Source organism: Pseudomonas fluorescens (genome assembly GCF_041354075.1).
Classification (GTDB): Bacteria; Pseudomonadota; Gammaproteobacteria; order Pseudomonadales; family Pseudomonadaceae; genus Aquipseudomonas; species Aquipseudomonas fluorescens_CE.
Window position 1 is genome coordinate 1 of sequence record NZ_JARZGC010000012.1, and the last position, 57,671, is coordinate 57,671.

Annotated in this window: 39 protein-coding genes and 1 pseudogene (1 of these 40 running past the window's edge); 32 read left to right on the top strand and 8 right to left on the bottom strand. The window is 61.7% G+C overall.

Going from position 1 to position 57,671, the window contains the following annotated elements; all coding sequences use genetic code 11:
* Positions 1-179 precede the first annotated feature (179 nt).
* The 6 genes from recC (at position 180) to QIW53_RS16735 (ending at position 11,887) form a co-directional block, all read left to right on the top strand.
* Positions 180-3,632 carry an exodeoxyribonuclease V subunit gamma gene (gene recC / locus QIW53_RS16710; RefSeq protein WP_371050696.1) on the top strand — a complete coding sequence of 1,151 codons (3,453 nt, stop codon included), beginning with the start codon at positions 180-182 and terminating at the stop codon, positions 3,630-3,632.
* Positions 3,629-7,321 carry an exodeoxyribonuclease V subunit beta gene (gene recB, locus QIW53_RS16715; protein WP_371050697.1) on the top strand — a complete coding sequence of 1,231 codons (3,693 nt, stop codon included), beginning with the start codon at positions 3,629-3,631 and terminating at the stop codon, positions 7,319-7,321. Before recC ends, recB begins: the two co-directional genes overlap by 4 nt.
* Complete coding sequence (recD, locus tag QIW53_RS16720; protein ID WP_371050698.1) at positions 7,318-9,426, top strand: exodeoxyribonuclease V subunit alpha; 2,109 nt, start codon at positions 7,318-7,320, stop codon at positions 9,424-9,426. The genes recB and recD overlap by 4 nt, the downstream gene beginning before the upstream one ends.
* A gap of 120 nt (positions 9,427-9,546) precedes the next feature.
* The gene (locus QIW53_RS16725; RefSeq protein WP_192309393.1) at positions 9,547-10,122 is read left to right on the top strand and encodes a YfiR family protein; all 576 of its coding nucleotides are present in this window, start codon (positions 9,547-9,549) and stop codon (positions 10,120-10,122) included.
* Complete coding sequence (locus tag QIW53_RS16730; RefSeq protein WP_192309395.1) at positions 10,119-11,387, top strand: diguanylate cyclase domain-containing protein; 1,269 nt, start codon at positions 10,119-10,121, stop codon at positions 11,385-11,387. Before QIW53_RS16725 ends, QIW53_RS16730 begins: the two co-directional genes overlap by 4 nt.
* The gene (locus QIW53_RS16735) at positions 11,387-11,887 is read left to right on the top strand and encodes an OmpA family protein (protein WP_371050699.1); all 501 of its coding nucleotides are present in this window, start codon (positions 11,387-11,389) and stop codon (positions 11,885-11,887) included. Before QIW53_RS16730 ends, QIW53_RS16735 begins: the two co-directional genes overlap by 1 nt.
* Here the strand turns inward: QIW53_RS16735 and QIW53_RS16740 are convergent.
* Positions 11,884-12,831 carry a LysR family transcriptional regulator gene (locus QIW53_RS16740; RefSeq protein ID WP_371050700.1) on the bottom strand — a complete coding sequence of 316 codons (948 nt, stop codon included), beginning with the start codon at positions 12,829-12,831 and terminating at the stop codon, positions 11,884-11,886. The genes QIW53_RS16735 and QIW53_RS16740 overlap by 4 nt on opposite strands.
* Positions 12,832-12,979: 148 nt before the next feature.
* On the opposite strand from QIW53_RS16740, the gene QIW53_RS16745 reads away from it, so the two are divergent.
* Together QIW53_RS16745 and mmsB are read left to right on the top strand one after the other, a co-directional pair.
* Complete coding sequence (locus tag QIW53_RS16745; protein ID WP_371050701.1) at positions 12,980-14,506, top strand: CoA-acylating methylmalonate-semialdehyde dehydrogenase; 1,527 nt, start codon at positions 12,980-12,982, stop codon at positions 14,504-14,506.
* 10 nt (positions 14,507-14,516) lie between these two features.
* Positions 14,517-15,404, top strand: coding sequence for a 3-hydroxyisobutyrate dehydrogenase (gene mmsB / locus QIW53_RS16750; protein WP_371050702.1), 888 nt, complete (start codon positions 14,517-14,519; stop codon positions 15,402-15,404).
* Between the two features lie 153 nt (positions 15,405-15,557).
* Here the strand turns inward: mmsB and QIW53_RS16755 are convergent, their stop codons facing one another.
* From QIW53_RS16755 to QIW53_RS16765, 3 genes are all read right to left on the bottom strand, one after another.
* Positions 15,558-15,908: a cupin domain-containing protein gene (locus tag QIW53_RS16755; RefSeq protein WP_077048014.1), complete on the bottom strand. Its 351-nt coding sequence runs from the start codon at positions 15,906-15,908 to the stop codon at positions 15,558-15,560.
* A gap of 169 nt (positions 15,909-16,077) precedes the next feature.
* Entirely contained in the window at positions 16,078-17,481 is a 1,404-nt protein-coding gene (locus QIW53_RS16760; RefSeq protein WP_371050703.1) for an amino acid permease, read from the bottom strand.
* A gap of 49 nt (positions 17,482-17,530) precedes the next feature.
* Positions 17,531-18,445, bottom strand: coding sequence for a LysR family transcriptional regulator (locus tag QIW53_RS16765; protein WP_371050704.1), 915 nt, complete (start codon positions 18,443-18,445; stop codon positions 17,531-17,533).
* Between the two features lie 216 nt (positions 18,446-18,661).
* Between QIW53_RS16765 and QIW53_RS16770 the strand changes: the two genes are divergently transcribed.
* Positions 18,662-19,426 (top strand): sulfite exporter TauE/SafE family protein, encoded by a 765-nt coding sequence (locus QIW53_RS16770; protein ID WP_371050705.1) that lies wholly within the window; start codon positions 18,662-18,664, stop codon positions 19,424-19,426.
* Here QIW53_RS16770 and QIW53_RS16775 read toward each other — a convergent pair.
* Positions 19,416-19,730 (bottom strand): putative quinol monooxygenase, encoded by a 315-nt coding sequence (locus QIW53_RS16775; protein WP_371050706.1) that lies wholly within the window; start codon positions 19,728-19,730, stop codon positions 19,416-19,418. The two genes, QIW53_RS16770 and QIW53_RS16775, sit on opposite strands and share 11 nt — an antisense overlap.
* 162 nt (positions 19,731-19,892) lie before the next feature.
* On the opposite strand from QIW53_RS16775, the gene QIW53_RS16780 reads away from it, so the two are divergent.
* The 8 genes from QIW53_RS16780 to QIW53_RS16815 all read left to right on the top strand — a co-directional run bounded on the left by QIW53_RS16780 (position 19,893) and on the right by QIW53_RS16815 (position 28,608).
* Positions 19,893-20,483, top strand: a complete 591-nt coding sequence (locus tag QIW53_RS16780; RefSeq protein WP_371050708.1) for an NAD(P)H-dependent oxidoreductase — start codon at positions 19,893-19,895, stop codon at positions 20,481-20,483.
* A 57-nt stretch (positions 20,484-20,540) separates the two neighbouring features.
* Positions 20,541-21,452, top strand: a complete 912-nt coding sequence (locus QIW53_RS16785; protein WP_371050709.1) for a LysR family transcriptional regulator — start codon at positions 20,541-20,543, stop codon at positions 21,450-21,452.
* A gap of 103 nt (positions 21,453-21,555) precedes the next feature.
* Positions 21,556-22,449 carry an NAD-dependent epimerase/dehydratase family protein gene (locus QIW53_RS16790; RefSeq protein ID WP_371050710.1) on the top strand — a complete coding sequence of 298 codons (894 nt, stop codon included), beginning with the start codon at positions 21,556-21,558 and terminating at the stop codon, positions 22,447-22,449.
* Between the two features lie 238 nt (positions 22,450-22,687).
* Positions 22,688-24,133 carry a SulP family inorganic anion transporter gene (locus QIW53_RS16795; protein WP_371050711.1) on the top strand — a complete coding sequence of 482 codons (1,446 nt, stop codon included), beginning with the start codon at positions 22,688-22,690 and terminating at the stop codon, positions 24,131-24,133.
* Between the two features lie 302 nt (positions 24,134-24,435).
* Entirely contained in the window at positions 24,436-25,785 is a 1,350-nt protein-coding gene (locus QIW53_RS16800) for a GntT/GntP/DsdX family permease (RefSeq protein WP_371050712.1), read from the top strand.
* A gap of 15 nt (positions 25,786-25,800) precedes the next feature.
* On the top strand, positions 25,801-26,661 hold the full coding sequence (locus QIW53_RS16805) for a MurR/RpiR family transcriptional regulator (RefSeq protein WP_371050714.1): 861 nt from the start codon (positions 25,801-25,803) through the stop codon (positions 26,659-26,661).
* A 1-nt stretch (position 26,662) separates the two neighbouring features.
* A complete protein-coding gene (locus QIW53_RS16810) occupies positions 26,663-28,120 on the top strand; it encodes a D-aminoacylase (protein WP_371050716.1) in 1,458 nt (485 codons plus the stop codon).
* 119 nt (positions 28,121-28,239) lie between these two features.
* Positions 28,240-28,608, top strand: a complete 369-nt coding sequence (locus tag QIW53_RS16815; protein ID WP_371050717.1) for a glyoxalase superfamily protein — start codon at positions 28,240-28,242, stop codon at positions 28,606-28,608.
* A 116-nt stretch (positions 28,609-28,724) separates the two neighbouring features.
* Here the strand turns inward: QIW53_RS16815 and QIW53_RS16820 are convergent, their stop codons facing one another.
* Both QIW53_RS16820 and QIW53_RS16825 read right to left on the bottom strand, forming a co-directional pair.
* Entirely contained in the window at positions 28,725-29,588 is an 864-nt protein-coding gene (locus QIW53_RS16820) for a methyl-accepting chemotaxis protein (RefSeq protein ID WP_371050813.1), read from the bottom strand.
* Positions 29,583-30,644 (bottom strand): annotated as a pseudogene (locus QIW53_RS16825) (methyl-accepting chemotaxis protein); the annotation flags it as partial. The gene QIW53_RS16820 and the pseudogene QIW53_RS16825, both read right to left, overlap by 6 nt.
* 750 nt (positions 30,645-31,394) lie before the next feature.
* Between QIW53_RS16825 and QIW53_RS16830 the strand changes: the two are divergent.
* The 11 genes from QIW53_RS16830 (at position 31,395) to QIW53_RS16880 (ending at position 49,061) form a co-directional block, all read left to right on the top strand.
* Positions 31,395-32,327 (top strand): NAD-dependent epimerase/dehydratase family protein, encoded by a 933-nt coding sequence (locus QIW53_RS16830; protein ID WP_371050718.1) that lies wholly within the window; start codon positions 31,395-31,397, stop codon positions 32,325-32,327.
* A gap of 62 nt (positions 32,328-32,389) precedes the next feature.
* Entirely contained in the window at positions 32,390-35,203 is a 2,814-nt protein-coding gene (locus QIW53_RS16835) for a bifunctional glycoside hydrolase 114/ polysaccharide deacetylase family protein (protein ID WP_371050719.1), read from the top strand.
* Positions 35,181-38,837 (top strand): tetratricopeptide repeat protein, encoded by a 3,657-nt coding sequence (locus tag QIW53_RS16840; RefSeq protein WP_371050721.1) that lies wholly within the window; start codon positions 35,181-35,183, stop codon positions 38,835-38,837. The genes QIW53_RS16835 and QIW53_RS16840 overlap by 23 nt, the downstream gene beginning before the upstream one ends.
* Before the next feature lie 26 nt (positions 38,838-38,863).
* Positions 38,864-39,382 (top strand): penicillin-binding protein activator LpoB, encoded by a 519-nt coding sequence (locus tag QIW53_RS16845; protein WP_371050722.1) that lies wholly within the window; start codon positions 38,864-38,866, stop codon positions 39,380-39,382.
* Between the two features lie 5 nt (positions 39,383-39,387).
* Positions 39,388-40,755 (top strand): PelD GGDEF domain-containing protein, encoded by a 1,368-nt coding sequence (locus tag QIW53_RS16850; protein WP_371050724.1) that lies wholly within the window; start codon positions 39,388-39,390, stop codon positions 40,753-40,755.
* The gene (locus QIW53_RS16855; RefSeq protein WP_371050725.1) at positions 40,733-41,722 is read left to right on the top strand and encodes a HEAT repeat domain-containing protein; all 990 of its coding nucleotides are present in this window, start codon (positions 40,733-40,735) and stop codon (positions 41,720-41,722) included. Before QIW53_RS16850 ends, QIW53_RS16855 begins: the two co-directional genes overlap by 23 nt.
* Entirely contained in the window at positions 41,719-43,233 is a 1,515-nt protein-coding gene (pelF, locus tag QIW53_RS16860) for a GT4 family glycosyltransferase PelF (RefSeq protein ID WP_371050726.1), read from the top strand. Before QIW53_RS16855 ends, pelF begins: the two co-directional genes overlap by 4 nt.
* Complete coding sequence (gene pelG / locus QIW53_RS16865; RefSeq protein WP_371050727.1) at positions 43,234-44,607, top strand: exopolysaccharide Pel transporter PelG; 1,374 nt, start codon at positions 43,234-43,236, stop codon at positions 44,605-44,607.
* A 383-nt stretch (positions 44,608-44,990) separates the two neighbouring features.
* Positions 44,991-45,818 (top strand): enoyl-CoA hydratase/isomerase family protein, encoded by an 828-nt coding sequence (locus QIW53_RS16870; protein WP_371050728.1) that lies wholly within the window; start codon positions 44,991-44,993, stop codon positions 45,816-45,818.
* Between the two features lie 32 nt (positions 45,819-45,850).
* Positions 45,851-46,273: an organic hydroperoxide resistance protein gene (locus QIW53_RS16875; protein WP_371050729.1), complete on the top strand. Its 423-nt coding sequence runs from the start codon at positions 45,851-45,853 to the stop codon at positions 46,271-46,273.
* Positions 46,274-46,541: 268 nt separating this feature from the next.
* Positions 46,542-49,061 carry a hypothetical protein gene (locus tag QIW53_RS16880; RefSeq protein ID WP_371050730.1) on the top strand — a complete coding sequence of 840 codons (2,520 nt, stop codon included), beginning with the start codon at positions 46,542-46,544 and terminating at the stop codon, positions 49,059-49,061.
* 206 nt (positions 49,062-49,267) lie between these two features.
* On the opposite strand, the gene QIW53_RS16885 is transcribed toward QIW53_RS16880, so the two are convergent.
* Positions 49,268-49,603 carry a DUF3077 domain-containing protein gene (locus tag QIW53_RS16885; protein ID WP_371050731.1) on the bottom strand — a complete coding sequence of 112 codons (336 nt, stop codon included), beginning with the start codon at positions 49,601-49,603 and terminating at the stop codon, positions 49,268-49,270.
* A 777-nt stretch (positions 49,604-50,380) separates the two neighbouring features.
* On the opposite strand from QIW53_RS16885, the gene zorA1 reads away from it, so the two are divergent.
* The 4 genes in view from zorA1 to zorD are tightly spaced (at most 13 nt apart) and all read left to right on the top strand, a layout consistent with a single transcriptional unit that may run on beyond the window.
* Positions 50,381-52,573, top strand: coding sequence for a type I Zorya anti-phage system protein ZorA1 (zorA1, locus tag QIW53_RS16890; RefSeq protein ID WP_371050733.1), 2,193 nt, complete (start codon positions 50,381-50,383; stop codon positions 52,571-52,573).
* A 13-nt stretch (positions 52,574-52,586) separates the two neighbouring features.
* A complete protein-coding gene (gene zorB1 / locus QIW53_RS16895; RefSeq protein ID WP_371050734.1) occupies positions 52,587-53,330 on the top strand; it encodes a type I Zorya anti-phage system protein ZorB1 in 744 nt (247 codons plus the stop codon).
* Positions 53,327-54,955, top strand: coding sequence for a type I Zorya anti-phage system protein ZorC (gene zorC, locus QIW53_RS16900; RefSeq protein WP_371050735.1), 1,629 nt, complete (start codon positions 53,327-53,329; stop codon positions 54,953-54,955). Before zorB1 ends, zorC begins: the two co-directional genes overlap by 4 nt.
* A protein-coding gene (gene zorD / locus QIW53_RS16905; RefSeq protein ID WP_371050736.1) for a type I Zorya anti-phage system protein ZorD crosses the window boundary here: on the top strand, positions 54,955-57,671 show its 5' portion. The gene runs 532 nt beyond the window's last position; the window shows 2,717 of its 3,249 coding nt (coding positions 1-2,717); its start codon is at positions 54,955-54,957; its stop codon lies off the right edge, out of view. The genes zorC and zorD overlap by 1 nt, the downstream gene beginning before the upstream one ends.

Genomic DNA, 57,671 nt, shown 5'->3' on the forward strand with positions numbered 1-57,671 from the left:
AGAGTAGGTCATCGTCAAGATTAAATTCCGAAACCCCTATCTGCGTATGCAGGTAGGGGTTTTGTTTTTGCGCGCAGGAAAAGTCTGATCAGCGACAAACCACGAGGCTTGCGGCTGTCACGGTCTGCCGACAGTGCTAAGGTTCGCGCCTAGCTTTTGTATTTTCCAAGGAAGCCTTTATGCCGGACGCAACGTCCCTCAGTGCTGGTTTTATGGTGGTTCATGGCAACCGCCTGGACGAGTTGCGTAGCCTGGTAGTCAGTTGGATGCGGCGCTACCCATTGGCTCCCCTGGAAAACGAAATCGCCCTGGTGCAGAGCAACGGCATTGCCCAGTGGCTCAAGCTGGCATTGGCTGAAGACCCGGAAGAAGACGATATGGGTGGTTGCGGTATTGCCGCAGCGATCGACGTGCAGCTGCCGGGTAGCTTCATGTGGCAGCTCTATCGCATGGTCCTCGGCCGCGATGAAATTCCCGTCAAGTCCCTGCTCGATAAAGCACCCCTGACCTGGCGCCTGATGCGCCTGCTGCCGCAGTTGATCGACCAGGCGCATTTCGAGCCGCTGCAACGCTTCCTCACCGATGACAGCGATCTGCGCAAACGCTACCAACTGGCCGAGCGACTGGCTGACCTGTTCGACCAGTATCAGGTCTACCGAGCTGACTGGCTGGAAGATTGGGCGGAAGGTCGTCACCAGCTACGCAACGTCAGGGGGGAGGCCAAACCGCTGACCGAGGCCAATTGCTGGCAAGCCGAATTATGGCGGGCACTGCTGCTGGATGTGGGAGAGCAGGGGATGGCGCAAAGCCGAGCCGGGGTTCACCAGCGTTTTATCGAGCGTATCAACAGCCTTGACGTTGCTCCTGCTGGATTGCCTTCGCGGGTGATCGTGTTCGGGATTTCGTCTCTGCCTGCCCAGGCGTTGGAAGCCTTGGCCGGCCTGGCCCGATTCAGCCAGGTGTTGCTGTGTGTTCATAACCCGTGCCGCCACCACTGGGCGGATATCGTTGCCGACAAGGACCTGTTGCGCCACCAATACAAGCGTCAGGCTCGCAAGAGCGGCATGCCGGTGGTGCTCGATTCGCAGACCCTGCATCAGCATGCTCATCCACTATTGGCCGCCTGGGGCAAGCAGGGGCGGGACTACATCAATCTGCTCGACAGCTACGACGACCCCAACAGTTATCGCTCGGCGTTTCGCGATGGGCGCATCGATCTGTTCAGTGACAGCCTCCCCTTGAACATGCTCAATCAACTGCAGGACGACATCCTCGAATTGCGTCCCCTCAATGAAACGCGTGAACGCTGGCCAGCGGTCGATCTGACGCAGGATCAGTCGATCCGTTTTCACATCGCCCACAGCGCCCAGCGTGAAGTGGAAATCCTCCACGATCAGTTGCTCGCGCGCTTCAGTGCCGACCCTGACCTGAAACCTCGCGACATCATCGTGATGGTCCCTGACATCGACAGCTACGCACCGCATATCCGTGCCGTCTTTGGTCAGCTCGAGCGCAATGAATCGCGCTTCATCCCCTTCACCCTCGCCGACCAGGGCCAGCGCGGTCGCGATCCGTTGCTGATCGCGGTCGAACACCTGCTCAAGCTGCCCGACAGTCGATTCCCCGTCAGCGAGATTCTCGACCTGCTGGATGTTCCGGCGCTGCGTGCCCGCTTCGGTGTCGAGGAGCGTGACCTGCCAACCCTGCACCGCTGGATCGAAGGGGCGGGTATCCGCTGGGGCATGAATGCCGGGCAACGTGCCGGCCTGGGCTTGCCGCAGGCGCTGGAGCAAAACAGTTGGCGCTTCGGCCTGCGACGGATGCTGCTCGGCTATGCCGTGGGCAGCGGCGATGCTTGCGAAGGTATCGAGCCGTATGACGAAATCGGCGGGTTGGACGCCGCGCTGATTGGCCCGCTGGTGGCATTGCTCGATGCGTTGGAGATTGCGCACCGCGAACTCTCTGAACCGGCTCCCCCACAGCAATGGGGCCAGCGCCTGCAAGCGCTGGTGCAATTGTTTTTCCAGGCCAGCAATGAACATGATGACTACCTGCTGGCCCAGCTCGAAGAGCTGCGCGAAACCTGGCTGGAGACCTGTGAATCGGTCGGCCTGCAGGATGATCTGCCGTTGACCGTTGTCCGTGAGGCCTGGCTCGCCGGCCTCGATCAGGGGCGTCTGTCCCAGCGCTTTCTCGCCGGTGCGGTGAACTTCTGCACCTTGATGCCGATGCGGGCGATCCCGTTCAAACTGGTGTGTCTGCTGGGCATGAACGATGGCGATTATCCGCGCGCGCAACCGCCGCTGGACTTCGACCTGATGGGCAGTGACTACCGTCCCGGCGACCGCTCACGCCGCGAAGACGACCGCTACCTGCTGCTCGAAGCCCTGCTCTCGGCCCGTGATCAACTCTACGTCAGCTGGGTCGGGCGCAGTATTCGCGACAACAGCGAGCGCCCCGCATCGGTATTGATCGGGCAACTGCGTGACCATCTCGCCAGCGGCTGGCGATTGCAGGCTGTCGACGAAGACCTGCTCGAGGCCATGACCCAGGAGCATCCGTTGCAACCGTTCAGCGCGCGTTACTTTCATGAGGGCGATGAGCTGTTCAGTTACGCCAGTGAATGGCAGGCGCTGCATCAAACCCGTGAGCCGGCCAGCGACACCGCCCTCCTGCCGCCCTACGTGCAGGAGGAACCGTTGAGCCTGGGCCAGTTGCAGGATTTCCTGCGCAACCCCGTGCGGCATTTCTTCAGCCAGCGCCTGAAAGTGTTCTTTGAAGCCGCCGAAGTGCCGTTGGCCGATGAAGAACCCTTTGTGCTCGACGCGCTGCAACGCTACAGCCTCAGCGATGCTCTGCTCGGCGCCGCGCTGGTGCGGATCGATCTGGCCGATGAGGTATTGGTGTCCCAGGCCAAGCGTTTGCAAAACAGCGGACTGCTGCCCATGGCGGGGTTCGGCGAACACCTGCAACGTGAGTTGATCGAGCCGCTACCCGATCTGTTGCAACGCTATCAGCAACTTCTGGCGTTGTGGCCGACGCCGCTCGACAGTGCGTTGCCGATCAGTCTGGAGTTTCAGGGTGTGCGCCTGGAAGGCTGGCTCAGCAGCCTGCACCAACGCGCGGACGGCGGATTGCTCTCGGTGACCACCATTCCCAACAGCATCGGCTCGATCAAGGCGCGCAAGTGGCACCGGCTCATTCGCCCTTGGGTCAATCACCTGGTGGCCTGCGCCAGTGGTTTGGCGCTGACCACCGCGTTGGTGGCCAGCGACGACAGTCTGCTGTTGGCTCCGCTGGAAGAGGAGGCCGCCTCGCGCATGTTGGGCGACCTGTTGCAGGCCTGGCAGACGGGCATGCGCCAGCCCCTGCCGGTTGCGGTGAAGACGGCGTTTGCCTGGCTCGGCCAGACCGATCCGGCGAAGGCTGACGCCGCTGCCCGCAAGGCCTATGAGGGCGATGGCCTGACCACTGACGGCGAGCGTCGCGAAAGCCCTGCGCTTGCCCGGCAGTTCGCTGGCTACGACGCCTTGATCGGCGACGAGACCTTCCCTGATTGGTGCAACGCTTTGTACAAACCCATCGTGGACGCTTCCTGGCGTTCAGTGACCGGTGAGGAGGCCCGCGCATGACGGCGAAAACACCGCTGGCCCTGGCCTTCCCCTTGCGCGGCAGCCAACTGATCGAAGCCAGCGCCGGCACCGGCAAGACCTTCACCATTTCCGCGCTGTACCTGCGTCTGGTCCTCGGTCACGGCGGCGACGCGAGTGGCTTCGGGCGTGAGCTGTTGCCGCCGCAGATCCTCGTCGTGACCTTCACCGACGCCGCGACCAAGGAGTTGCGCGAGCGGATTCGAACGCGCCTGGCGGAGGCCGCACGGTTTTTCCGTGATGAAACACCGGCGCCCGATGCCCTCATTGCGCAGTTGCGCGATGAGTACCTGCCGGAGCAATGGCCCGGCTGCGCCAACCGCCTGGACATCGCCGCACAGTGGATGGACGAAGCAGCGGTCTCGACCATTCACAGTTGGTGTCAGCGGATGCTGCGCGAGCACGCCTTCGACAGCGGCAGCCTGTTCACCCAGACCCTGGAAACCGATCACAGCGATTTGCTGGGTGAGGTCCTGCGCGATTACTGGCGCCTGTTCTGCTACCCAATGCAGGGCGATGCGCTGGACTGGGTGCGGGTCCATTGGGGCGGGCCTGCGGCCCTGTTGTCGCGAGTCCGGGGTTTGTTCGCCAGCGCGCGCAACAAAGAGCAAGGCCAGGAACCCTCCGAACTGATCATCGAGTGCCTGCAGGAACGCCGTGCCGCCCTGATCGACCTGAAACAGCCCTGGGGTCAGTGGTCGGACGAATTGCTCGCCATCTGCCATGAGGGCGTCGCGAGCAAACAGGTCGACGGTCGCAAGATGCAGCCGCGCTACTTCGAACCCTGGTTCGAGAAGCTCAAAGCCTGGGCCGAAGACGAGTCGCTCGAGCAACTGGACATCGGCACCGGTTTCAGCCGGCTGACGCCCGACGGCATGGCCGAGGCGTGGAAGAAGGGCGAGGTGCCCACCCATCCGGGGCTGGATGCCATGGCCGGTCTCAAGGCCCGTCTCGACGCATTGCCAACCCCCGATGCGGCTGTCCTGCAACACGCCGCCCAGTGGGTGAGTACACGGTTCGAAGCCGAGAAGCGTCGTCGCGCGGAAATGGGCTTTGACGACATGCTGCTGCGCCTCGACGCGGCGCTGCAAGCCGAGGGCGGCGAACGCCTGGCGACCCTGATCCGCGAACAGTTCCCGGTGGCGTTGATCGACGAATTCCAGGACACCGATCCGGTGCAGTACCGGATCTTCGAAAGCATCTATCGCATCGAAGCCAATAACCCCGAAAGCGGCCTGTTCCTGATCGGCGATCCCAAGCAGGCGATCTACGCCTTTCGGGGCGCCGACATCTACACCTACCTTCGCGCCCGCCAGGCCACCACTGGCCGGCTGCACACCCTGGGCACCAACTTCCGCTCCAGTCATGGCATGGTCGGTGCGGTCAACCATGTGTTTGCCCGCGCCGAATCACGGGACGCCGGGCGGGGCGCATTTCTGTTCCGCGAAAGCTCGGGCGAGAACCCGGTGCCGTTTCTGGCGGTCGAGTCCCAGGGCCGCAAGGAGACGTTCAGCATCGCGGGCCAGGTGGTGCCTGCGTTGAACATCTGGCAGCTGTCGGCCGATCAGCCGTTGTCCGGCGCGGTTTACCGCCAGCAACTGGCTGCCACCTGTGCCAGTCAGATCACCGCGTTGCTCAACGGCGGACAACAGGGCCAGGTCGGTTTCGCTCAGCAAGGCAAGGATTTCAAAGGCCTGTTGCCGGCAGATATCGCGATTCTGGTACGCGACGGCAAAGAGGCTCAGGCCGTGCGTGCCGAGCTCTCTTCGCGAGGTGTGCGCAGCGTCTATCTGTCCGACAAGGACTCGGTGTTCGCCGCCCAGGAAGCCCATGACCTGCTGACCTGGCTCAAGGCCTGCGCCGAGCCGGATGTCGAGCGCCCGCTGCGTGCCGCGCTGGCCAGCATCACCCTCAACCTGTCGCTGGCCAAGCTTGAGCGCTTGAATCAGGATGAACTGGCCTGGGAGTCGCGGGTCATGCAGTTCCGGGGTTACCGCGAGCTCTGGCGCAAGCAGGGGGTGTTGCCGATGCTGCGACGGTTGCTGCACGACTTCCAGCTGCCCCAGGCATTGATCACGCGCAATGACGGCGAGCGTGTGCTGACCAACCTGCTGCACCTGTCCGAGTTGCTGCAACAGGCCGCCGCCGAGCTCGATGGCGAGCAGGCGCTGATCCGTCATCTGGCCGAGCACCTGGCGTTGTCCGGTCAAGCGGGGGAGGAACAGATCCTGCGGCTGGAGAGCGACGAGCAACTGGTCAAGGTCGTGACCATTCACAAGTCCAAGGGCCTGGAATATCCGTTGGTGTTCCTGCCTTTCGTGTGTTCGGCAAAACCGGTGGACGGCAGCCGTCTGCCGCTGCATTACCACGATGAAAACGGCAATGCCCAGGTGACCATGACGCCGACGCCGGAGCTGATCGCCCTGGCGGACGATGAGCGGCTGGCCGAGGACCTGCGTTTGCTCTACGTCGCCCTGACCCGGGCCCAGCATGCCTGCTGGCTCGGGGTCGCGGACCTCAAACGCGGCAACAACAGCGCCTCTGTCTTGCACCTTTCAGCGTTGGGTTACCTGCTGGGCGGCGGTGCTGCCCTGACGGAGTCGCCAGGACTGACGCGCTGGCTGCAAGAGCTGCAGCAGGACTGTCCAGCGCTGCACTGCGGCGAGATGCCGGCCAGCACCGACCAGCATTACCAGCCGCCGCAAAACCGAGCGACATTGCTCGCGGCCCTGACGCCCCGGCGCAAGGCCAGCGAGAACTGGTGGATTGCTTCCTACAGCGCCCTGCGCATTGGCGACAGCCTGAGTGTCGGCAGCGACGAAGCCCCGGAAAACCCGCAGGCGCAAAAGCTGTTCGACGACGAGCGCCTGGACCCCGAAGCCCCCCGCGAAGTGGTGGCCGGCGGTGCCGATATCCATCGGTTCCCCCGTGGTCCGAATCCCGGCACCTTCCTCCATGGCTTGCTCGAATGGGCCGGTGACGAAGGTTTCGCTGCCACGCCGAAGGCCGTGGAAGATGCGATTGCCCGGCGCTGCAACCGCCGTGGCTGGGAAGGCTGGATCAGCACATTGAGCGATTGGTTGCAGCACTTGCTCAGGCTGCCAATCCCCGCCGGTTCCGGTCGGCCGCCGGTGACCCTGGCGCAGTTGCAGCACTACCGGGTCGAGATGGAATTCTGGTTCGCCAGCCACAAGGTCGATGTGCTCAAGCTCGATGAACTGGTGCGTGAATACACCCACAACGGCGTGGCCCGAGTTGCCGCCGAACCGGTGATGCTCAACGGCATGTTCAAGGGTTTCATCGACCTGACGTTCGAACACGACGGTCGTTATTACGTCGCCGACTACAAGTCCAACTGGCTGGGCGTCGATGACCTGGCTTACACCGAGCAGGCCATGGAACAGTCGATCCTGGACAACCGCTACGACCTGCAATACGTGTTGTACCTGCTGGCCCTGCATCGCCAGCTCAAGGCGCGGCTTGCCGATTACGATTACGACCGGCACGTCGGCGGTGCGCTGTATCTGTTCCTGCGGGGCACCCGGGCTGCTTCCCAGGGCGTGTATTTCGCCCGGCCACCCAAAGACTTGATCGAGCGTCTGGACCGGTTGTTCCAGGGTAAACCGCAACCCAGGGCCGAACCGGCCTGGGAGCAGGGAGAATTGCTATGAGCCGCACCTTCGCCGACCTGCTGCCCACGCCACTGGCAGCGCAAAGCCTGGCGAACCTGGCGCCGTTGAGCCGCAGCGATGACCTGATGCTGTTGCTCACCCGCTGGGTCGAGCGCGGCTGGTTGCGCGCGCTGGACAAGGCTTTTGTCGCCTTCCTGCATGAACTGGCACCGGACGATGACCCACTGGTGTTGTTGGCGGCGGCGTTGACCAGCCACCAACTGGGCCATGGTCACGTGTGCCTGGACCTGTTCGAAACGCTCAAGGAACCGGACTTCGCCTTGTCATTGCCTCCCGAGGGCGATCTGCAGAGTGGCGCGATGCTGCTGCCTTCGCAGTTGCTGGAAACCGTGGACGGCGCCCATTGGTGCAAGGTGCTGGCCAGCAGCAAACTGGTGGCGCTGGCGGTCGACGACAGTGCAGCGGCGCAGCAACGACCGTTGGTGTTGTCGGCAAAACGCCTGTACCTGCGACGCTATTGGGCGTACGAGCGACGCATCGATAACGCGCTGCAAATGCGCCTGGCGGAACATGAATCGACCCCGGACGATCTGCCGCAACGGCTGACCGGTCTGTTCGGCCCGGCTCGCCCCGGTGAGCCGATCGACTGGCAGAAACTCGCCTGTGCCCTGGCCACCCGCAGCGCTTTCAGCATCGTCACCGGCGGGCCGGGGACGGGCAAGACCACCACTGTCGTGCGCCTGCTGGCCTTGCTCCAGGCGCCGGCGGTGGAGGCCGGCAAGCCCTTGCGCATCCGTCTCGCCGCGCCCACCGGCAAAGCGGCGGCACGACTGACAGAATCCATCAGCCAGCAGGTTCGCTCGCTGACGGTCGCCAACGCCGTGCGCGAGAAAATCCCTTCGGACGTCACCACCGTGCACCGCCTGCTCGGCAGCCGTCCCGGCACCCGGCATTTCCGCCACCACGCCGGTAATCGCCTGCCGCTGGATGTGCTGGTGGTGGACGAAGCCTCGATGATCGACCTGGAGATGATGGCCAATCTGCTCGACGCGATGCCGGCCCATGCCCGGCTGGTGCTGCTGGGTGACAAGGATCAACTGGCGTCGGTGGAAGCCGGCGCCGTGCTGGGTGACCTGTGCCGCGACGCCGAGGCCGGTTGGTACAGTCCGCAGACGCAGCAATGGCTGCAGGCGGTCAGTGGCGAACAACTGCAAGCCAGTGGCTTGCAGGCAGATACGCACGGCACTCACCCGCTGGCGCAGCAGGTGGTGATGCTGCGTCACTCACGCCGGTTCGGCGAGGGCAGCGGGATTGGCCTGCTGGCGCGCCGCGTCAACCAGCAGCAACCCGAAGAGGCGCGTAAGCTGTTGGCGGCGCGTAGCCACGAGGATGTGTTCTGCCTGCCGCTCAAAGGTGAACAGGATCGGGCGCTGGAGCGTTTGTTGCTCGACGGCCACGGCGAGGGTCCGCAAGGGTATCGGCATTACCTGAGCCTGTTGCGTGAGCGTCGGCCCGCGCTGGACAGCCGTCTCGACGAGGGCCGCTGGACCGATTGGGCGCGCGAGGTGCTGCAAGCCTTTGATGCATTCCAGTTATTGTGCGCCGTGCGCAAGGGCCCCTGGGGCGTGGAGGGCCTGAACCAGCGGGTCACCGACGCACTGCTCAAGGCCCGGCTGATCGACAGCAATCAGCAATGGTACGAAGGCCGGCCCGTGCTGATGACGCGCAACGATTACGGGCTGGGCTTGATGAACGGCGACATCGGCATTGCGCTCAAGGTGCCGGAGGGCGAGGGTCCGGATGCGGGGCGTCAGGTGCTGCGCGTGGCTTTCCCGCGCAACGATGGTCAGGGCGGCGTGCGCTTTGTCCTGCCGAGCCGGTTGAATGACGTGGAAACCGTGTACGCCATGACCGTGCACAAATCCCAGGGCTCGGAATTTGCCCACACCGCACTGATTCTGCCGGACGCCCTGAACCCGGTGCTGACCAAGGAGCTGATCTATACCGGCATCACCCGGGCCAAGCACTGGTTCACCTTGATCGAGCCGCGCGTTGGCGTGTTCGAGGAAGCGGTACGGCGCAAGGTCAAGCGTTTGAGCGGCTTGATGCTGGCGCTGGAAGAGGACGCGCTGTCCGGGGCGTAAGGGTCGCCGTTCCGGCGCCAAAAAAATGGCTGTAACCCCCGGCTGGTGCGGCCTCGCGGGTGTTTCGGGGCTGTGCTATCGTTGCGGCATTATCCCGTTACAAGCGAAGAGAATCCCTGCATGAAGGTGGCTGTCAGGACGACAGGGCGCATCGTTGGCTGCAAGAAAATCGTGTTCGCGGGTTTTCTCTATGGGTTCAGTGGCCTGGTTTTCGCGCAAGCGCAAACCCCGCCCGGCATGGCCGATCAACGCGCCCACTCGGTTACGCAAGTGGTCCTCGGCATCCTCAGTTATGCCCGTTGGCCGGTCGAGCCGACCCAACTGCGCTTGTGCATCGTCGGTCCGACCGAGTACACCGACGACCTGGTCAAAGGCACGACCCAGGCCACTGGCCGGCCCGTGACCGTGCGCCGCTTGCTCGCCGACAACCCGTCTATCGTCAGTGAGTGCGATGCGCTGTACATCGGCAAACTCACCGGTGAGGAGCGCAGCCGCCTGTTCGCCTCGGTGACAGGTCGCCCGGTGCTGAGCATCAGCGAAAGCGATGACCCCTGCACCGTTGGCAGTCTGTTTTGCCTGCGGGTTGGCGATGAGCAGGTGTCCTTCGAAGTCAATCTGGATTCCGTCGCCCGCAGCGGCGTGCGCATTCATCCCAGCGTGCTGCAACTCTCGCGTCGCAAGTCGGCGGCGCCATGACTCAGTCCACAGCGGGCCATCGCCCGACCTTGCATTCGGTCATCGGCCGCGGTCATTTGATCGTTGCCTTGGTGGCGGTGGCCATGGCCAGCATTTCGCTGACACTGCTGGGTGTCCTCGCCCTGCGGGTCTATGCCGATCACAACCTGCATTTGATCGCGCGCTCGATCAACTACACCGTGGAAGCGGCGGTGGTGTTCAACGACAAACCGGCGGCCACCGAAGCCCTGGCCTTGATCGCGTCCACCGAGGAAGTGGCCGATGCCCAGGTGCTGGATGCCCAAGGTCGGTTGTTGGCGCGATGGCAGCGCCCGGAGAGCGGTTTTTTTTCCGACCTTGAAATGCAGATCGCCAAGGTGTTCCTGGAAAAACCGATTCGCCTGCCGATCGTCCATCAGGATCACGAAGTCGGCAGCATTCAACTCACTGGCTACGGTGGCAGCCTGATGCGTTTCCTGCTCAGCGGCCTGGCGGGTATCGTGCTGTGCACGGCTGTCAGCGCCTGGGTGGCGCTGTACCTGGCGCGGCGGCAACTTCGCGGGATCACCGGCCCGTTGCGCAGCCTGGCTTCGGTGGCGCACGCCGCACGCAGCGAACGGGCATTCGACCGGCGTGTGCCTCCCGCCGCCATCGCCGAGCTCGACAACCTCGGCAACGACTTCAATGCCCTGCTCGATGAGCTGGAAAACTGGCAGACCCACCTGCAAAACGAGAACGAGACCCTGGCCCACCAGGCCAGCCACGACAGCCTCACCGGGTTGCCGAACCGGGCGTTTTTCGAGGGCCGGCTGATGCGTGCCCTGCGCAACGGAAACAAACTCAATGAGCGGGTGGCGGTGCTGTTTCTCGACAGCGACCGGTTCAAGGAGATCAACGATAACTTCGGCCACGCCGCCGGCGATGCGGTGCTGGTGGCCGTGGCCAATCGGGTGCGCGCGCAACTGCGCGAGGACGACCTGGTGGCGCGTCTGGGCGGCGATGAGTTTGCCGTCCTGCTGACACCGCTGCACAAGACCGAAGACGCCGAGCGCATCGCCGACAAGATCCTCGAGAGCATGGAAATGCCGATTGCATTGCCAGGCACTACGCAGGTGTTGACGTCCCTCAGTATCGGCATCGCCGTGTACCCCGATCATGGAGTGACGCCAGGGGCGTTGCTCGACGCGGCCGATGCCGCCATGTACCAGGCCAAACGCCTCGCCCGAGGCGCACAGCACACGTCAGGGTCGGAGCACCCTGTCGCCGACGTTCAAACCAGGAGCTAATGTTCGTGTTTTCACTTCCCCAGCGGTTTTTTGCCCTCATTGTGTTCATCGCCGTCATGGCCCTCACCGGCTGCCAGACCGCCCCGCAAAAAGGCCTGACTGCCGCCCAGGTGGCGGTGCTCAAGCAACAAGGTTTCGAATTGACCGACGAGGGCTGGGCGTTCGGTTTGTCCGGCAAGGTGTTGTTTGGCAGTGATGTCGAAAGCCTGAATCCGCAGAGCACCGAAATCGTCGAGCGCATCGGCAAGGCGTTGTTGGGTGTCGGCATTGAGCGCGTGCGGATCGACGGTCACACCGACGCGTCGGGCAAGGAAGCCTACAACCAGCAACTGTCCGTGCGCCGGGCGAAAAGCGTGGCCAAGGTGCTGACTGCCATCGGCATGCAAGAACAGAACATCCAGCTCCGCGGCCTGGGCGCCAGCCAGCCGGTGGCCACCAACGACACCGCCGCCGGCCGGACCGAGAATCGTCGGGTGTCGATTGTGGTGAGTGCGGATTAGTCGGCGAACGCCATCTCTCGATGTTCGCCCATCAATAACCCCTGGTTGCGCTCCGTCACCTCGCGGATGTAATCCCACAACAACGTGATCCGCTTGAGCTTGCGCAGGTCCTCGCGGCAGTACATCCAGAATTGCCGGGTGATGTTGATCTCCTGCGGCAACACCGGCAGCAGGCGCGGGTCCTGGGCGGCGAGGAAGCACGGCAGGATCGCCAGCGAGCGTCCCTGCTGCGCGGCAACGAACTGGGCGATGACGCTGGTGCTGCGCAGGTTGGCGCTGGCGTTGGGCAATACATTGGCCAGGTACAGCAGCTCGGAGCTGAACGCCAGGTCATCCACGTAACTGATGAATGAATGCTTGCCCAGGTCGGCCGGGCGGCGGATGGGCGGGTGTTTGTCCAGGTAATCCTGGGTGGCGTACAGCTGCAGTTTGTAGTCGCACAGCTTGCAGCACACGTACGGCCCGTGCTCGGGGCGCTCCAGGGCGATGACGATGTCGGCTTCGCGCTTGGACAGGCTGATGAAGTGCGGCAGCGGCAGGATGTCCACGGAGATCGCCGGGTAGGCGTCGACGAAGTGGCTCAGCTGCGGGGTGATGAAAAAGCTGCCGAAACCTTCGGTGCAGCCCATGCGCACATGGCCGGACAACGCCACGCCAGAGCCTGAAACCTGCTCGCAGGCCATGTGCAGCGTGCTCTCGATGGACTCGGCGTAGGCGAGCAGGCGCTGGCCTTCGGCGGTCAGGACGAAGCCGCTGGTCCGGGATTTCTCGAACAGCAGGGTGCCCAGCGCCGTTTCCAGCGAACTGATGCGCCGCGACACGGTGGTGTAGTCCACCGCCAGGCGCTTGGCAGCGGTGCTGGCCTTGCGGGTGCGGGCGACTTCGAGAAAAAACTTGAGGTCATCCCAGTTCAGCGACCCCAGTGATGTGATGTTTTTTTGCATGATGGACCGGCTTTTATGTGCGTTCTTATTAGAAGTTTGCACATCTATACTCCAGAAACAGTCCGATCACCACATCGCGGCACACGCCTCATCTCAAGGCGACTTTCTCGCCTTGGCTCCCCAATAAGAACAATCTTCGGAGACCAGCATGAACGTATCGCTCACGCCCAATGAAACCACGGTGCACAAGGTCAAGCTGTTGATCGACGGCGAGTGGGTCGAGTCGCAGTCCACCGAGTGGCACGACATCGTCAACCCGGCGACCCAGCAAGTGCTGGCCAAGGTACCCTTTGCCACCGCGCAGGAAGTCGACGCCGCCATCAGCGCCGCCCAGCGCGCGTTCCAGACCTGGAAGCTGACGCCCATCGGCGCACGCATGCGCATCATGCTCAAGCTCCAGGCGCTGATTCGCGAGCACTCCAAGCGCATTGCCGTGGTGCTCAGCAACGAACAGGGCAAAACCATCGCCGACGCTGAAGGCGATATTTTCCGGGGCCTGGAAGTGGTCGAGCACGCCTGCTCCATCGGCACGCTGCAGATGGGCGAGTTCGCCGAAAACGTCGCCGGCGGCGTCGACACCTACACCCTGCGCCAGCCCATCGGCGTGTGCGCCGGCATCACCCCGTTCAACTTCCCGGCGATGATTCCGCTGTGGATGTTCCCGATGGCCATTGCCTGCGGCAACACCTTCGTGCTCAAGCCGTCGGAACAGGATCCGCTGTCGACCATGCTGCTGGTGGAACTGGCCATCGAGGCCGGTGTTCCGGCCGGTGTGCTCAACGTGGTTCACGGTGGCAAGGACGTGGTGGATGCGCTCTGCACCCACAAGGACATCAAGGCCGTTTCCTTCGTCGGCTCGACGGCGGTCGGCACGCACGTCTATGACCTGGCCGGCAAGCATGGCAAGCGCGTGCAGTCGATGATGGGCGCGAAGAACCACGCCGTGGTGCTGCCGGACGCCAATCGCGAACAAGCGCTGAATGCGCTGGTGGGCGCCGGTTTCGGTGCCGCCGGGCAACGCTGCATGGCCACCTCGGTGGTGGTGCTGGTCGGTGCGTCGAAGCAATGGCTGCCAGACCTCAAGGCCCTTGCGCAGAAACTCAAGGTCAATGCCGGCAGTGAGCCTGGCACCGACGTCGGGCCGGTGATCTCGAAAAAGGCCAAGGCGCGGATTCTCGACCTGATCGAGAGCGGCATCAAGGAAGGCGCCAAGCTGGAGCTGGACGGCCGCGACATCTCCGTTCCCGGTTACGAGCAGGGCAACTTCGTGGGCCCGACCCTGTTCTCCGGGGTGACCACCGACATGCAGATCTACACTCAGGAAATCTTCGGCCCGGTGCTGGTGGTGCTGGAAGTCGACACCCTTGACCAGGCCATCGCCCTGGTCAACGCCAACCCGTTCGGTAACGGCACTGGCCTGTTCACCCAGAGCGGTGCGGCGGCGCGCAAGTTCCAGGCGGAAATCGACGTCGGCCAGGTCGGCATCAACATCCCGATCCCGGTGCCGGTGCCGTTCTTCAGCTTCACCGGTTCGCGCGGTTCCAAGCTCGGCGACCTCGGCCCGTATGGCAAGCAAGTGGTGCAGTTCTACACTCAGACCAAGACCGTCACCAGTCGCTGGTTCGATGACGACAGCGTCAATGACGGCGTAAACACCACCATCAACCTGCGTTGAGGAGCCGGACATGAAGATTGCTTTTATCGGTCTGGGCAACATGGGTGCGCCGATGGCGCGCAACCTGATCAAGGCCGGCCATTCGCTGCGTTTGGTGGACCTGAACAAGACGGTGCTGGCCGAGCTTGAACAACTGGGCGGCAGCATCAGCGCGACGGCTCGCGAAGCGGCGCAAGGCGCGGAACTGGTGGTCACCATGCTGCCGGCCGCCGTGCATGTACGCAGCGTGTGGCTCGGTGAGGATGGGGTGCTGGCCGGGATCGGCCAAGGCGTGCCGGCAGTGGATTGCAGCACCATCGACCCGCAGACGGCGCGTGATGTGGCGGCGGCCGCAGTCAGACAGGGCGTCGCCATGGCCGACGCGCCGGTCTCCGGCGGTACGGGCGGGGCAGCGGCGGGGACGCTGACCTTCATGGTCGGCGCCACGCCGGAGCTGTTCGCCACCCTGCAACCGGTACTGGCGCAGATGGGCCGCAACATCGTGCATTGCGGCGAAGTCGGCACCGGGCAGATCGCCAAGATCTGCAACAACCTGCTGCTGGGGATTTCCATGGTCGGCGTCAGTGAAGCCATGGCGCTGGGGGATGCGTTGGGGATCGACACCGGCGTGCTGGCCGGCATCATCAACAGTTCCACCGGGCGTTGCTGGAGTTCGGAGATGTACAACCCGTGGCCGGGCGTCGTCGAAACGGCACCGGCCTCGCGCGGCTACACCGGTGGTTTTGGTGCCGAGCTGATGCTCAAGGACCTGGGACTGGCCACGGAAGCGGCGCGTCAGGCGCACCAGCCGGTGGTGCTCGGTGCGGTGGCCCAGCAGTTGTACCAGGCGATGAGCCAGCGCGGGGAGGGTGGCAAGGACTTCTCGGCGATCATCAATGGTTATCGCAAACCGCAGTAAAAACTGTGGGAGCGGGCTTGCTCGCGAAGTGGTTTTTCAGTCGATGTTGATAGTGACTGACACTCCCTCTTCGCGAGCAAGCCCGCTCCCACAGGTTCCAGCATCTGCATTTACCGGGAAATCACGTCGGGTGATTCCCCGGTTTTTTTGCCTTCAGGCAAACACGAAATACTTGCGCACGGTTTCGACCACTTCCCAGGTGCCTTTCATCCCCGGCTCGATGACGAAAATATCACCGGCACGCAGATGGATCGGCTCTTTGCCTTCCGGGGTGATGATGCAGTAACCCTCGCGAAAGTCGCAGTATTCCCACTTCACATATTCCACGTACCACTTGCCCGGTGTGCAGATCCAGGTGCCCATGATCTTGCTGCCGTCTTCGCTGGTGTAGGCGTTGAGGTTGACGGTGTGCGGATCGCCTTCGAGTTTTTCCCATTTGCAGGCGTCGAGCACGGGCAGCGGGTGAGTGTCGCGAAGAACGGTAATCGGTGCGTTGGCGGTCATGATGACTCCGGACAGGGGTGGGGAAGCTGAGGACGCATCCTGACCCGCTTGGCCCGCTCCGAGTTGTCTGTGCTCGACATCGAGGTGTCCAGAAACGCGCACTCCCACAGGAATACCGCCACAAAAAAGCCCCGGCATTCAGGGAGTGCCGGGGCTTTGTTTTACAGGGTTACTGGGTGACCGGCAGGTTTCGCTGCCGGGCGATGCGCAACCGGTAGCAAGCGTAGATCAGCAGCACCCACACCGGCATGGCGTACACCGAGGCACGGACTGGCGGAATCATCCAGATGACCCAGATGATCACCGCCATGAACGCCAGGCACAGGTAATTGGTGTACGGCGACCAGAAGGCCTTGAAGCCCGGCACCACGCCGCGCTGGGTCATGGCCTTGCGGAATTTCAGGTGGGTCAGGCTGATCAGCGCCCAGTTGATCATCAACGAGGCCACCACCAGGGCGAACAGCAATTCCAGCGCTTCATGCGGTGCGAGGTAATTGACCACCACGGCCAGCAGGGTGATCAGCGCCGACACGCCCAGTGCCAGCAGCGGCACGCCTTGCTTGTTCAGCTTCATCAGCACCTTGGGGGCATCGCCTTGCTCGGCCAGGCCGTAGAGCATGCGGCTGTTGCAGTACACGCCGCTGTTGTAGACCGAGAGCGCGGCAGTGAGCACCACGAAGTTGAGGATCTGCGCGGCGGTGTCGCTGCCGATCAGGGCGAAGATCTGAACGAACGGGCTGCCGCTGTAGGCATCGCCCGAGGCGCCCAGTGTTTCCAACAGTTGGTCCCACGGGTACAGCGACAGCAGCACGGTGAGTGCGCCGACGTAGAAGATCAGTACCCGGTAGACCACCTGGTTGATGGCCTTGGGAATGACTTTCCTCGGTTCGCTGGCCTCGGCCGCAGTGATGCCGACCAGTTCCAGGCCACCGAAGGAGAACATGATGAAGGCCATCGCCATCAGCAAGCCGTTGGTGCCGTTGGGGAAGAACCCGCTGTGGCTCCACAGGTTGCTCACCGACGCTTGCGGGCCGCCGGTGCCGCTGAACAGCATGTAGCAGCCCAGGGCGATCATGCCGATGATGGCCACGACCTTGATGATGGCGAACCAGAATTCCATCTCGCCGAAGACTTTGACGTTCAGGCAGTTGATCAGGTTGACCAGCACGAAGAACGCCGCCGCGCTGACCCAGGTCGGCACCTCCGGCCACCAGAACTGTATGTATTTGCCGACCGCCGTCAGTTCGGCCATGCCCACCAGCACGTATAGCACCCAGTAGTTCCAGCCGGACAGGAAACCGGCAAAACCGCCCCAGTAATTGTGCGCGAAGTGGCTGAACGAGCCGGCCACCGGTTCCTCGACAATCATCTCACCCAGTTGGCGCATGATCAGGAACGCGATGAAACCGGCAATCGCGTAGCCGAGGATCATCGACGGCCCGGCAGACTTGAGCACGCCGGCGGAGCCCAGGAACAGCCCCGTGCCAATCGCACCGCCCAATGCGATCAATTGAATGTGGCGATTTTTCAACCCGCGCTTGAGCGTGGGCTGTTGCAAGATGTCGTCCGCCATTGCGTTCCCTTGTGGTGATGGCCAGGCCTGATTTTTCAAAGCGCAGATATTACGCCTGGTCGCTTGTTTGTAATACCGTTCCGGCGCTGCGCAACGCCACCAGCAAGGCTTTCGCATAACCGGGCAGGCCATCGAACGAACGGGCGCAGAGCAGCAGTCTGCGTTGCGCCCAGTCTTCCTTCAGGGCCACGCACTTGAAGGGCAGCCCGGTGCCCCGTCGCTGGATCGCCACCTGCGGCACGATGGCCAGGCCGGCACCGCGCGCGACCATGCGCATCACCCCGTCAAAGCCTTCCGCACGGATACGGATCGACAGGCGCGCCCCCGCGTGCAGCGCCTGTTCTTCGAGGTACACCGCCAGCGCGCTGTTGGCGCCCAGGCCCACGAAGTCGTAGGGCAGGGCGTCGCCGAACGCAGGGGCGGGCGCGTTCGCCAAGGGATGGTCGGGCGGCATGATCAGCACCAGAGGATCATCGCGAAACGGCTGGGTCACCAGGCCATGGGTGTCCACGGCGTCGGAGACGATGCCCAGGTCCGCTGCCCCCTGGCGCAGTGCGTGAACGATGCGCAGGCTGGGCATTTCCTGCAGGTCGATGTCGAGGTTGGGGTGCTGGCAGAGGAAGTCGGCCAGCACTTCCGGCAGGTGCTCGGTGATCGCCGTGGTGTTGCACAGCAGGCGTACCTGGCCTTTGACGCCTTTGGCGTACTCGGCCAGGTCCTGTTGCATGCGCTCGGCGTGTTGCAGCAAAAGCCGTGCGTGGTGCGCCAGGGCTTTTCCCGCCGGCGTGGGCGTGACACCGCGCCGGCCGCGCTGGAGAAAATCGATGCCCAGCGAGGCTTCCATGGCGCGGATCCGCGCGCTCGCCGCCGCCAGGGACAAATGGCTGCGCGCGGCACCGGCGGTGATGTTGCCGGTGTCGAGGATGTTGAGGTAGAGGCGCAGGTCGGTGAGGTCGAAGTGCATGGTTGCAGCCTTTGGAGGTGTGTTGTCTGTTCGGCCCTCATCGCGGGCATCTTTTGTGGGACTGCAATTCGATTACCACTGGAAACCCTGTAGGAGCGGGCTTGCCCGCGATGGGGCCAGTGCTGCTACTCAATTATTCAGCCTCTGCCACAGCAAGAGCCACCCTCAGTATATGGCAGATTTCCACCGCGCTCATCCAGGCTCAGGATAGGCACCATGAACACACTCCTCGCGTACTACCAAAACCTCGGGCTGGCCCTGTCGCTGCTGGTCATCGCCACTTTTCTGGTGGCCGGCATGATCAAGGGCGTGATTGGCCTCGGACTGCCCACCATCGCCATGGGCTTGCTCGGCCTGGCTATGGCACCGTCGCAGGCTGCGGCGCTGTTGATCATTCCCGCGACGTTGACCAACGTCTGGCAACTGGCCTTTGGTGGGCATCTGCGCGGGCTGGTGAAACGGCTGTGGCCGATGCTGCTGGCGATCTTCATCGGCACGGGGGCGGGCACCTTATGGATTGGCATGGCCGGTGGGCATTGGGTGGTGCGCGGGTTGGGGGCGGCGCTGCTGCTTTATGCGCTGAGCGGTCTGTTTCTGCCGACCCTTCGCGTCGGTGCTGGTGCCGAACGCTGGCTCGGTCCGCTGTGCGGCGTGCTGACCGGCGTGATCACCTCGGCCACCGGCGTGTTCGTGATTCCGGCGGTGCCGTATCTGCAGGCACTGGGCTTGAACAAGGATGAGCTGGTGCAGGCGCTGGGCCTGTCGTTCACTGTCTCGACCCTCGCCCTCGCCGCCGGCCTGTTGTGGCGCGACGCGTTGGGCGGGGGCGAGTTGAGTGCGTCAATGCTGGCGCTGATTCCGGCGGTGCTGGGCATGTGGCTGGGCCAGTGGCTGCGTCAGCGGATCAGCGCCCCGTTGTTCAAACGGGTATTTTTCATCGGTCTGGGTTGCCTCGGTGCCCACCTGCTGATCAGCGGGTAGCGGACGACGGGCTGAGCATGTCGATGGCGCGGATTTCGAAATCCCGCTCCAGGTACGCCTCACGGTGTTCCAGAAACTGCTTCATGTGCGGCAGGTTCGAGTGCACATCGAGGTGTGCCTGGGTTTCCCAGACCTCGAAGAAGATAAACAGCGTCGGGTCCTGCTGATCGCGCAGCATGTGGTACTCGATGCAGCCGGGCTCGGCGCGGCTGGCCTCCACGTAGCTGCGGAAGAACGCTTCAAAGGCGTCGGATTTTTCCGGGCGGGTCTTGGCGTGCAGGATGAAACCCTGGCGTCCACTCATCAAACATCTCCTCAGGCTTAGAATGGCCAAGAGTTTATGGCAACAATCAATCATGAATTCGTGCGTATTGGTCAAATGAGTTTTGTGCGATCACGGCTTGGTCCGCGCGAGCCGGGTCGCTAATCTGCCGCCATCCGATTTTTGACCCTTTCGAGAGAACCCATGAAAAAAGTCCTGTTGCTCAATGGTGGCAAGAAATTCGCTCACTCCGATGGCCGCTACAACGCCACCTTGCATGAAACGGCACTGAGCGTGCTGGATCGCGGTGGCTTCGACGTGAAGACCACCTTCATCGACGAAGGCTACGACGTTGCCGAAGAAGTGGCCAAATTCCTCTGGGCCGACGTGATCATCTATCAGATGCCGGGCTGGTGGATGGGCGCGCCGTGGACCGTGAAAAAGTACGTCGATGAAGTGTTCACCGAAGGCCACGGCAGCCTTTACGCCAGCGATGGCCGCACCCGTTCCGACGCTTCGCAGAAGTACGGCAGCGGTGGCCTGGTGCAGGGCAAGCAATACATGTTGTCGCTGACCTGGAACGCGCCACAGCAGGCGTTCGACGACCCGACCGACTTTTTCGAAGGCAAGGGCGTGGACGCCGTGTACTTCCCGTTCCACAAGGCCAACCAGTTCCTGGGCATGACCGGCCTGCCGACCTTTCTGAGCGTCGACGTGATGAAGCGTCCGAACATCGAGGGCGATATCGCACGTTACGAGCAGCATCTGGCCGAGGTGTTCGATCTCAAGGCTTGAGGTTCCTTTTGCCCCTCATCCAGCTACTATCAAGCCAGTCTTGAGTGAGGGGCCTTTGTGAAAGCCAGATCCGATGAGTTGCAGATTTTCGTCTGCGTGATTGAGTGCGGGTCGATTTCGGCGGCGGCCGAGCAGGTCGGGCAAACGCCTTCAGCGGTCAGCCGCACGCTGTCGCGGCTGGAGGCCAAGCTCGACACCACCCTGATCAACCGCACCACGCGGCGCATGGACTTGACCGAGGAGGGCAAGTATTTCTTCGAACACGCCAAGCTGATTCTCGATCAGATGGACGAGCTCGAAGATCGCCTGTCCTCGCGTCAGCAAACCCCGTCCGGGCGTTTGCGCATCAACGCCGCCTCGCCCTTCATGCTGCACGCCATCGTGCCGCACATCGACGAATTCCGAACGCGGTACCCGGACATCCAGCTGGAACTCAACAGCAATGACCTGATCATTGACCTGCTGGAACAAAGCACCGACATCGCGATTCGCATCGGCACCCTGGCCGACTCGACCCTGCACGCCCGCTCACTGGGTTGCAGCCCGCTGCACATCGTCGCCAGCCCCGCTTACCTTGAACGACACGGCACGCCCCTGGTGGTCGAGGAATTGAGCAGCCATGCGTTGCTCGGCTTCACCCACAACGAAGGCCTCAACCAGTGGCCATTACGTCATGTGCATGGCGATCGTTGGCCGATCCAGGCGGCGCTCGGCGCCTCCAGTGGCGAGACGATCCGCCACCTGGCCCTCCACGGCCAGGGCATTGCCAGCCTGTCGCATTACATGACCATCGACGACATTCGCGCCGGGCGCCTGAAAGTGCTGCTGGCGGATTTCAACAGCGGCTACCGTCAGCCGATCAACGCGGTGTACTACCGCAACTCGCAACTGGCCCTGCGCATTCAATGTTTCCTGGATTTCATCCAGGGCAAGCTGGCCCTGTATGCGAGTTCGGAGTTCAAGGACTGATTCGTGATCCCTGCGCAAGATTGAATTGGGTCAATGGGGATTTTTCGTCCGTGAGGTCGCCGGGATACTGGTGGCATCAATGACTGACGCAGGGAGATTCCCCATGAATGTTTTCGTCACCGGCGCGGCCGGTTTCATTGGCGGTTCCATCGCCACCGGCCTGATCCGTGCCGGCCACAGCGTCACCGGTCTGGTGCGCAGCAGCGAACAGGCCAGCGAGCTGAGCGCCCTGGGCATCACCCCGGTGATCGGCACCCTCGACGACAGCGCCCTCCTGGCGCAACAGGCCCGTGCGGCCGACGCGGTGATCAACGCCGCCAGCAGCGATCATCGCGGCGCGGTGCAAGCCTTGCTCGACGCCCTGCGCGGTTCGCAGAAAGTGTTCCTGCACACCAGCGGTTCGAGCATTGTCGGTGACGCGTCGGGTGGCCAGGCCGGCGACGCGATCTACTACGAAGACACACTGCCGGAACCGACGGCGGACAAGGCGGCGCGGGTCGCCATCGACAACCTGATCCTTGCGGCGGCGAAGGACGGCGTGAACTCGGCAGTGATCTGCAACACGCTGATCTACGGCCACAGCCTGGGCGTCAAGCGCGACAGCGTGCAACTGCCGCGCCTGCTGAAACAGGCGCGCAAAAGCGGGGTGGTGCGCCATGTCGGCAGCGGCCGAAATATCTGGTCCAACGTGCACATTGAAGACGTGGTGGCGCTGTACCTGCTCGCGCTGACGAAAAACGTACCGGGCACCTTCTACTTCGTGGAAAGCGGTGAAGCGTCGTTCATCGAGATGACCACGGCGATTGCCCAGGCCTTGAATCTGGGCGAGCCCCAGGACTGGCCGCTGAAAGACGCCGAAGCCGAGTGGGGTTACGAAATGGCCAACTATGGCCTGGGCTCCAACAGCCGGGTGCGTGGCAAGCAGGCGCGCGAGTTGCTGGGCTGGGTGCCGAAGCGTACTTCGGTGGTGGAGTGGATTCGGGACGAGATGGTGTGAGTTCGCTTTAAACCGCGTCATCGTTCATCGCGGGCAAGTCGAATCGTCGCACCGCCGCTCCCACAGGTTTTTGCAGTGTTAATCAATTTGCATTCACACCAACGATCCCTGTGGGAGCGGCGGTGCGACGATTCGACTTGCCCGCGATGGCATTCCTGAACTCACCGAAACTGGCCGAGCTGCCCGCAACCCCGTAACATCCGCACATTCTTTTCGTGACACTTGCCTGCGGCCCCCCATGAAACCCAAAAATCTACGCGCCGATGTCCTGGCCGGCCTCACCACGTCTTTCGCTTTGCTCCCCGAGTGCATCGCCTTCGCGCTGGTGGCCCATCTCAACCCGCTGATGGGCCTGTACGGCGCCTTCATCATCTGCACCCTGACGGCGCTGTTCGGCGGTCGGCCGGGCATGGTGTCCGGCGCGGCCGGGTCGATGGCGGTGGTGATCGTCGCGCTGGTGGTGCAGCACGGCGTGCAGTATTTACTGGCCACCGTGCTGCTCGGTGGTTTGATCATGCTGGCGTTCGGGCTGTTGAGGCTGGGCAAGCTGGTGCGGATGGTGCCGCATCCGGTGATGCTCGGCTTCGTCAACGGCCTGGCGATCATCATTGCGCTGGCCCAGCTCGAACATTTCAAGGACGGTGAAGCGTGGCTCACCGGGACGCCGTTGTACCTGATGGCGGGGCTGGTGGCGCTGACCATGGTGATCGTCTATGTGTTGCCGCGCCTGACCCGTGCCGTGCCGCCGGCGCTGGTGGCGATTCTCGGCGTCGGGCTGGCGGTGTACCTGCTGGGCTTGCCGACGCGCACCCTGGGCGACATGGCGCACATCGCCGGCGGCTTGCCGACGCTGGCATGGCCAGATATCCCCTGGACGCTCGACACCCTGCGCATCATCGTCCCTTACGCGATCCTGATGGCATTGGTGGGCCTGCTGGAAACCCTGCTGACCCTCAACCTGACCGACGAAATTACCGAGACCCGCGGCTTCCCGGATCGCGAATGCGTGGCGCTGGGGGCGGCGAACATGGTTTCCGGCGTGTTCGGCGGCATGGGTGGCTGCGCAATGATCGGCCAGACGGTGATCAACCTCAGCTCCGGCGGTCGCGGCCGGTTGTCCGGCGTGGTGGCGGGCGTGCTGATCCTGCTGTTCATCCTGTTCCTGTCGCCGCTGATCGAACGCATCCCATTGGCGGCGCTGGTGGGGGTGATGTTCGTGGTGTCGCAGCAGACCTTCGCCTGGGCTTCGCTGCGGGTGGTGAACAAGGTGCCGCTGAATGACGTGCTGGTGATCGTCGCGGTGACCGTGATCACGGTATTTACCGATCTGGCCACCGCCGTGCTCTGCGGGATCATCATCGCCGCGCTCAATTTCGCCTGGCAGCAGGCGCGCGAGTTGTACGCCGACAGTCACCTCGAAGCCGACGGCGGCAAGCTGTACCTGCTGCATGGCACGCTGTTCTTCGCCTCGACCACGCCCTTTCTCAACCAGTTCGACCCCGCCAACGACCCGGCCGTGGTGACGATCGACTGCCGCCACCTGAGCTTCGTCGACTACTCGGCCATCGCCGCGCTCAAGACCCTGCGCGAGCGCTACGCCAAGGCCGGCAAGCACCTGCGGGTGCTGCATCTGTCCGAGCGCTGCAAGAAGCTGCTCAAGCGGGCGCGGGTGAGTCACGATTGATGATTCCTGATCCGCTAACCCTGTAGGAGCGAGCATGCTCGCGATGGCGGTGTGTCAGTAAAAAACACCCTGACTGATACACCGCCATCGCGAGCAAGCCCGCTCCCACAGGTAATATGCCGATCATGATCGGGTTATGAAAATCCACCCCCCTGATTTTCATAACCCTCACCCCGCCATACCCCTGCGCGACAACCCTTACCCCTGTACGAAAATTACTTTCACCTCGTTTGAAAATCGTGTTCCGAAATGTTTTAAGAGTTTCACAAAACTTTCGACGTGACCCTTTCGAGGAGTACCGCATGACCCTGTCCTTCGGCTATTGGCTGCTGGTGTATGCCGCCATCGCGATCATTGCGCTGATCGTGCTGATCGCCCGTTATCGACTCAATCCCTTCATTGTCATCACTCTGGTTTCCATCGGCCTGGCGCTGGTCGCAGGCATGCCGGCGTCCGGTGTGGTCGGCGCGTATGAGGCGGGTGTCGGCAAGACGCTGGGGCACATCGCTCTGGTGGTGGCGCTGGGGACGATGCTCGGCAAGATGATGGCCGAGTCCGGTGGCGCCGAGCAGGTGGCGCGGACACTGATCGACCGGTTCGGCGAGCGCAACGCGCACTGGGCGATGGTCTGCATCGCTTTCCTGGTCGGGTTGCCGTTGTTCTTCGAAGTCGGTTTCGTGCTGCTGGTGCCGATCGCCTTCACCGTGGCGCGGCGGGTCGGCGTGTCGATCCTGATGGTCGGCCTGCCGATGGTCGCCGGGTTATCGGTGGTCCATGCGCTGGTGCCGCCGCACCCGGCGGCGATGCTGGCAGTGCAGGCCTATCAGGCGTCGGTGGGGCAGACGTTGCTCTACGCGATTGTCATCGGCATCCCCACGGCGATCATCGCCGGCCCCGTGTACGCCAGATTCATCGTGCCGCGTATTCAGTTGCCGAGCGAAAACCCGCTGGAGCGCCAATTCCTCGACCGCGAGCCACGTGCCCGGCTGCCCGGTTTCGGCATCACCATGGCGACGATTCTGTTGCCGGTGGTGCTGATGCTGATCGGCGGCTGGGCCAACCTCCTTTCTACCCCGGGCAGCGGTTTCAACCAGTTCCTGCTGTTCATCGGCAACTCGGTGATCGCGCTGCTGCTGGCCACCTTGCTGAGCTTCTGGACCCTGGGCATCGCCCAGGGCTTCAGCCGCGAATCGATCCTCAAATTCACCAGCGAATGCCTGGCGCCGACCGCCAGCATCACCTTGCTGGTCGGCGCCGGCGGTGGCTTGAACCGAATCCTGGTGGACGCCGGCGTCACCGACCAGATTGTCAGCCTGGCCCATGAATTTCACCTGTCGCCGTTGATCATGGGCTGGCTGTTCGCGGCGTTGATGCGCATCGCCACAGGCTCGGCGACCGTGGCCATGACCACCGCGTCGGGGGTCGTCGCGCCGGTGGCGATCGGCCTGGGTTACCCGCATCCGGAACTGCTGGTGCTGGCGACTGGCGCCGGCTCGGTGATTTTTTCCCACGTCAACGACGGTGGCTTCTGGTTGATCAAGGAATACTTCAACATGAGCGTGGCCCAGACGTTCAAGACCTGGACCGTGCTCGAGACCATCATTTCGTTGGTCGCCTTCGGTCTGACCGTGGGGCTTTCCTACCTGATTTAACCGGAGCCGTTCGTCATGGACATCCTTTATCAGATCCGCGCCCGTCAGGATTCCTTCAGTGCCGGCGAGGGGCGTATCGCCCGCCTGCTGCTCGACGACGTCGGATTTGCCTCGGCGGCCAGCCTCGATGAGCTGGCGCAGAGGGCGGAAGTCAGCACCGCGACCCTGTCGCGTTTTGCCCGCTCGGTGGGCTGCCGTGACTTGCGCGACCTGCGCCTGCAACTGGCCCAGGCCAGCGGCGTCGGCAGCCGGTTCCTCGACCCGGCCGGCACGCCGGAGCAATCGGCGTTCTACCGGCAGATCGTCGGCGACATCGAGTCGACCCTGCATCAGCACCTGTCGGCCTTCGACGAGTCGCGCTTCGCCGATGCGGTGAAACTGCTGGGCAAGGCGCGGATGATTCATGCGTTCGGCATGGGCGGCTGTTCGACCCTGTGCAGCGATGAACTGCAGGTGCGGCTGGTGCGTTTTGGCTACCCGGTGGCGGTCTGTCACGACCCGGTGATGATGCGCATCACCGCCGCCGGACTCGATGCCGGGCACGCAGTGATTGCCTGTTCGCTGACCGGCATTACCCCTGAACTGCTCGAAGCGGTGGAACTGGCGAGCAGCTACGGCGCACGGATTCTGGCCATCACCCGCGCCGACTCGCCGCTGGCGCAATTGGCCGATGTGTTGCTGCCGCTGCAAGGGGTGGAAACCTCGTTCATCTACAAACCGACGGCCGCCCGCTACGGCATGCTGCTGGCCATCGATGTGCTCGCCACCGAGCTGGCGCTGGTCAATCCTGAAGACAATCAAGAACGTCTGCGGCGGATCAAACTCGCCCTGGACGATTACCGTGGCGGCGACGATCACCTGCCGCTGGGAGACTGACATGAAGTACGACACGCTGATCCGCAATGCCCTGGTCATCGACGGCAACAATGTGCCGGGCTTTCGCGCCGACGTGGCCATTCTGGACGGCCGCATCGCGCGTATCGGCGACTTGCACGCGGACACTGCCAACGAAGACATCGACGCTGCCGGGCGTGTGCTGGCGCCGGGCTTCATCGACGTGCACACCCACGACGACACGGTGGTCATCCGTCAACCGCAGATGCTGCCCAAGCTCAGCCAGGGTGTGACCACGGTGATCGTCGGCAACTGCGGGATCAGCGCGTCGCCGGTGAACCTGAAGGGCGACCCGCCGGACCCGATGAACCTGCTGGGCAGTGCCGCCGCGTTCGTTTATCCCACCTTCGCAGATTACCGTGCGGCCGTCGAAGCGGCGAACACCACGCTGAACGTCGCGGCGCTGGTCGGGCACACGGCATTGCGCAGCAACCATCTCGACGACCTGTTTCGCACCGCCACGGCGGCTGAAATCAGCGCCATGCGCGAGCAGTTGCGGGACAGTCTTGCAGCCGGTGCCCTCGGTCTATCCACCGGCCTGGCCTACGCCAGCGCCTTCTCGGCCTCCACCGCTGAAGTGATGCAACTGACCGAAGAGCTGACGGCATTTGGCGCGGTGTACACCACCCACCTGCGCAGCGAGTTCGAGCCGGTGCTGGAGGCCATGGACGAGGCGTTCCAGATCGGCCGCCATGCGCAGTCACCGGTGATCATTTCCCACCTCAAGTGCGCGGGCGCCGGCAACTGGGGACGCAGCCCGCAACTGTTGGCGCGTCTGGAAGACGCCGCGAAAACCCACGCCGTGGGCTGCGATTGTTATCCCTACGCGGCCAGCTCTTCGACCCTGGACCTCAAGCAGGTCACCGATGCCCACCGCATCACCATCACCTGGTCGACGCCGCACCCGGAGCAGGGTGGTCGTGACCTGATGGACATCGCCGCCGAGTGGGGCGTTACGCTGTTGGAGGCCGCCCGCCAACTGCAACCGGCCGGGGCGGTGTACTACGGGATGGACGAAGCGGACGTGCGCAGAATCCTCGCGCATCCGCTGTCGATGGTCGGCTCCGACGGCTTGCCGGAAGACCCCTTTCCGCACCCGCGCCTGTGGGGGGCGTTCCCTCGGGTGCTCGGGCATTTCAGCCGCGACGTCGGACTGTTTCCCCTGCACACCGCCGTGCACAAGATGACCGGGTTGTCGGCGGCGCGGTTCGGCCTGAAGCAGCGCGGTGTCATCCGGGAAGGCCACTGGGCGGACCTGGTGTTGTTCGACCCGGCAACCGTTCGCGATGTCGCGGACTTCAATGATCCGCAACGGGCGGCCGAGGGCATCGACGGGGTGTGGGTCAACGGGGTGTTGAGTTACTGCGACGGGCAGGCCAACGGCAAACGGGAAGGGCGATTTCTGGCGCGGGAAGGGGATTTGCGTGACGGGTTCCTGTAAGGTTTCCGAGACCTGGGTCACAGTGATGGCACATTGCAATTAAAGAATGCTGGCCTGGAGCCGAAGTGCTGAGACTGGCCCTACAACAATCAAGGCCTTATCAGTCAGGGAGCAACGCAATGAGCTTCGGCAAAACCACCCCGATCCTGCGGATTTTCGACGAAAGCAAGGCCGTGGAGTTCTACGTCGATTTCCTGGGTTTCAAGATCGACTGGCAGCATCGCTTCGAGCCGAATTTCCCGCTGTACCTGCAAGTTTCCCGTGGCGAATGCGTGCTGCACCTCTCGGAGCATCACGGCGACAGCACGCCGGGTTCGGCACTGCGCATCGAGACCGATGAGCTGGAAGCGTTCCAGCAGCAATTGCTGGCCAGGGAATACAAGTTTTCGCACCCGCAGATCCAGGCGATGCCATGGGGGAGCCAGGACATGACCATTCTTGATCCGTTTGGTAATCGGTTGGTGTTCACCAACGCCATCAGCGTTTAGGACACTAACGAATGTGGGAGCGAGCCTGCTCGCGATAGCGTCAGTTCAATCAACATCGAGTTGAATGACCGTCCGCTATCGCGAGCAGGCTCGCTCCCACAGGTTCTGCGCGATTCTTACACCCGGAAGTGGCTGACCATTTCCTGCAACTGACCACCCAGACGCGCCAGCTCGACGCTGGATTTGGCGGTTTCATCGCTGGCGGCGGCGGTCTGTTCCGACACGTCGCGCACGTTGATGATGCTGCGGCTGATCTCTTCGGCCACGGCGCTCTGCTGCTCGGCAGCGGCGGCGATCTGCTGGTTCATCGACTGGATGTTGGACACCGTGCGGGTGATGTTGTCCAGGGATTCGCCGGCCTTGCGGGTCAGGGCCACGCTGCTGTCGGTCAGGGTGCGGCTGTTGTTCATCACCGTCGACACTTGCTGCGTGCCGTTCTGCAGGGCGGCCACCAGGCCTTCGATTTCCTCGGTGGACTTCTGCGTGCGCTGGGCCAGGCCCCGGACCTCGTCGGCCACCACGGCAAAACCACGGCCGGCTTCACCGGCACGCGCCGCTTCAATCGCCGCGTTGAGGGCCAGCAGGTTGGTCTGCTCGGCCACAGCCTTGATCACGTCCATGACGCTGCCGATCTTGTCGCTTTCCTGTTGCAGCACGCTCATCGCTTCAGTGGAACGCACCACTTCGCTGGCCAGGCGTTCGATCTGGGCAATGGCCTCGTTGACCACCTTGTCGCCTTCGCGTGCTTCGCCATCGGCTGCTGCGGCGGCTTGCGAGGCCTCTTCGGCATTGCGCGCGACTTCCTGCACAGTCGCAGTCATCTCGTGCATGGCGGTGGCCACCTGATCGGTCTCGATCTTCTGGCTGTTCACACCGGCGCTGGTCTGACTGGTCACGGCGGACAACTCTTCGGCCGCGCTGGCGATCTGGGTGACGCCGTCGCGGATACCGCTGATCAGGTTGCGCAGGGTCACACCCATGCGGGCGATGCCCTGTTGCAACACGCCGAGCTCGTCGCGGCGCGTCACCTTGACGTCGTGGGACAGGTCACCACCGGCGATGCGTTCGACCACGGCCAGGGTATCGCGCAGTGGGCCGGTGATCTGACGGGTGATGATCACGGCGGCAATCACGCCCACCAGCAGGGCCAGCAGCGTGCTGATCAGTTGCAGGGTGCGCGCCTGGGCGCTTTCGGCGTCGCGGCGATCAAGCTGGATCTGGTACAGCTGCTCGCTGAGGCTGACGATCGTGTTGCCCTGATCGGTCATTTCCTTGCGGGCCTGCACCACATCGTTGTTGGTGACTTTGTAGGCGAGCACCGCGGTGCGGTAGTCGGTCAACGCTTTTTCCAGCTTGCGCAGGGCGTCCTGCTGAGTGGTCGCGAAATGCTTGTTGAGCAGTTCCAGGCTGCCCACGGCCGCGTTGAGCTGGTTGGCAGCTTTCTGCTCGGTCTCGGCGTTGACGGCGGCGGTGTAACCGCGCACTTCGTAGCGCGCCAGGATGAAGGCTTCCTTGGCGGCGGTGATGGCCTGGAATTGCTCGAAGCGCTCATCGCTCAACGGCATCTGCTGCACTTCGGCGATGATGGCATTGATCAGCGAGTGCGCCGTTTGTGCGTTGGCGGTCATGACTTCGCGCGCCGAGTTGCCGGCTCGGTAGGCACCGCGCATTTTTTCCAGGGACACCCGGTAAGCGGCGATGAGCGAGGCTTGCTCGTTGAGCAGCTTGAGGTTTTCCGGGCTCTTGAATTTATCCAGCACGGCTTTCTGTTGCGCAGCAAACGCATCGAGGTTGACCTGCACGTTCTGCGCGGTGGTTTCGTCGCCGTTGGCCAGCATGTATTGCAGGCGGGCCACGCGCAGCTTGGTCAGGCTGGCGTTGAGCTGCGTGATGTCACTCATCCAGTTGCTGCGGTCGATCAGGCTGCCCATGCTCGTCCAGCCCGTCAGGGCCAGGACGCCGGTCAGTAGCAGAACCAGGCCAAAGCCCAGGCCCAGTTTCATGTTCATGCTGATGTTGCCGAACCAGCTATTCATCAAATTCCTCCAGGAACGTTTGCGCTGTAGTCGTCGGTTGGCTGGAAGATTGTTGTTTTTCGTAGCCAAAAAATGTGTAGCAGGCCTGTATCGGCAGCAAGTGCTGGAGCTGAAAGGTTTTGTCGGCGGAATCTGTAACAACGTTTGAGGCGGGCGGCAGCAGCGGTTCTGGGCGCATACCGGCGGGTGCAGTGTCGGGCTTGTTGCGAGGACGCCCGCACACGGCAGAAGGCGCGTTTTGCGGACAAAAAAAAGCCCGCGGGAGGGCGGGCAAACCGTAGTTTCTTGAATGAGCGAGGGCAATGTACCGCTTGGTAGGCGGCGGTGGGGTGAAGAAAAATTTAACTGTGGCGCAACTTCAGCCTCTGGATGCCAGCGCTACATTCAATTAATCGATACATCGTTTCAGTGCTTGTGATCGACTATGCTGGTTGCCTGCCATACATTACGGGGCAGGAGATTTAGATCGTCAAATTAATGGCGATCAATCGTCAATGCGGTGACTATGGAGTCATACAGACAAACTATTGACAGTTTGCGCCTCGTCTACCATCATCTGCGCCGCTCGTATGGCATACCGCCATAAAGTCGTCATTCTCAAAAGTTACTTTGAACCTTTAAAATCTCGTTGATGTCACATCGCCCATACCGAAGGGCTAAGTGCCATCAACCTGGTGACCTGTCCCATGGGCCACTGTTTTACGGACGTTTCATTCGCAGTGTCCGATTGAATCTTCAGGAAGAAACTTCATGCTTGATGGACGAATACTGGTTACCGGCGGCGCGGGATTCATTGGTTCGCACCTGGTAGAAGCATTGCTGGGCAAGGGCTGCAAGGTTCGCGTTCTGGACAACCTGTCGACCGGGAAGGTCGGCAACCTGCCGGTTGGCAATGCCAACCTGAACCTCGTGGTCGGCGATGTCGCGGACAGTGTCGTGGTCGAGCAGGCCATGCGTGACTGCACCGCGGTCGTGCACTTGGCCGCCGTGGCCTCGGTCCAGGCGTCGGTGGATGATCCGGTCGCCACCCATCAAAGCAATTTCGTCGGCACCCTCAATGTGTGCGAGCACATGGCCAAGGCCGGGATCAAGCGCGTGGTGTTCGCTTCCAGCGCGGCCATCTACGGCAACAATGGCGAAGGCACGGCCATTGACGAAGACACGCCCAAATCTCCGTTGACGCCCTATGCCGCCGACAAGCTGGCCAGCGAGTATTACCTGGACTTCTATCGCCGCGAGCATGGCCTGGAACCGGTGATCCTGCGTTTCTTCAACATCTTCGGTCCGCGTCAGGACCCGTCCTCGCCGTACTCCGGCGTGATCAGCATCTTCACCGAGCGCGCCATGGCCGGTAAACCGGTGGCCATTTTTGGCGACGGCGAACAAACCCGTGACTTCGTTTACGTTCAGGACCTTGTCAGTATTCTCGTACAGGCCGTGGAAGCAAACGAACCGCGCCCCGGTGCGGTGAATGTCGGGCTCAGTCGCTCCACCAGCCTCAACGACCTGATCGCCGAACTGGGTAACGCCACCGGCACGGCGTTGACGGTGAGCTACCAGGCGGCGCGGCAAGGCGACATACGCCACTCGCGCGCTGACAACACTCGTCTGCTGGAGCGCTTCACGCTCCCTGCACCGACCTCCATTGGCGATGGTTTGGCGCAATTGCTGCGCAGCTTGTAAAGCCTGCCCGCCCAGAGTTCAGACGTCCGAGCAGTATCAGTTCAGTCATTCAAGAGTGGATTATGGAAATCGTTTTTCGCAGGCCGCGCGTCCGCGCGGTGGCCAAGCGGCTGTTTGCTGCTCTGGCGCTTTTCGCCAGCGGACCCTCTGTCCAGGCATCAACCTTGCCGCAACCGGCCAGCGTGGCGTTCTGGTACGCCGACCAACCGCCGCTGTCCGAGCTGGCGCAGTTCGACTGGTCGGTGGTCGAGCCGGGGCACATGACGTCCGGCGACGTCAAAACCCTTCGTGAGCTGGGCAGTCATCCCTTCGCCTACGTGTCCATCGGCGAGTTCGACGGCAACAAGGCTGAAATCGACAAGGCCGGACTGCGCAAGGCGATCAGCCCGGTGCGTAACGACTCCTGGAACAGTCAGGTCATGGACCTGACCGCGCCGGCCTGGCGCGAACACCTGCTCGGTCGCGCCAAGGCCTTGCAGGCGCAGGGTTATGACGGGCTGTTTCTCGACACCCTCGACAGCTTCCAGTTGTTGCCGGAAGGCTCCCGGGAAGCGCAGCGCCAGGCGCTGGCCAGCCTGCTGCGCGAAATGCACAAGCGTCAGCCCACGCTGAAACTGTTCTTCAACCGTGGTTTCGAAGTGCTGCCGGAGCTGGACGGTGTCGCGTCTGCTGTGGCCTTCGAATCCCTGTATGCCGGTTGGGATGCCGCTGCCAAGCGTTATCGCCCGGTGCCGGAAGCCGACCGCCAGTGGCTGCTGGGCCAACTGCAGCCGCTGCGTGCCAAAGGCATTCCGCTGGTGGCCATCGACTACCTGCCGCCGGAGCGCCGCGACGAAGCGCGCAAGCTGGCCAAGCGCTTGCGCGATGAAGGTTTCATTCCCTTCATCAGCACGCCGGAGCTGGATTCGATCGGCCTGAGCAACATCGAAGTGCAGCCGCGCCGCATTGCCTTCGTCTACGACGAGCGCGAAGGCGCGCTGGAAGACAACGGCGGGCACACCGTGCTCGGTGGCCTGCTCGAATACCTGGGCTATCGCGTCGACTACATTCCCGCCAGCAGCGCCATGCCGGGTTACCGGTTCAGTGGTTTGTACGCCGGTGTCGTCACCTGGATGACCAGTGGTCCACCGCAGGACGCCCCGGCCTTCAACCGCTGGATCACCGCACGCCTGGATGAACAGGTGCCCGTGGTGTTTTTCAGCGGCCTTCCGGTCGAGGACAAGTTGCTGCTCAAGCGCATGGGCCTCAAGCGCGAAGCACCCCCGGGCGTGCAGCCGCTGACCATCACCCACCAGGACAAGGCGCTGATCGGCGCCTTCGAAGCGCCGGTGCAGCCACGCTCCCGTGACCTGACGGCGGTTTCGGTATTGCCCAACGGACCCAAGCCGGTGTTGTCGTTGACCAACGCCAGTGGCGAGGTGTTCACCCCGGTCGTCACCGCCAAGTGGGGCGGTCTGGCGCTCGCACCTTATCTGCTGGAGGCGAACAACGAGCGCAGTCGCTGGATCATCGATCCACTCGCGTTCCTGCAAACCAGCCTGCAACTACCTGAGCAACCGCGCCCGGACACCACCACCGAAAACGGTCGGCGAGTCGCCACCGTGCACATCGATGGCGACGGTTTCCCTTCCCGCGCCGAAGTACGGGGTACGCCTTACGCCGGGCGTCATACCCTGGACGATTACATCAAGCCCAACCCGTTCCTGACCTCGGTGTCGATCGTCGAGGGTGAGATTTCACCGCGCGGCATGTTCCCGCACCTGGCCCGCGAACTGGAGCCTATTGCCCGCGAAATTTTCGCCAACCCGAAAGTCGAAGTGGCCACGCACACCTTCAGCCACCCGTTTTTCATGCAGCCGGACAAAGCGCTCAAGCGCGAAAATTTTCACCCCGAATACGGCATGAACATGGCCATTCCGGGCTACGGCAAGATCGATTTTCGCCGGGAGATTTTCGGCTCGCGCGACTACATCAACCAGAACCTCACCACCCCGGAAAAACCGGTGAAGATGGTGTTCTGGCCAGGTGATGCGCTGCCTTCGGCCTCGACCCTGAAGCTGGCGTATGACGCCGGGCTGAAAAACGTCAACGGCGCAGAAACCATGATGACCAAGGCCAACCCATCGCTGACGGGGTTAAACCCCTTGCTGCGCCCCACCGAAGGCGGCTTGCAGTATTACGCGCCGGTCATCAATGAGAACCTGTTCACCAACCTGTGGAAAGGCCCGTACTACGGTTTCCGCGAAGTGATCGACACCTTCGAATTGACCGACAGCCCGCGTCGCCTGCGTGGCTTGCACCTCTATTACCATTTCTACTCCAGCACCAAGCAGGCCTCGATCAAGGCCATGCACGAGATCTACGGTTTCATGCGCGACCAGCATCCACTGTCGCTGTGGATGAGTGATTACATCGATCGTCTGCACGGCCTGTACCAGGCCAGCCTGGCGCGTACCGCCGACGGTGCCTGGCAGATTCGCGGGATGGACGCCTTGCGCACCGTGCGCCTGGACCCGCAAATGGGTTGGCCGGACCTGCTGCGCTCGCAAGGCATCGCCGGCGTGCGCGACTTGCCGCAAGGGCGCTACGTGCACTTGAGCAGTGATCGCGCCTTGCTGGTCCTGCGTCCCGACCGCGACGAACGCCCCGCGCTGGAGGAAGCCAACCTGCCGCTGGTGGAGTGGCAGTACCTGGATGACAAGCGCGTGAGCTTCGGGTTCGCCGGCCAGTTCGATCTGACCTTCTCCGTGCGCTCGTCCACAGCGTGCCGGGTCGAAGTCGACGGGCAGCGTTTTGCAGGCAAGGCGGCGGCCGGCCTGTGGACTTTCCAATTATCCATGAAGCAGGTGAGTCATGCTCAACTCGTCTGCAACTAATTCGCCGTCCGGCAACAAGCCGGATAAAAACAAACGCCTGCTCAATCCCTGGGCCCTGGGCGTGGTGGCCGTGGCCGTGGGTGGCCTGTTATGGGCGACCTTCCAGCGCGAAGAAACTTTCCAGCCCGATGGTCGCGAGCCGGACGCCGTTTCCGCCAACTACGCCGAGCTGTTGCTGGCGGCGCACCCGGACGACGATCGCCTGCGCCTGCAACTGATCGACCTGCTGATGCGTCTCGGTGAGCTGGACAAGGCCCGGCAGTATCTGGAAGCGTGGCCGACACCGCAGCCCGAAACCCAGGCGTATTACCGTGTCGAACTCGACGCACGGGCTGCCGCTGTCGCCAACGACCTGATTGCACAACGCGCCCTGGTGGAGCGGCTGGGCAGTTTCGATCACCGCAAGCTGCCTGTGCCCTTGTTGCAGAATCTGGCCAAGCTGGCGCTGGAGCTGCAGGCGCCGGTGTATGCCGCGACGGTCTTCGAAGAGATTGCCGAGCGTGATCCGGCGCTGCGCGAGCAATCGTTGAAGTCCGCCGCGCAGTGGCACATGGCAGGCGAGGAACCGAGCCGGGCCGCCGATATCTACCTGCAATTGCTGCGCAGCGCCGAGCCGGGGGAGCGCCGTGAGTACGCGCAACTGGCGTTCGACAGCCTGCTGTCTGCCGGTCGCGACGACCAGGCCGCGCAGGTGCTGTCCGACGCGTTGCCGCTGCTCGACAACCCGCAAACCGACGCCCCCTGGTTGCAACAGGGTGTGGACGTGGCGGTGGCCACCAAGCGTTTCGAGCTGGCGCAGCGCCTGCTCGATCAATGGCGCACCTTGCAGCCGGACAACCCGCTGATCGCGCCGAAGGAATTCCACGTGCGCCTGGCCATTGGTGACCTGGCGGGCGCCTGGGAAACCGGCCAGCAGTTGGCCGATGAGGACATGAACGATCCGGCGTTGCTCGAACAGATGGCGCACCTGGGTGAGTGGCGTGGCGAGCCTGCGGCGGCGCTCGGTTACTGGATTCGCCTGTTGGCGATCCAGGAGAAACCCGAGACCCGCGAGCATGCCTGGCGTCTGGCGAGCCAGCAGTTCGACTTCGATCGCTCGATTCCGTTGCTGGCCGAGATCATGCAGCAGCGTGCGCTCACCGACGTCGAACTCGATGCGCTGATCTACGGCCACGAATCGCGCGGCACGCCGGAGCAGGCCGAAGCCTGGTTGCATGCCTACCTGCGCAAGTATCCGTCGCACCGCCTGGCGTGGACGCGCTTGCTGCAGAACCTGGAAAACACCGGGCAGTTTGCAGCCAAGGCCGAAGTGTTCGAAGCCTACGACAAACGCTTCAAGCTGACCTCCGCCGAGCAGGTGGACTGGGCGAACACCTACCTCAAGATGTTCGATAACCAGGCCGCGTGGAGTGTGGTGCAGGCGGCTGACGACTCCATCAAGGATCCCGAGTACTGGCACACCCGTGCGTCACTCGCCTGGGAGCTGGAGCGTGACGAAGACTTGCGCGTGTCCCTGGAAAAACTGCTGACCCTCAACGGCAAGCTCACCAGCGGCGACGAGAGCCAGTTGATTACCCTGTACCGCGTCGAAAACCCGCAGCGCGCCCTGGCCCTCATGATTGCCAGCTGGGAGCGTGGCCGCGATCCGCAGCGTCTGGTCGAGGCCTTGCAGCAGGCTCAGGAGCTTGGCGAATGGCCGCAAGTGATTGCGCTGCTGGACGATGCCAAGCAATTCCCCGACGCCTATGAGCAATCCCAGGTATTGGCCGTGCGCGCCGCCTTGGCCGCCCAGCAGGGCCAGCCAGCCGAAGCCGAGCGCCTGTACCTGTTGGGGTTGTCGAAGTTTCCGGACGACAACGTGTTCCGCGAGCGCCTGATGTGGCTGTACGTCGATCAGCTCGACTCGGCCAAACTCAAGCCGTTGCTCAGCCAGTGGCGAGCGCGGGCCCGTGAGGATCGCCTGTTGTGGTTGCCGTTTGCCAGTGCCAGTCAGTTGCTCGGTCGCGACAGCGAAGCCCTGGCCTGGTACCGCATGTACCTCAAGGGCAGCCCGAATGACTGGCTGGTGCGTTCGGCGTACGCCGACGCCCTGGACAGCGCCGGTTACCAGGACGCCGCCCAACGCTTGCGCCTGCAGCTGTTGCGCAGCCCGGAAGTGGAAAACATTCAGCCAACTTCCCAGCGCTACGCGGTCTGGTTGCGCCTGATGGCCAGCAGCTTTTCGCCACGCAAGGCGCAGCAGGAAGTGCTGCGCTGGAAGGACGGTTCGCCTGCCATGCTGCAGTTGTGGTTCGAACGTTTGCTGGCGCGACTCGACGCCGCGAATCAGGAAGCGCAGAAGGACCAGTGGTTGAAATGGGCGCGCAGCCAGGGCTTGAAAGTCGATCGCTACGAGCAGATCCAGGAAGCGCTGCGCAGCCGCAACAAGGCGCACGTCGAAGCCCTGCTGGCCAGCAGCGACCTGAACCCGGCCCAACGCGCCCAGGCCCTCACGCGCCTGGGACGTCTGGGTGAAGCGCTCGACACCAGCCTGTCGGCACTGGGGGACGATCAGCCGATGGCGGTGCGCGAACAACTGCGCCGTCAGGCCGTGGAAATCCATGAAACGACGCCTCAGGGTGCGTTGCTCTCCTGGCAGAAACAGGACTTTGGCGGCCTGGACTTCAACGCGCCGACCCTGCAGATTGCGCACAACCTGGGCGACAACTGGTACGCCAACCTGGAACTGGAGCAGGGCAAGTATCGGGGCGATGACATCGAATCCTCGCGCATCGGTGAGGAGCGCAATGCCGCCCTGACCCTGCAACGCTCGGTGGAGAATGGCAGCTACAAACTGTTCGCCGACACCAGCCAGCGCAGCGACGATGACCGCAATGGCCTGGGCCTGTCCCGGACCTGGCGCCTGAGCAGCAGCGATGAACTCGAGCTGGGTGTCGACTGGCATCGCAAGAGCGAGGACAGCGGCCTGATGCGCGCCTTCGGTCGCCACGACGGCGTCTGGGTGGGTGGCCGTCACGGCCTCACCGCTCGCGACCAGTTGAGCTGGGAAGTGGCGCAGAAATCATTCTCCACCCGGGCGGGCGACGATCTGGGCAATGGCCAGGCGTTGCGCATGGAGTTTCTGCACACGCTGGAATTCGCCGGGCCGAACTGGACCGTGCGCAGCGGGGTCGACTATCAGCACAATCGGGTCAAGGATCGTCCGCTGGATTACCTGTCGACCGATTTTGGCGGGCCGGTGAAGGTGCCGGTGCAGGCGCCTGCCCCCGTCGTGCTCGATCCCGACACCGGCCTGCCGGAACCTGCGGACCCGGTCGAGTTGCAAACCATCAACGGTGGCGACTTGCTGCAAAGCCGCTACGGCCAACTCTACGTCGGCAGTTCCTGGCGTCGCGGCATACCGGGTTCACTGGTGCGCACCAAGCCGCAATACACCTGGCTGGTGGACGTGACGGCGGGCTGGCAATGGCTGGACCAAACTTTCAACTACGGCCTCAACACCGGCATCGGTTTTGAAGTGCTGGGTGATGACGAACTGGCCCTGACCTTCGGTTACCAATCCGCGCCACAAGGCGGGGACGGTCAATCGGGCGGAACACTGGGTGTGAGCTACGGCGTGCGGTTCGGGCGCTGATCATGGAATGTCTACGGAGAAACACTATGCAAGCAATTCGTAATCTGGGCCTGGCCCTTGCGTCCCTGGTCATCGCCGGTTGCGCCAGCTTCACCGATGAAACCAGCCCGAACCTGCCACGCGATGCGCAGTGGGGCATCGTGCCGATGGTCAACTATTCGCAGACGCCGCAGGCCGGTGAGCGCAGCGAGCAGATCCTGCTCAGCGTACTCAGCAGCCGTGGCCTGCAACCTCGGGTCTACCCGGTGAGCACCCAGGGCGAACAGGCGCTGATGGATGACAACGAGCGCCTGGCGGGCGCGCTGGATTGGGCACGCGAGCAGAAACTCGACTACGTGATCGCCGGCAGCGTCGAAGAGTGGCAGTACAAGAACGGCCTGGACGGCGAGCCGGCGGTCGGCATCAGCCTGCGCGTGCTCGAAGCCGGCAGCGGTCGTGTGCTGTGGAGCAAGAGCGGCGCCCGTGCCGGCTGGTCCCGTGAAAGCCTCGCCGGCACTGCGCAAACAGTGTTGGACAAACTTGTTGGTGCCCTTCGGTTCGAGTGATCGCAATGAATTCTCCCCACATGGATTACAGCCTGGCGCCGCAAGCCAGCGGCCCGGTGTCATGGCTGGAAACGCTGCTGGTGACCGGCCTGGCCATCGGCCTGGGCTTGTGGCTGACCCCGGCAGACCCGCTGCAACTGCACGGCGGTTTCCCCTGGCCGATTCTCGCGCCGCTGTTGCTGGGCGTGCGTTACGGTTTCGTGCGTGGCCTGGCCAGTGCGGCGCTGCTGGTGCTGGCGATGTTCGCCCTGCGCTATCGCGGGCTTGAGGGCTACGAACAGATCGACTCGTCGTTCATCGTCGGCGTGCTGGTCAGCGGGATGCTGGTGGGGGAAGTTCGCGACCTGTGGATGCGCCGCCTGGAGCGGTTGCAGATGGCCAACGAATACCGTCAGTACCGTCTCGACGATTTCACCCGGGCGCACCAGATCCTGCGAGTGTCCCACGACCTGCTGGAGCAGCGCGTCGCGGGCAGCGACCAGAGCCTGCGCAGCTCCTTGCTGGGCCTGCGGGAAAAACTGCGGGTGATGCCGGACGCCGGCGATGCGCTGACCGCCCTGGCCGAGCCGGTGGTGGCGATGCTCGCGCAATACGGCGCCCTGCGCGTGGCGGGGCTGTACCGCGTCGACGAGCGCGGAGAAAACGTCCTGCCGCAGGCGCTGGCCACCATCGGCGTGATGGGGCCGTTGAGCACCGAGGACGGCCTGGTCAAGCTGTGCCTGGAACGCGGCGAGCTGGTGAGCGTACGCCAGGAACTGATGGATAGCGGTGCGTCCACCGAGTTCTCGTCCTTGCAGGCGTGCATCCCGTTGATCGATGCCGAAGGCCATCTGCTGGCGATCCTGGCGGTGCGGCAGATGCCGTTCTTCGCGTTCAAGGATCGCACCCTGAGCCTGCTGGCGCTGCTGGCCGGGCACATCGCCGACCTGTTGCGCCGCGACCCGCAGGTGCTGCAACTGGCCGACGCCCGTGCCCAGCAGTTCACCTCGCAGCTCAAGCGTTCGCTGGCCGATGCCGATCTGCACCAACTGCCGGCCGGTCTGTTCGCCTTTGAGATGACCCGTCCCAACGAGGAACTGACGCGCCTGATGGAGCGCAGCCAGCGCGGCCTCGACCTGCATTTGCCGGTGATCAACAACCGCGATCACAAGCTGCTGCTGGTGCTGCTGCCGTTGACCAGCCCGCAGGGCACCGAGGGTTACCTGGCGCGTATCGGCCTGATGCTGCATGAGCACTTCGGTATCGAGAGTGACATGGACAGCCTGGGCGTGCGGGTGATGCCCTTCAATCTGGAGCCTGGCGTCGATCGCCAGGAACTGCGTAATTTCCTGTTCAACGAGTGTGGCCTGAATGATCAGCAAGTGGCTGTTTAGCGGAGCCCTGTTGTTAGAGGGAGGCAGTTGGGCCAGCCTGTGGATGGCGGCGCCCGAGTTGCAGCAATTGCTGGTGTTCAGCGTCAGCCACGCCCTGGCGTGCGCGATGCTGTGCGGTGCGGTCTGGCTGCTGTTGCCGGCCCGCTACCGTGCGCCGCTGCCATGGAGCCCGCTGTTCATTTTCAGCCTGGCGTTCTTCGTGCCGGTGATCGGCATGCTCGGCGTGGTGCTGTCGATCTTCCCGGCGTTGTACCTGCCGCGCAAACGCGACAAGCAGGCCTGGCAGGCCGTGGGCATCCCGGACCTGCCATATCGCGCGCAACAACAGGTGCACTCGCCGATCTTTGCCGATGGCGGTTTGCAGGATGTCTTGCGCCATGCCCCCGACCCGGATCAACGCCTGGCTGCCCTGGTCGCCACGCGGCGCATGCCGGGCAAGGAAGCGGTGCCGATCCTCAAACTGGCGCTGGGCGACCCGAGCGACGACGTGCGCTTGCTGGCCTATTCGATGCTCGACAAGCAGGAAAGCGACATCAACCTGCACATCCAGATTGCCCTTGGGCAACTGGTCGGCGCCAGCCCCGTCGCGGCCGGTGCGCTGCATGCCACCCTGGCGCGCTGGTACTGGGAGCTGGCCTATCTGGGCCTGGCCCAGGGCAGTGTGCTCGAGCACGTGCTCGAACAAGCCGCCGACCATGCCGAACAGGGCCTGCAAGCGGGCGAGGGCGGCGAACTGTTCCTGCTCGCCGGACGCATTGCCCTGGTGCGCGGTGACATCGAGCGCGCCGAAGTGCTCCTGCATCAAGCCCAGGACGACGGCATGGACCCGGCCCAGGTGCTGCCGTTTCACGCCGAACTGGCGTTCGAGGCCGGGCGCTACTCGGAGATCCCCGGGCTGCTGGCGCAACTTCCCGAGAAAACCCGTCAGCGGCCACCGTTCGCTGATCTGGTCAGGAGCTGGACATGAATCATCAGCAAGAGCCGCCGTTGGCCGATATCTGCCTGCTGCTCGAAGGCACCTGGCCCTACGTGCGCGGCGGTGTGTCGAGCTGGATCCACCAGATGATCCTCGGCCTGCCGGACCTGACCTTCTCGGTGATGTTCATTGGCGGTCAGCGTTCGGCCTACCCGGCGCGGCGCTACGAAGTGCCGTCGAATGTGCTGCACATCGAAGAAGTGTTCCTCGAGGACGCGACCCATCCGGTCAACACCCTCGGCACGCCACGCGAAGCCGATCAACAGCAGTTCATGGACCTGTATCGCTTCCTGCATCACCCGGATGCGCCTGAGCCCGCACTCGGTGAGCGCCTGCTCGACAGCATCGCCCATGGCCAGATCAGCCTCGACGACGTGCTGCGCAGCCGCGCCAGTTGGGAGGCATTGAGCGAGGGCTATCGCCTGCATTGCGCCGACCCGTCGTTCGTCAATTATTTCTGGACCCTGCGCTCCATGCAGTCGCCGTTGCTGATGCTCGCCGAAGCATCGCGCAAGATGCCGCGTGCGCGGATGCTGCATTCGGTGTCTACCGGTTACGCCGGGTTGCTGGGGTGCATCCTCAAACAACGCTGGAAGTGCCATTACCTGCTCAGCGAGCACGGCATCTACACCAAGGAACGCAAGATCGACCTGGCCCAGGCCAGCTGGATTGCCGAGAGTTCCGGCCAGGCGCTCAACCGCAGCCTCGACGCCGGCTCGGGTTACATCCGCACGCTGTGGGTGAGGTTCTTCGAGCGCATTGGCCAACTGACCTACAACAGCGCCGACAACATCATCGCGCTGTATGACGGCAACCGGCAGCGGCAGATCAAGGACGGTGCCGACCCGGCGCGCACCCAGGTGATCCCCAACGGCATCGACCTGCCGCAGTGGACGGCGGCGCTGGAATCCCGTGCTCCGGGCATCGCCCCGGTGGTGGGGCTGATCGGGCGGGTGGTGCCGATCAAGGACGTGAAAACCTTCCTGCGGGCCATGCGCGGCGTGATCAGCGCCATGCCCGAGGCCGAAGGCTGGATCGTCGGTCCCGAGGAAGAAGACCCCGAGTACGTCAGCGAATGCCGCAGCCTGATGGCCAGTCTGGGGCTGGAGGGCAAGGTGCATTTCCTTGGCTTCCAGCGCATTCAGGAGATCCTGCCAAAACTCGGCTTGATGGTGCTGACCTCGATCAGCGAGGCGCAACCGCTGGTGATCCTCGAAGCCTGGGCCGCCGGCACTCCGGTGGTCAGCAGTGACGTGGGCTCGTGCCGCGAACTGATCGAAGGCGGCAGCGCCGAAGACCGTGACCTCGGGCTGGCCGGCAAGGTGGTGGCGATCGCCGATCCACAAGCCACCAGCAGCGCGATCCTCGAACTGCTGCGCAACCCGCAACGCTGGCACGACGCCCAGGCCAGTGGCCTGCTGCGGGTCACCCGTTATTACACCGAAGCCTTGATGCTGCAGCGCTACCGCGACCTGTATCAAGCAGCCATGGAGAACAGTTGAATGGCCGGCATTGGCTTCGAACTGCGCAAGATCCTCTCGCGCGATTCCTACACCGCAACCCTGCACGCCTACGTGTACGCCGGCCTGATCAGTTCCGGGCCCTGGGTGCTGTCGATCATCAGCGTGATGCTGGTGGGCATCATCAGCCTGGGGCTGGTGATTCCCAACACGCTGGTGGGGCAGTTCCTGGTGACGGTGACGTACCTGATGGCCACCTCGCTGATCCTCACTGGTGGCCTGCAGCTGTACTTCACCCGCTTCGTTTCCGACCGCCTGTTCGAGCACAAGTACGAGCAGATCCTGCCCAACCTGCTGGGCATCCTGTTGCTGGTCACGCTCGCGGCCGGGGTCCTGGGGATCATCGTGCTGAGCCTGTTGTTCGACCAGCCGCTGCTCTACCGCTTGCTGGTGCTGGCGAACTTCGTGGTGCTGTGCAACCTGTGGCTGGTGATCATCTTCCTGTCGGGGATGAAGGCCTACAACCGCATCCTGCTGGTGATGCTGGTGGGCTACTCGTTGATGGTGGCGAGCGCCTACGTGCTGGCGTTTCTCAAGATCCCGGGCCTGCTGCTGGCGCTGCTGATCGGGCACAGCACGTTGCTGTTCCTGTACCTCTACGACATCCTGCGTGAGTACCGCGCGGAGAAACTGATCGCCTTCGATTTCCTCGACCGCAAACAGGTGTTCCTCAGTCTGCTGGCCACCGGGTTCTTCTACAACTTCGGCATCTGGGTCGACAAGTTCCTGTTCTGGTTCAACCCCGGCACCTCGAACAACGTCATCGGCCCGCTGCGCGCCTCGATCCTCTACGACCTGCCGATCTTCCTCGCTTACCTGGCGATCATCCCCGGGATGGCGGTGTTCCTGGTGCGCATCGAAACCGATTTCGCCGAATGGTACGACCGCTTGTTCCGGGCCATCCGCGAAGGCGAAACCCTGCAGCACATCGGCTCGCTGAAAACCGAAATGACCCTGTCGATCCGTCAGGGTCTGCTGGAAATCTGCAAGGTCCAGGGCCTGACCGTGGTGCTGTTGTTCCTCTTCGCCCCGCGCCTGCTCGACTGGCTGGGCATGTCCAGCTACTACCTGCCGCTGTTCTACATCGACCTGATCGGTGTGAGCATCCAGGTGGTGTTCATGGCGCTGCTCAACGTGTTCTTCTACCTGGACAAACGCACTGTGGTTCTGGAGTTGTGCGTGTTGTTCGCGGTGTTGAACGGCGCGTTGACGCTGCTCAGCATGCACTTGGGCCCGAGCTTCTTCGGCTACGGCTTCACCCTGTCGCTGCTGGTGTGTGTATTGCTCGGTTTACACCGGCTGTCCACGGCTCTGGAAGACCTGGAGTACGACACCTTCATGCTCTCGACCCGGTGAGGCACCAACCCCTTTCATGAACATGCACGGAACCTGTGGGAGCGGGCTTGCTCGCGATGGACGTCAACGATAACGCTGGGCACCTGACACCCCACGGCGTTCTCAAAACCATCGCGAGCATGCTCGCTCCTACAGTGGATTGGGCGTACCCGACCCACCGACAGAAACCTCCACCCAAACAGCCGGCGGTCGGCCCCACTTGAAACACCAACCCCCGCTGCTAGCCTTGATCACTCGGAGCTGCCGGCTCATCGCGATGTGTTCCGGGCCAACCCTTGATTCGAGCACGGCTCGAGCCATCAAGCCGACCCTCGCCCACCCCCTCATCGACTCTAGGCAAACTCTCCGACCCATGTCCTCCACTCACGCTTTGGAGATGTCGCATGAACGCCCAGGAGATCCTGCTCACCCGCGTCACCCCCGCCTACTGGCGCGTCACCTTCCATAACCCGCCGTACAACATCTACGGCCCGCTGACCATGCCGCAGCTGAACGAAGTCATCACCGCGCTCGAGACCGATCCCCAGGTCAAGGTCGTGGTCTTCGACAGCGACGTCGAAGGCTTCTTCCTCACCCACTACGACTTCGTCCCGCCCCTGACCGACACCACCAACATGCCCAACGGCCCCACCGGCCTGCCGCCACTGCCCGACATGCTCGTGCGCCTGAGCAAGGCCCCGGTCGTCTCCATCGCCTCGATCCGCGGCCGCGCCACCGGCGTCGGCAGCGAACTGGCCCTGGCCAGCGACATGCGCTTCGCCAGCCGCGAAAAAGCCATCCTCTCCCAGTGGGAAATCGGCGCCGCACTCGTGCCCGGCGGCGGCCCCATGGCCCGCCTGCCACGGCTGATGGGCCGTGGCCGTGCACTGGAAATACTGCTCACCGGCAACGACATCGACGGCGAACTCGCCGAACGCTACGGCTACGTCAACCGCGCGTTCCCCGACGCCGAACTCGACGCCTTCGTCGACAGCACCGCCCGGCGCATCGCCCGCTTCGACAAACAGTCCATCAGCGAAATCAAACGCCTGGTCGACGCCTCCAGCCTGCCACCCACCGAAGCCATCGCCGCCGAATGGGAAGGCTTCATCGGCTCGGTAAAACGCCCGGCAGCCCAGCAGCGCATCGGACAATTGATGGAACTGGGCCTGCAGCAAAATCCCGACGTAGAAATACGATTGGCCCACCACACCGGCACCCTCGGCGAATAAACCGCAACACACATCAATCAGGAGTCATCGTCATGAGCACTGGATTGGAAACCGTTCTGTACACCGCAAAAACCCAGGTCGTCGGCGGACGCACCGGCACCGGCAAATCGAGCGACGGCCAGCTCGAAGTCACCCTCAGCTCGCCCGGCGCCGGCAAGCCCGGCACCAACCCCGAGCAACTGTTCGCCGTCGGCTACTCCGCCTGCTTCCTCGGCGCCCTGCAGGTCGCCGCCGGGCAGCAGAAGGTCAAACTGCCGCAGGACACGGAAGTGAATGCCGAGGTGGATCTGGGCAAAACCAAGAATGGCGAGTTTCAGCTGGCGGTTCGGCTGGATGTGAAGATTTCAGGGTTGGATGACAAGGTGAAGAAGGAACTGGTGGATGCGGCGCACGAGATCTGCCCGTATTCGCGGATGACGCGGGGGCATGTTTCGGTGGAGTTGAAGGCGTCTTGAGAGCAGGGTAATCAATGCTCGCTACTGCAAAGCCGTGAAGCCCATTTTTAGGTTTCACGGCTTTTTCATTTTCCGGGGTAATTCTGTGCGCCGCAGACTTTCCATTTGCCAGCCCGGTGTAGGTCCAGTTATATAGCGGATTCACGGAGTTTCATTACGCTGACATTCAGGGAGACGAGCCATCAGCCGGGTCAATAACACAGAGTCCTTCGTCGCAAAATCCACGGCGAAGTTTGGCCAGCAGTTTAGTTACAAGGATGCAATATGGGTGAGTGCCCGTACGCCGGTGATCCTCTACTGCCTCAACCATGAGCCTGCCGAAAAACTACTAATAACGCCCGATAAGCATTTGAGCAAGAAAGGGGGTTGCAGGCGATGCAAGTCGAACGCTGTCCGGTCTCGCCATGGCAAGAGTCGCGAGACCTTTATCGCCGAGGCGCAGGTCAGGCACGGCGACCTTTACGACTACAAAGACGTTGTCTACGTCAACGCCAAGACCTACGTCGTGATCCATTGCCGCAAGCACAAGGTCAGGTTTGAGCAGACTCCCGACGCGCACTTGAGCGGGAGCGGCTGCCCCGGCTGCAAGCGGGACAATATCAAACAGGGCAATGCACTGAACTACGCGCAAAGGAGCGTCGATTTCGACGAATTTATGACCCGGGCCCGGGCCACTCATGGAAGCCACTACCAATACGATCGCGCGAGCTACGCAGGCTTTGGCGAGAATGTGAGCATCACGTGCCCAAGCCATGGGGTTTTTCGCCAGCGTGCCGAGCGACATGCCAAGGGAAGCGAGTGCCGGCGCTGTGTGGTCGACAAACTGAAAATCACCGAACCAACCTGGCGATCCAGGATTCAGGAAAAGTTCGGTGCGACGCTTTCCGCCCAGTTGCCCGAGGTCTGGTCCGGCTTCCAGACCCCTGTCCAAGCGTCTTGCAGCCGGCACAACCATAACTGGAGCCTGAATGCTGGCACCTTGCTCAACGGTACCGGGTGCCGGCATTGCGTGCGGGAGGAGAAGAACCAACCGCGGCTTCAGGCGCTGCGTGATGCCTTGCCTTCAGACCTGGATTACCTGGCCGACAGCCCGAACCCCGAGTTCCTGACATTCGCCATGGCCGCGTTTAAAATCCATGGTTCACGCTACCACTATCGAGAAAACCACTTCGTCTCATTTTCCCGCCAATGCCAGATCACCTGCGCGGAGCACCGAGCGTTCAAGATTCGGCCCCAGGAACACCTGGATGGCGCGGGATGCCCGGTCTGCGATTACCAGCGCACCTTCATCGCGGCCGCTCGCGAACGTTTTACTGATCGATTCGACTACGCCTCGACGCGTTTCAGTCGTGCACATGCCAAGGACCGGATCAGCGTCCGCTGCATTAAGCACGACATCAGCGGCATCCAGAGCGCTGAGGCGCACCTGCGCGATACGCCGTTTTGCAGCCAGTGTCGGCTCGAGTCCCGGGCTGTGACAACGGCGCAGCGGCGCCAGGCCAGGAAAGTGTCATTGGTCGAGTCCTTCAAGCTACAGGCCCATGCGGCCCATGCCGGCAAGTACGAGTACCCAAAGCTCAAGGACGAGCTGGTGACGCGCATCAGTAAGATCACGGTCTATTGCCCCGTGCATGAGTACACGTTTACCCCTTCCGCTGCGGCGCATGTGCAAACGGGTAACCGTTCCCCTGCTGGATGTCAGCGCTGCAAGGGCGATGCTTCGAGACTGCGTTATCGCACGCCTTATGATCAGGTCAAAGCTAGATTGGCAACCCACGGATTTACCCTTCTCACCCAGGCGGAGGCATATCAGAACCAGCGCGAGGCCGTGCTGGTGCGTTGCAACGAAGGGCATGAGCTCGACGTGATAGCACAAAAAATTTTCAGCGGCAGAGGCTGTCCCCATTGCTCTCCTTACGTCGGTGAGGCGATCACCCGCAGCGTTCTGGAAGAAGGCCTGGGCATCGTACTGCTCAAACGCAGGTTCAGGCAGAAGGATCATTCCGATCTGATTTCCCCCCATGCCAGCCTTGAACTGGATGGCTACAACGCCAGTCAGCAAATTGCCTTCGAATACCAGGGCGCATGGCATTCGCAGAGATTGCGACACCGCACAGAGGAGAGCTACCAGCAGCAGTTGCAAAGGGATGCGCAGAAAGTGGACATGTGCTCAGCGCTAAAGATCAAACTGGTCATCGTCAATGAATTCACCTACCCCTTTGACGCCAACGATGTCAGGCAAAAAATCCTCGGCGGCCTGCAAAAGGCCGAACTGGAGCACGCGTGCAGCCTGCCGGATCCCTTGCCGCTGCAATTACACATCCCATTGGTCAATGCCAAGGGACTGAAGCAGCTCAAGGCTCTGGCCGCCGAACACAACCTTACGGTCAAAGAAACGGCCTGGCACGGCAAGTGGCATGACTATTCCTGGACCTGCAATGCATGCAATCACGCGTTCAAGGCCCAGTACAGTGTACGCAAGGACGCCAAATGGAAATGCTGCCCGAAATGTGCGAGAAGCCTGCCCGAGGTGATAGCGCAACGTAAACAGACGATGCAGTCCAGGAATGGACAATACCTGGCTTCGTTACAGGAGCGAGCGCTGAAACTGGGGCTGGAACTATTGGATAACCAATGGCGAAGCGCACAGCAGGATGTGACATACAGGTTCCGGTGCATTTATACGCAGCAAGAGGTGGGGGAGAGGACCTACAACAGTATCCTGGTGGGAAGTACGGGGTGTCGCTGTGAAGAGCATCAGCGGATGAGGGGGACGGTGCGGCGCTAGTCGGTGGCGCTGAGTACTTCGGGTTTCCTGTGAGGGCATAACAAAAGACGCGGTTGAACGTGTTTTGTTGTTGAAGGGGGGCGAACACAAAGTTTCTGACAGTCTCGAACATGGATTCATCGCAACATTATCAAGCCTTTGCAGCGATACCGTTCTTCAATCGTTTTCAAGAAGCCCTGAAACCTCCAGGGCTTCGCAAGCGACTGCTAACCGCCAGTCTTCATCGGCGGCCAACGACTCAACACCTTCTGCACATCATCGATCACCGCCTTGCTCATCGACATCAAATGATGTGCCGCCCAAGCGTGACGGTCGCTGTCCTTGGAGTAGGCGGCATCAACGGTCAACAATCTGGCCAGGAAGAGTAAATCTGAAACTTGCTCCAGGGCATCCGCCACGGGTACGCCACGGTTAACACGGAAGAGCGGTTCGTTGTTGCAGTAGTGGAAAGGGGTGAGGCCGATGGTGGTGAGGGGGGCATCGGTGTTTTCGGAGGGGGCGGATGGATCGGTTTCCGGAGAAATGGGTGCTTGCTTGTGCATAGATGAAGCTCCAAGTCAGAAAAAAGGAGCCCTCACACTCGCTACCAAACGAGGGGTGGCGGCCACACGCGGGTTGGTAGACCGGAGACTTGGAAACCGGCGCGCCCGAAAGCGCCCCACGCATGACCACCTCTGAAGACTCAAGCCAAGGCTTGGATCAGGTGATGCTATGCACGCAAGTCAGCCGGGCTACCAAACCCGATCACTGTTTTTCAGCGACCGGGAAACTTTAGGGCTCGGGTGAACTGCGCACAAGCCGGCGGATTCTGGCGTAGACGTAGGGAATGGCACAAGGTTTTGTAGCTTTGTGGACGTAATCCGTGGGTGCGCTTAAACGCTGGCGTTTAAGCGCAGGCTAGACGGGTCAAGGAAGGCTCTTTGGAGATGTTCGATTCTTTCCAGCAATCAGAGTCGTCAGTAAGGAGAAATGGTTTAGCTGTTTTTTGATTAACAAGTTTTACCCGCGCCGGAGCTGGACAAGCTTCTTAATTGCTGTATCGGTTCTGTCGTCAGGACCCATTGATCGTGTCCAGCTTTACGACGGGCAAGGCTCAGGCTAATGTGCTGGCATAAGGACATGACTCTCAGATTTGTCCACGGAAGGTTTCTTTTCAGCTGCAGTAGAACTACTGCTCTTCCTTTCCGAATTGTAGTGCCCTGAAGAACGCGTGCCGAGCAAGGTGCTCCTCAATCGACAGCAGCGGTGGCGATTGGTGCATCACTGTGGGTGTTGCAAGCGTCCGAACATTAAAAATTGCTAAGGTGAAGGCGGAAACTATGGATTTTTCGACGCTGTTGCATCTTTGGATTGCAGCAAGCTACGAGCAGCTGATCGCTCCAATAACGGTAGTTGGATTTGTTTTCGTTTTATGCGCTTGGTACTTGGTTCGTTACTTTTACAGGTCCTTCAAACTTGGCAGTCACCTGAAAAAACTGACTCTACACGTGCGCGGTGTGAAAGCGCTCGCCCCGTCTCAACGGCGGTCTGAGTTGGAGCAACTGTTCAATGGAGGCAAACTTGAGCACTCATGGCGCGAGTACGCTGAAACGCTCCATGACCAGTTTGAGTTTCAGGAGGGTGAGCAGGTTCTGGTCCGGTCGCGTGCCACCGCCGGTGCAGCGCATTTTTTCTCACCACAAAGCGTGGTTGATACGCCGCTGGGGACCGAATTCTATAAACACCTGCCTGGGATTTTGACGGGTATCGGTATTGTCGGCACCTTCTTTGGTCTGATGCTTGGTCTCCAGCATTTTGATCCAAGTACCCCGGAACAGGTTAATGCCAGCGTTGATAAGCTGCTCAAGGACGTGTTGTTTGCGTTCATCGGCTCCTTTGTTTCAATCATGGCTTCTATTGCTGTCACGATCACTGAAAAGTGGCGACTGGGCCAATGCTACAGGCTCCTTGAAACGTTCAATGAAACCATCGATGGGCTTTTCGACAGCGGTGTCGGTGAGGAATATCTGGCGGAGCTTGTGCGCTCGAGCGCTGAAAGCTCCGTGCAAACCCGTCAGCTCAAAGACAGCTTGGTGACTGATCTGCGTGAAATGCTGCAGAACCTCGTTGATACCCAAGTCCGCGAAAGCCTCAAATTAGCGGATACCTTGTCGACCACTTACCGCGACTCTGGACAGTTATTGGCCGATCAGGTGAGCGGTGCCATAGAGAACAGTCTCAAATCCCCGCTTGAAGCAATCGCGGGTGCAGTTCAGGCCGCCAGTGGCGATCAGTCAGGGCAAGTACAGAACCTTCTTCAGGATGTCTTGGTTGCCTTCATGAATAAGCTGGAAGGTACGTTCGGCCAACAGTTCAATGGTCTGCATGAACTGATGGGCCAGTCCGTTGCCGCCATGCAGTCGATGCAGCAGGGTTTTTCTACGCTTATCCAGGATCTGCGTTCGGCTAGCGAGTCCTCGACGCAAAACAGCTCGACCATGATCGCCCAGTTACTGTCCGATATGCAGGCCGGACAGAGCGCCATGCAAGCGGGGATGAACGAGATGCTCACCAATCTTCAGGCTTCGGTAGCCCGTATCGGCAACGAAGGGGAGGGGGCAGGCGCTCGAATGGCCGAGCAGTTGGAGAAGTTGTTTGCTCAAAGCGAGGCTCGCCAACAGGCAATGGCTGAGAATCTCCAGGCTTTTGTTGAGTCGATCAAGCAAAACATCGGCCAGGGTCAGCAGGAAACCATGGCGAAGATTGCGGGTTCCGTTGAGGTGCTGGGTGAGCAGCTCTCGGCAGTCTTCAAACAATTGGAGAATGGGCAGCAGCAGATGGACCAATCCACTCGCGCTGCACAGGCTGACCTGCATCAAGGCACCCGCGACCTGGTGGGCGGACTTGACGAGCAGGTCAAGGCGTTGCTGCAAACGGTTTCTGAACAACAGAAGTCTGCACAGGACACCGTTAAGGCGTTGAGTGCCCAAACAGAGCAGCATTTGCAGAGCATGCAGCTAGGCGCAGACAAGATGCGGGCGGCTGCTGAGCGGTTTGAAACGGCCGGACAAAGCGTTGCGCGAGCCAGTGAGTCGACTGCGGGGCTGATAGGGACAGTCCAGGGCGCAGGTACTGAGCTTGCACAGGCATCACGTGAGCTCAACACCGTAGTCGCGGACTATCGAAACAATCGTGAAGCGCTGGCGAAAACGCTTGCGGTCATCGAAGGGGTTGTCGCAAGTGCACAAGGGGAGGCCAGCGGTCGCAGCCAGTATCTCCAGGACCTGAAGGTTCAAAGCGAGCGGATGCAGGCGCTTAACCGAGAAGTTTATGAATACCTGGAAAACATCAGTGGTGTGCTTGGTAACGGCTTCAAAGAGTTCGGTGATGGCATGGATCGGGTTTTGAGACAAACCCTGGGTAGCCTGGATGCCGAGCTCGATAAGGCAGTCAAAAGCCTCGCTGGCGGTGTAGAAGGGGTCAAGGAAAGTCTCGAAGACTTCGGCGACATCATGGAACGAATCAGACAGTAACGGAGGCTAGTCGATGTTCGGTAAGCAAATGCCTTCGGCTGCCCGTTCAAAGGACGAGGGAGAAAAGCCTTTCTGGATCTCCTTCGCTGATTTGATGACCGCCATGATGATTTTGTTTCTCGTGGTCATGGTGGCGGCCTTGAGTTCTGTAACGCAGCGTATTAACCAGGCGGAGCAGGGGGAGAAACAGCGTAACAAGGACATCAGTCAGATCTGCGAGCACTTGAGTCTTAAGGCGAAGACTGCCAGTAAGACCATCTTGGTGGATTGCAAAGACAACCGGATTAGCTTTGGCGACGCTGGCCGCTTTGGGCATAACCAGTACGCGCTGAGCAACGATGGTCAGTCGGCACTTCAAGAGGTTGTGCCAATGATTCTGGAGGCGGCCAACAGTGAGGTAGGTCGTAAATGGTTCAAACAGGTGGTGATCGAGGGATCGACAGACACCGACGGTTCCTATCTTTATAACCTGCACCTTTCATTGCAGCGTTCAGAGTGGGTGATGTGCAGCCTGCTCGATAGTCGCAGCCCGCTCCAGGTCGGATTGTCGCCGGAGCACCAACAGCAAATCAGGTCGATGTTCCTGGCAGGTGGCGTGTCCTTCAACAATGCAAAGGACACCAAGGAAGAAAGCCGGCGAGTGGAGTTGCGCATGCAGTTCTTTGGCTTGAAGGAAAAGGAAGAAAACCTCAAGCCAGATGTGCCGGTGTTCAATAACACCGATATGGAAAAGTGTCAGTTGGCGATGAACCGATGACTAGCCCGATCGCGAGGCTTTCCGCCTCCATTAACCTGAGTCTATCCACGCATCGAGCGGGTCCTGCGCCAGAACCGTTGGCGCGATTCCCCCGTCTGGGTGCTGCAGGAATAGATCTTTACGAGCGATTCGAGCGCGCTGAAAAGGCCTTGCCGCCACCCCAGGAAAAGCGCCGTGCGGCGATAAGCAAATTCCGCAATGTACTGCCGCTCAACGCCTCAGAGTGGCGCTTGGTCTTCGCCGGCCTCTCGGACAAGAGTGAGCGAGTCGGGCCGATACTGGACGATGACCAGCTGTATGCCCGAGTGCACAAAGAAATCCATCACCGTATTGAAAAACAAAGACTGAGCCGCCGGGATTGGCTGGCGCTGTGCTTCAGCTACTTCGGGTACGAGGCCGTCACGCCTGATAAGAACGCCAATTGGTGCTTGTTGCGCGACGACGTTCAGCTTGGCTTCGAATGCGTCAGGGGCCAGCAAAAGCGCGAAAAGGAATGGGTGCAAATCGTCCAGCAGCATCAGGAGCTGTTTTCCGAGCAGGCGGGTGCAAGGCTGGGTGACCAGATGTTCAAGGGGGAGATCTACGATCTTTCGGCACTGCAGACGATTGCGCAGATCCCCGACAACAGTTGGCTGTGGCGCAGGATCTTTAGTGTACTGATCTCTCGTATTTTCATTTTGAATGACGCCGAATTTTCTCAGCGCCTAGCCGACCTCGTCGACATCGGTCGACAGCACCCGCGCTACATGAACGACATTCTGAGTGCGTGTCTGTCGCGTTATCACTTGGCAGCTTATCGAGAAAGACCGTCGTCGCTGCTCAAGCAGGTTGCACTCGACAATTGGGGCAGCCCCCAAATTCGTTCCAGGCAAAACAGCTGGCTGCAGTACGTTGAAAAGGACGTCTGTGCGATGGTCGTGGCGTGGTTCGCGAAGGAGGATCTGGAGCACTTCTTCAATCTGTTGAAGGGAGACTCCGAGGTTGATCAATCTCGACTGTATTACTGGCTAAGATTTGCCAACCAGATGAGCTATACCCGGATCGTCATGGGCGCAGATGCCTGGCATGACCGCGGGCAAGACTTTGTCCATTTTCGTGAGAAGAACAAAGGGCGCTTGAGCAAGCTGGTCGGCGGTCCAGGGCATAACAATGCCGTAGTCATGCAGATTGGGGACTACTTTTTCGTGGAGTTTTCGGGAACGGGGAATGCCTGCTTTGTGTATAAGGCGGACGATTCGCCGTTTAACCCGGACAAGTCCCAGCTTGAACTCACCAAAGAACTCAAGCAACGCCATCGAACGATAGAGTGGATGACTCATTCACCTGCGCCTGGCCGCCCGGACCGCATCGAGGGTTGGCTGAGCAAGTTCGACGACAAGCTCGGCAAACTGGGCATCCGTGTGCAGAGTCAGGTCGCAGCGTCAGGAGCAACCAAACCGATCGCTTTTGAAGACCAGGTCCGTGACGCTCTGAGGTCGGTCAAACACAAAGTCTATGACCAGCGCGCGCGCGGCGGTGCGTTTCAGGTCCAGCTTGATAACAACGACCTGGCTGCCGTCGCAGCACTTCAACGCCTGGGCTTCAAACCCGTCAATCAGCAGCCGCTCAGGTTCTGGAGCCATTAATGTTCAAGCATTTGCTCAAAGGTATCGGCCGTCAGACGAATGTGGCAGCGGAAAATACCGAGTCTGTTTTTTCCATAGAAGAGCAGGGCATTTGCTACCCCCTGAGCCTGGCAGAGGCTACCAAGTCCTGGCCGCTGGCAAGTTATCTGGATCAATTGGAAGAAGAGGAGTTCGTCTCCCAACTCAGCGATCGCTGGTTGCTGACGTGGGATGAGCTCTATCGGCTGCTTGATGAACCAGAGCATCTAACAAGCCTGCCACTATTGGGCTTGCCACCAAAGACTGCACTGATTCCTCAACTGAGCAGCCAAGGCAGTCTTGCTTCCGACGATTTCAAAGTCTCCGTCAGTGGATGGCGTGATCCGCAATCCAACGCCAATGTGCAGGTGCAGCGTACGGGCGCCATCCTTCAGTACCACGGAAAAACGGAGATTCTGCCTGAGTCGTCCTGGAAACTGACCGGTGCGGTACGACAGCTTTATCTGGCTCAACAAAATGAGCCAGGTGAAGTAACCAACCAAATCGGCTGGGCCAGCATCAGAAAACTGGCGCGCAAGGCGGGTGCCGGTATGGATGGTTTCTTGGATAAGACTGTCGTAATCAAACCCGAAAGCCTTCGACTCAACCCGCGAAAATCGACGGTAGGTGACACACCGGTTATCGAACTGCAACCCAGCTTCGAAGGCCAGCCGGCAAACTGGCTTGAGAGTTTCGACGGTGCCAATCAGGTACAGGATCGATACCGGGTGACCGGTGCTGATGGATCGCTGACCCACGTCCTGATTGAGCCTGAAGTCAAATCGGTATTGGACTATGTGCGCTCGTTGCCCGGGCGCCGGGTCGCTGGCGACGATGCCCTTTCTTTCGTCCGCAACCCATACAGCGCACTCGGCGACAGTGCCGCGCGAGTGCTGGATGCCGAGACCTATGAAGGCGAGCTCGCCGAGGCGGGGATTTTCTTCCACCGCTTTCATCTGGAACCCCAACTGGATGAAGCGGGACAGCGCATCGAGCAGGTTAATCTGACGCTCGAACCCATCTCGCCAACTCCGCAGCCCCCCATCGAGGTTGAATTCAAAGCGGCTTATGAACTTGCGCCGTTCGTGCATGAGTTGCAGCTGAAGTTGGCCGCTGGCATGCCTGCCGGTTTCTGGCAGGGCTATGAGCTGGAACTCAGCGATTTTGATTTGCGCCAGCTGGCGGGTATCAGCGACCTGCTTAAGCATTGGCAAAACGAAGCGGTGGATATCGAGTTCGACGCCGTCCTGGACCTGTCGCTTTACGGCGACCGTGTGACAGGCATCGGGGAAGCGGAAAAAATCACTTCGCCTTTCTTGGTCAAGGAAGCGACCGAGAACTGGCTGCCGAAGGATGTGGCGGCGCTGGGCATTGACGCAGAAATCCTCGGACGTTGGGATCCTTCTGACCGAGCTCAATTTGAAGCGTTTGAGCAGCGACTGGACGTAGCTCGCGCTGCTGGAGATGAAACAGTCTGTTTGCCAGAGTCCGAAACACCGCTCTCGATTGCCGCCGCCGAGCAACTGTTTGCGGCCTGGTCCAAAAAGATCGCTCCTGTCGAGACCAGCCTCGTCCAGCCACAGGAAAAGGTTGGCCGCGCCGTACTGCAAATCGGCCACAACATCGACGAACCGACCTACGTTCAGATTCGCCAGGCAGCCTTGCGCGCCGCTTTGGACGCGACGCCAGAGTTGCCTACTTTGCTTAAGCCTGAAGTCGTCTTGCGTGAGCACCAACTTCAAGGCGTCGCGTGGTTGCAGCACTTGTTCCGTTTGTCCCCCTCGGACGTGTCAGGCTGCTTGCTCGCTGATGACATGGGGCTGGGGAAAACAATCCAGTTGCTCACCTTCCTGGTCTGGTACCTGGAAAAGTACCCAGACGACAAACCGACACTGATCGTGGCACCAGTTTCGTTGCTCGATAACTGGGAGCGCGAGCTTCATCGGTTCTTCTTCGCTGACGCGCTGCCAGTGCTAAAACTGTATGGCTCGGCCTTGAGTGCAGTGAAGTTCAAGAAGGAAGAAATCCCTGCTGACTTGAAAGCAAAAGGCATCAAGAATTTGCTGCGCCCAGGTTGGGTGGGCGGCGCCCGAATCGTCCTGACGACTTACGAGACACTTCGCGATCAGGAGTTTTCCCTGGCGCGCCAGCAGTGGTCGATCGTCGTGTGCGATGAAGCACAGAAACTGAAGAACCCTGCGGCATTGGTCACGCAGGCGATTAAAGCCATTCCGGCGAGATTTCGAGTGGCGTGTACCGGTACGCCTGTCGAGAACACCCTGATCGACCTCTGGTGCCTGTTCGATTTCATTCAGCCAGGTTTTCTGGGGGGGTTGAATCAGTTCGGTCGCGAATACCAGCGCCCAATCGAGGCCGCATTGGAGCGTGACACTGTTGCCCTGGAACGCCTGCGTGGGCTTATCGATCCGCAGACTTTACGCCGCACCAAGCAAGACATTGCCAAGGACCTGCCGGCCAAAATCGAAGACACAGCCTGCCGTTCACTTGGTATGCATACCTTGCAGCGCAATCTGTACCTGTCCGAAATAGCTGCGTACAGCCAGAAGCAGCAGATCGAGGAACAGCTCGATCAAAAGACCTCCGGGATGCTTGGGTTGCTGCACAAGCTCAAGCTCATTTGTGCCCACCCATATAGCGTCCAGCCAGATACGCGACTTCGCGACAACTCGCCGAAGCT

Excerpts from the sequence above, each read along its gene's own strand:
- recC (WP_371050696.1), top strand. The coding sequence starts at position 180 with ATGCCGGACGCAACGTCCCTCAGTGCTGGTTTTATGGTGGTTCATGGC.
- recB (WP_371050697.1), top strand. The coding sequence starts at position 3,629 with ATGACGGCGAAAACACCGCTGGCCCTGGCCTTCCCCTTGCGCGGCAGC.
- recD (WP_371050698.1), top strand. The coding sequence starts at position 7,318 with ATGAGCCGCACCTTCGCCGACCTGCTGCCCACGCCACTGGCAGCGCAA.
- QIW53_RS16725 (WP_192309393.1), top strand. The coding sequence starts at position 9,547 with ATGAAGGTGGCTGTCAGGACGACAGGGCGCATCGTTGGCTGCAAGAAA.
- QIW53_RS16730 (WP_192309395.1), top strand. The coding sequence starts at position 10,119 with ATGACTCAGTCCACAGCGGGCCATCGCCCGACCTTGCATTCGGTCATC.
- QIW53_RS16735 (WP_371050699.1), top strand. The coding sequence starts at position 11,387 with ATGTTCGTGTTTTCACTTCCCCAGCGGTTTTTTGCCCTCATTGTGTTC.
- QIW53_RS16740 (WP_371050700.1), bottom strand. The coding sequence starts at position 12,831 with ATGCAAAAAAACATCACATCACTGGGGTCGCTGAACTGGGATGACCTC.
- QIW53_RS16745 (WP_371050701.1), top strand. The coding sequence starts at position 12,980 with ATGAACGTATCGCTCACGCCCAATGAAACCACGGTGCACAAGGTCAAG.
- mmsB (WP_371050702.1), top strand. The coding sequence starts at position 14,517 with ATGAAGATTGCTTTTATCGGTCTGGGCAACATGGGTGCGCCGATGGCG.
- QIW53_RS16755 (WP_077048014.1), bottom strand. The coding sequence starts at position 15,908 with ATGACCGCCAACGCACCGATTACCGTTCTTCGCGACACTCACCCGCTG.
- QIW53_RS16760 (WP_371050703.1), bottom strand. The coding sequence starts at position 17,481 with ATGGCGGACGACATCTTGCAACAGCCCACGCTCAAGCGCGGGTTGAAA.
- QIW53_RS16765 (WP_371050704.1), bottom strand. The coding sequence starts at position 18,445 with ATGCACTTCGACCTCACCGACCTGCGCCTCTACCTCAACATCCTCGAC.
- QIW53_RS16770 (WP_371050705.1), top strand. The coding sequence starts at position 18,662 with ATGAACACACTCCTCGCGTACTACCAAAACCTCGGGCTGGCCCTGTCG.
- QIW53_RS16775 (WP_371050706.1), bottom strand. The coding sequence starts at position 19,730 with ATGAGTGGACGCCAGGGTTTCATCCTGCACGCCAAGACCCGCCCGGAA.
- QIW53_RS16780 (WP_371050708.1), top strand. The coding sequence starts at position 19,893 with ATGAAAAAAGTCCTGTTGCTCAATGGTGGCAAGAAATTCGCTCACTCC.
- QIW53_RS16790 (WP_371050710.1), top strand. The coding sequence starts at position 21,556 with ATGAATGTTTTCGTCACCGGCGCGGCCGGTTTCATTGGCGGTTCCATC.
- QIW53_RS16795 (WP_371050711.1), top strand. The coding sequence starts at position 22,688 with ATGAAACCCAAAAATCTACGCGCCGATGTCCTGGCCGGCCTCACCACG.
- QIW53_RS16800 (WP_371050712.1), top strand. The coding sequence starts at position 24,436 with ATGACCCTGTCCTTCGGCTATTGGCTGCTGGTGTATGCCGCCATCGCG.
- QIW53_RS16805 (WP_371050714.1), top strand. The coding sequence starts at position 25,801 with ATGGACATCCTTTATCAGATCCGCGCCCGTCAGGATTCCTTCAGTGCC.
- QIW53_RS16810 (WP_371050716.1), top strand. The coding sequence starts at position 26,663 with ATGAAGTACGACACGCTGATCCGCAATGCCCTGGTCATCGACGGCAAC.
- QIW53_RS16815 (WP_371050717.1), top strand. The coding sequence starts at position 28,240 with ATGAGCTTCGGCAAAACCACCCCGATCCTGCGGATTTTCGACGAAAGC.
- QIW53_RS16820 (WP_371050813.1), bottom strand. The coding sequence starts at position 29,588 with ATGGGTGTGACCCTGCGCAACCTGATCAGCGGTATCCGCGACGGCGTC.
- QIW53_RS16830 (WP_371050718.1), top strand. The coding sequence starts at position 31,395 with ATGCTTGATGGACGAATACTGGTTACCGGCGGCGCGGGATTCATTGGT.
- QIW53_RS16835 (WP_371050719.1), top strand. The coding sequence starts at position 32,390 with ATGGAAATCGTTTTTCGCAGGCCGCGCGTCCGCGCGGTGGCCAAGCGG.
- QIW53_RS16840 (WP_371050721.1), top strand. The coding sequence starts at position 35,181 with ATGCTCAACTCGTCTGCAACTAATTCGCCGTCCGGCAACAAGCCGGAT.
- QIW53_RS16845 (WP_371050722.1), top strand. The coding sequence starts at position 38,864 with ATGCAAGCAATTCGTAATCTGGGCCTGGCCCTTGCGTCCCTGGTCATC.
- QIW53_RS16850 (WP_371050724.1), top strand. The coding sequence starts at position 39,388 with ATGAATTCTCCCCACATGGATTACAGCCTGGCGCCGCAAGCCAGCGGC.
- QIW53_RS16855 (WP_371050725.1), top strand. The coding sequence starts at position 40,733 with ATGATCAGCAAGTGGCTGTTTAGCGGAGCCCTGTTGTTAGAGGGAGGC.
- pelF (WP_371050726.1), top strand. The coding sequence starts at position 41,719 with ATGAATCATCAGCAAGAGCCGCCGTTGGCCGATATCTGCCTGCTGCTC.
- pelG (WP_371050727.1), top strand. The coding sequence starts at position 43,234 with ATGGCCGGCATTGGCTTCGAACTGCGCAAGATCCTCTCGCGCGATTCC.
- QIW53_RS16870 (WP_371050728.1), top strand. The coding sequence starts at position 44,991 with ATGAACGCCCAGGAGATCCTGCTCACCCGCGTCACCCCCGCCTACTGG.
- QIW53_RS16875 (WP_371050729.1), top strand. The coding sequence starts at position 45,851 with ATGAGCACTGGATTGGAAACCGTTCTGTACACCGCAAAAACCCAGGTC.
- QIW53_RS16885 (WP_371050731.1), bottom strand. The coding sequence starts at position 49,603 with ATGCACAAGCAAGCACCCATTTCTCCGGAAACCGATCCATCCGCCCCC.
- zorA1 (WP_371050733.1), top strand. The coding sequence starts at position 50,381 with ATGGATTTTTCGACGCTGTTGCATCTTTGGATTGCAGCAAGCTACGAG.
- zorB1 (WP_371050734.1), top strand. The coding sequence starts at position 52,587 with ATGTTCGGTAAGCAAATGCCTTCGGCTGCCCGTTCAAAGGACGAGGGA.
- zorC (WP_371050735.1), top strand. The coding sequence starts at position 53,327 with ATGACTAGCCCGATCGCGAGGCTTTCCGCCTCCATTAACCTGAGTCTA.